The 45137-nt window shown below is 34.1% G+C and carries 37 protein-coding genes and 1 tRNA gene (1 of these 38 cut by a window edge); 21 read left to right on the forward strand and 17 right to left on the reverse strand.

What is annotated here, in order from left to right; translation table 11 throughout:
* The 9 genes from SD960_RS10960 to rpsF form a co-directional block, all read right to left on the reverse strand.
* Window positions 1-533, reverse strand: the beginning of a protein-coding gene (locus SD960_RS10960; RefSeq protein ID WP_318802971.1) for an OmpA family protein. 1405 nt of this gene lie to the left of the window's left edge; 533 of the gene's 1938 nt are visible here — the first part of the coding sequence; the start codon lies at window positions 531-533; the stop codon falls past the left edge of the window.
* A gap of 11 nt (window positions 534-544) precedes the next feature.
* A complete protein-coding gene (locus SD960_RS10965; RefSeq protein ID WP_318802973.1) occupies window positions 545-1477 on the reverse strand; it encodes a type IX secretion system membrane protein PorP/SprF in 933 nt (310 codons plus the stop codon).
* Between the two features lie 45 nt (window positions 1478-1522).
* Complete coding sequence (locus tag SD960_RS10970) at window positions 1523-12178, reverse strand: gliding motility-associated C-terminal domain-containing protein (protein ID WP_318802975.1); 10656 nt, start codon at window positions 12176-12178, stop codon at window positions 1523-1525.
* Between the two features lie 182 nt (window positions 12179-12360).
* Window positions 12361-12585: a hypothetical protein gene (locus tag SD960_RS10975; RefSeq protein WP_318802977.1), complete on the reverse strand. Its 225-nt coding sequence runs from the start codon at window positions 12583-12585 to the stop codon at window positions 12361-12363.
* Window positions 12586-13782: 1197 nt separating this feature from the next.
* Window positions 13783-14256, reverse strand: a complete 474-nt coding sequence (locus tag SD960_RS10980) for a DUF6495 family protein (RefSeq protein WP_042564341.1) — start codon at window positions 14254-14256, stop codon at window positions 13783-13785.
* A 116-nt stretch (window positions 14257-14372) separates the two neighbouring features.
* Window positions 14373-17543, reverse strand: coding sequence for a TonB-dependent receptor (locus tag SD960_RS10985; protein ID WP_318802981.1), 3171 nt, complete (start codon window positions 17541-17543; stop codon window positions 14373-14375).
* 100 nt (window positions 17544-17643) lie between these two features.
* Entirely contained in the window at window positions 17644-18084 is a 441-nt protein-coding gene (gene rplI, locus SD960_RS10990; RefSeq protein ID WP_318802983.1) for a 50S ribosomal protein L9, read from the reverse strand.
* Between the two features lie 65 nt (window positions 18085-18149).
* On the reverse strand, window positions 18150-18446 hold the full coding sequence (rpsR, locus tag SD960_RS10995) for a 30S ribosomal protein S18 (protein WP_002987043.1): 297 nt from the start codon (window positions 18444-18446) through the stop codon (window positions 18150-18152).
* 5 nt (window positions 18447-18451) lie between these two features.
* Window positions 18452-18793 (reverse strand): 30S ribosomal protein S6, encoded by a 342-nt coding sequence (rpsF, locus tag SD960_RS11000; RefSeq protein WP_007810575.1) that lies wholly within the window; start codon window positions 18791-18793, stop codon window positions 18452-18454.
* Between the two features lie 176 nt (window positions 18794-18969).
* Here rpsF and SD960_RS11005 point away from each other — a divergent pair, with 176 nt between their 5' ends.
* The gene (locus SD960_RS11005) at window positions 18970-19668 is read left to right on the forward strand and encodes a LytR/AlgR family response regulator transcription factor (protein WP_042564338.1); all 699 of its coding nucleotides are present in this window, start codon (window positions 18970-18972) and stop codon (window positions 19666-19668) included.
* Here the strand turns inward: SD960_RS11005 and priA are convergent, their stop codons facing one another.
* The 5 genes from priA to nadC all read right to left on the reverse strand — a co-directional run bounded on the left by priA (window position 19669) and on the right by nadC (window position 25201).
* Window positions 19669-22119 (reverse strand): primosomal protein N', encoded by a 2451-nt coding sequence (gene priA / locus SD960_RS11010; protein ID WP_318803014.1) that lies wholly within the window; start codon window positions 22117-22119, stop codon window positions 19669-19671.
* A gap of 24 nt (window positions 22120-22143) precedes the next feature.
* Window positions 22144-22890 (reverse strand): subclass B1 metallo-beta-lactamase, encoded by a 747-nt coding sequence (gene bla-B1-FLAV, locus SD960_RS11015; RefSeq protein ID WP_318803017.1) that lies wholly within the window; start codon window positions 22888-22890, stop codon window positions 22144-22146.
* Window positions 22891-22903: 13 nt separating this feature from the next.
* A complete protein-coding gene (locus SD960_RS11020; RefSeq protein ID WP_318803020.1) occupies window positions 22904-23335 on the reverse strand; it encodes a DUF2147 domain-containing protein in 432 nt (143 codons plus the stop codon).
* 1 nt (window position 23336) lies between these two features.
* On the reverse strand, window positions 23337-24260 hold the full coding sequence (locus tag SD960_RS11025; protein WP_042564333.1) for a YihY/virulence factor BrkB family protein: 924 nt from the start codon (window positions 24258-24260) through the stop codon (window positions 23337-23339).
* A gap of 83 nt (window positions 24261-24343) precedes the next feature.
* A complete protein-coding gene (nadC, locus tag SD960_RS11030) occupies window positions 24344-25201 on the reverse strand; it encodes a carboxylating nicotinate-nucleotide diphosphorylase (RefSeq protein WP_318803026.1) in 858 nt (285 codons plus the stop codon).
* Window positions 25202-25431: 230 nt separating this feature from the next.
* Here nadC and SD960_RS11035 point away from each other — a divergent pair, with 230 nt between their 5' ends.
* The 7 genes from SD960_RS11035 to rlmH all read left to right on the forward strand — a co-directional run bounded on the left by SD960_RS11035 (window position 25432) and on the right by rlmH (window position 31069).
* The gene (locus tag SD960_RS11035) at window positions 25432-26532 is read left to right on the forward strand and encodes a DNA alkylation repair protein (RefSeq protein WP_318803030.1); all 1101 of its coding nucleotides are present in this window, start codon (window positions 25432-25434) and stop codon (window positions 26530-26532) included.
* Window positions 26533-26898: 366 nt separating this feature from the next.
* On the forward strand, window positions 26899-27780 hold the full coding sequence (locus tag SD960_RS11040; RefSeq protein ID WP_318803033.1) for a pirin family protein: 882 nt from the start codon (window positions 26899-26901) through the stop codon (window positions 27778-27780).
* A 3-nt stretch (window positions 27781-27783) separates the two neighbouring features.
* Window positions 27784-28179 (forward strand): OsmC family protein, encoded by a 396-nt coding sequence (locus tag SD960_RS11045; RefSeq protein WP_318803035.1) that lies wholly within the window; start codon window positions 27784-27786, stop codon window positions 28177-28179.
* Between the two features lie 5 nt (window positions 28180-28184).
* A complete protein-coding gene (locus SD960_RS11050; RefSeq protein WP_318803037.1) occupies window positions 28185-28469 on the forward strand; it encodes a GNAT family N-acetyltransferase in 285 nt (94 codons plus the stop codon).
* Window positions 28470-28728: 259 nt separating this feature from the next.
* On the forward strand, window positions 28729-30144 hold the full coding sequence (locus SD960_RS11055; RefSeq protein WP_318803040.1) for an adenosine deaminase: 1416 nt from the start codon (window positions 28729-28731) through the stop codon (window positions 30142-30144).
* Between the two features lie 39 nt (window positions 30145-30183).
* On the forward strand, window positions 30184-30486 hold the full coding sequence (locus tag SD960_RS11060; RefSeq protein WP_318803043.1) for an antibiotic biosynthesis monooxygenase: 303 nt from the start codon (window positions 30184-30186) through the stop codon (window positions 30484-30486).
* Between the two features lie 109 nt (window positions 30487-30595).
* A complete protein-coding gene (gene rlmH / locus SD960_RS11065; protein ID WP_318803046.1) occupies window positions 30596-31069 on the forward strand; it encodes a 23S rRNA (pseudouridine(1915)-N(3))-methyltransferase RlmH in 474 nt (157 codons plus the stop codon).
* A gap of 30 nt (window positions 31070-31099) precedes the next feature.
* Here rlmH and SD960_RS11070 read toward each other — a convergent pair whose 3' ends face one another.
* Both SD960_RS11070 and SD960_RS11075 read right to left on the reverse strand, forming a co-directional pair.
* Window positions 31100-31732 (reverse strand): hypothetical protein, encoded by a 633-nt coding sequence (locus SD960_RS11070; RefSeq protein ID WP_318803049.1) that lies wholly within the window; start codon window positions 31730-31732, stop codon window positions 31100-31102.
* Window positions 31733-31837: 105 nt separating this feature from the next.
* A complete protein-coding gene (locus SD960_RS11075; protein ID WP_318803052.1) occupies window positions 31838-33352 on the reverse strand; it encodes a hypothetical protein in 1515 nt (504 codons plus the stop codon).
* Window positions 33353-33479: 127 nt separating this feature from the next.
* Here SD960_RS11075 and SD960_RS11080 point away from each other — a divergent pair, with 127 nt between their 5' ends.
* The 5 genes from SD960_RS11080 (at window position 33480) to SD960_RS11100 (ending at window position 38123) form a co-directional block, all read left to right on the forward strand.
* Window positions 33480-33908, forward strand: coding sequence for a PaaI family thioesterase (locus tag SD960_RS11080; protein WP_318803054.1), 429 nt, complete (start codon window positions 33480-33482; stop codon window positions 33906-33908).
* Window positions 33909-33937: 29 nt separating this feature from the next.
* Complete coding sequence (locus tag SD960_RS11085; RefSeq protein ID WP_318803056.1) at window positions 33938-35992, forward strand: M48 family metalloprotease; 2055 nt, start codon at window positions 33938-33940, stop codon at window positions 35990-35992.
* A gap of 43 nt (window positions 35993-36035) precedes the next feature.
* Window positions 36036-37115, forward strand: a complete 1080-nt coding sequence (locus tag SD960_RS11090) for a chorismate-binding protein (RefSeq protein ID WP_318803057.1) — start codon at window positions 36036-36038, stop codon at window positions 37113-37115.
* A 141-nt stretch (window positions 37116-37256) separates the two neighbouring features.
* Window positions 37257-37973 carry a bacillithiol biosynthesis deacetylase BshB1 gene (bshB1, locus tag SD960_RS11095; protein ID WP_318803058.1) on the forward strand — a complete coding sequence of 239 codons (717 nt, stop codon included), beginning with the start codon at window positions 37257-37259 and terminating at the stop codon, window positions 37971-37973.
* 76 nt (window positions 37974-38049) lie between these two features.
* A tRNA-His gene (locus tag SD960_RS11100) sits at window positions 38050-38123 on the forward strand.
* Between the two features lie 460 nt (window positions 38124-38583).
* Here the strand turns inward: SD960_RS11100 and folP are convergent.
* Window positions 38584-39411, reverse strand: a complete 828-nt coding sequence (gene folP / locus SD960_RS11105; protein ID WP_318803060.1) for a dihydropteroate synthase — start codon at window positions 39409-39411, stop codon at window positions 38584-38586.
* A gap of 188 nt (window positions 39412-39599) precedes the next feature.
* Here folP and SD960_RS11110 point away from each other — a divergent pair, with 188 nt between their 5' ends.
* The 8 genes from SD960_RS11110 (at window position 39600) to tpiA (ending at window position 45052) form a co-directional block, all read left to right on the forward strand.
* The gene (locus SD960_RS11110; protein WP_318803063.1) at window positions 39600-40139 is read left to right on the forward strand and encodes a DUF1599 domain-containing protein; all 540 of its coding nucleotides are present in this window, start codon (window positions 39600-39602) and stop codon (window positions 40137-40139) included.
* An 81-nt stretch (window positions 40140-40220) separates the two neighbouring features.
* Window positions 40221-41321 (forward strand): BT_3928 family protein, encoded by a 1101-nt coding sequence (locus tag SD960_RS11115; protein WP_318803064.1) that lies wholly within the window; start codon window positions 40221-40223, stop codon window positions 41319-41321.
* 106 nt (window positions 41322-41427) lie between these two features.
* Window positions 41428-41901 (forward strand): DUF6934 family protein, encoded by a 474-nt coding sequence (locus tag SD960_RS11120; RefSeq protein ID WP_318803066.1) that lies wholly within the window; start codon window positions 41428-41430, stop codon window positions 41899-41901.
* Window positions 41898-42050: a hypothetical protein gene (locus SD960_RS11125; RefSeq protein WP_318803069.1), complete on the forward strand. Its 153-nt coding sequence runs from the start codon at window positions 41898-41900 to the stop codon at window positions 42048-42050. The genes SD960_RS11120 and SD960_RS11125 overlap by 4 nt, the downstream gene beginning before the upstream one ends.
* Before the next feature lie 76 nt (window positions 42051-42126).
* Window positions 42127-42789: a dienelactone hydrolase family protein gene (locus tag SD960_RS11130; protein WP_318803071.1), complete on the forward strand. Its 663-nt coding sequence runs from the start codon at window positions 42127-42129 to the stop codon at window positions 42787-42789.
* A gap of 46 nt (window positions 42790-42835) precedes the next feature.
* The gene (locus SD960_RS11135; RefSeq protein ID WP_318803072.1) at window positions 42836-43300 is read left to right on the forward strand and encodes a hypothetical protein; all 465 of its coding nucleotides are present in this window, start codon (window positions 42836-42838) and stop codon (window positions 43298-43300) included.
* 404 nt (window positions 43301-43704) lie between these two features.
* On the forward strand, window positions 43705-44199 hold the full coding sequence (locus SD960_RS11140) for a TlpA disulfide reductase family protein (RefSeq protein WP_318803073.1): 495 nt from the start codon (window positions 43705-43707) through the stop codon (window positions 44197-44199).
* 100 nt (window positions 44200-44299) lie between these two features.
* Window positions 44300-45052 carry a triose-phosphate isomerase gene (gene tpiA / locus SD960_RS11145; protein ID WP_318803074.1) on the forward strand — a complete coding sequence of 251 codons (753 nt, stop codon included), beginning with the start codon at window positions 44300-44302 and terminating at the stop codon, window positions 45050-45052.
* Window positions 45053-45137 lie beyond the last annotated feature (85 nt).

Below are 45137 nucleotides of genomic sequence, written 5' to 3' on the forward strand. Positions count from 1 at the left end.
GTCGTATCTCTTGCAGAAGTAAAAACAATTTTATTCTGAAAAAATGCAGTTCCGAAATCAGATTTACTACTATTTATAGCAAGATTTTTGATTTCATAAAGCGATTTTGATTTTGCAAGACTGTCCAATTGGAATTTTTGAACCAGATATCGGTTGATCTCATTTTTATCGCCTTTTTTATCCAGATATTCTTTCGTAACTCTGTTCGCTTCATCATAATCCATAACGGCTTTCATCGATTGAATATAGCGCAGGTAGTAAATATCTGTTAAATTATTCCCCTGTGCTTCATATAACTTTTTGTACCATTTCAATGCATTTCTTGAATCGGAAATAAAGTAATACGAGTCTGCAGCATTTTTTAAAGTTTGTGCCGAAGGATTTTTGATGTTTGCCAAAATTTCCTCGTAGGCTTTTGAAGCATCAACGTACGAATAATTTTTAAACAACGCATCGGCCTTTTTTAAATTGGTGGTCTGAGCAAAACAAACCGTGAAGCTCAATACCAGACTTAGGATATATAGTTTTTTCATAGGGTTTATTTTTAGAAGAATCGAGGAGATTTAATTTTACTTTCGCCTTTGTTAAACTGATAACGCAATATGATTTCGTGCGAACCGTCGTTGTATTTGTTTAATTCGCTTACGGTGTAATCAAAAGCATATCCGATGTAAAAACTTCTGGAGATTTGAAAACCAGCCAGGATACTCACAGAATCATCTGTTCTATAAGCTCCGCCAATTACAAATTTCTCTGCAATCATAAAATTTGCCGAAACATCAGCAGTAAGCGGCGCACCGCTCACTGCTTTTACTAAAAATGCAGGCTTGAATTTTAAATTCGGACTCAAATCAAAAACATACCCTCCCATTAAATAATAATGTAAACGATCATAATCTACTGATTCCTGTACATCATCATAATAGTTGTTTTCTATAAAATTAGGAATCGAAAATCCTAAATACCACTTGTCTGTGTAATAATAAATCCCTGCTCCAACCGCTAACTTCATTTGGTTGTCGATGTTCTGATTGAGCAAAACATCATTATTGTCATAATATCTTCCTTTAGACCAGTCTACATTTAGCATTCTCATACCAGCTTTAAGTCCAAAGGCTAATCTTTTTTCATAACCAAGTGGTACTGAGTACGCAAAATTTCCGTCAAGATAAAGTTCATCAGAGGGGCCAATTTTATCATTAACAACACTTAATCCCAAACCAATATTTTCATTGGCAAGTGGTCCGTGAATCGAGAACGATTGTGTTTCTGGCGCACCATCAATACCAATCCATTGTGAACGATATAAAAGTGTTGCTTCTAAGGCTCCTGTAGACCCTGCATAAGCAGGGTTTACGGCCATTGTGTTATACATATATTGTGTATACTCCGGATCTTGTTGTGCACTTGCACTAAATGTTATAATAGAACATATTAAGATTGAATATATTTCTAATGATTTTATATATAGTTTCATAACGATACTTATTTAGTTTATTAATTAGAGGATTAATTATGCTGCTTATCTCATTATAGATAACCATCCTTTTTTAACCTTTCCGTCTCCCATGTCTATCACATAAAAATAAGTACCTGTTGGCAACATATCTCCTCTATTTATAACTCCGGATACATTTGCTGTTCCGTCCCAATCGTTTTCATAACCTTTTTTGCTGTATACTAAAGCACCATATCTGTTATATACTTTTAATTCATTGTTTGGATATGATTCGATACAATCAATTCTGAAAAGATCATTTGTTCCGTCACTATTTGGCGTGAACTCATTGTAAACCGTTAAACAAACTGGTTCTACAAAAGCTGAAGCCGTATTGTTTGTTGGATCAACATCTAAAGGAGTTGAAATTTCGATCGATGCTACGTTTGTATATTCACCGCCTGGCATCACAATTACTCTGATTTCAAGTGTTTCGCTTTCTCCTGCATTCAAAGTTGGAATTGTCCAAAGTCCGGTTAAAGGATCATAAACTCCGCTTGATGTAGAAGTTGAAACTAATTCATATCCGCTAGGAATTAAATCACTAACAATTGTGTTGATAATAGTTCCTTCGCCAACATTATTGACGGTTATTGTAAATACTATTTCTTCGCCAAAATTAGGAGTTGGATTACTAACTGTATTCGTTATCGTAAGATCTGAACATGTCGCTACTGTTACATTTAGTGTTTTTGTAGTAGTTTCATCGCATGTATTGGTGTACGTTACTGAAACTGTTCCTGCACCAACATCTCCCCATGAAATTGTTGCAGATCCGTCTGAAATTCCTCCACCGGCAGTTATTGTTCCGGTTCCGCTTGTAATTGACCAAACATAATCGGATTTTCCATTTGCCACTGAATAGGTTACGCCTTGAAAGACACATGGTGTATCGTCACTTGCAGTAATTTGATATGCGGCATCATTCTCAAAACCTACTACGATTGCTAAACGATTTGCATTTTCGCAGCCACTTGTTGTATTACTTAACAATGTAGCATAGTAAGTAGTAGCAGTTAGTGGTGTATTTGCTGCTAATTGCGTTCCGCCTGTTGCGCTAGTATACCAAACCACATTTGGCTCATTTACCAAAATACTCGCAATTGTTGGTAATGCTGATAAACAAAATGTTTGTGTAGTTCTTGGTGTTGTAACAACTCCAGGTGTATTTACATTTACCGTAACTGCTAATCTAACAGGGTTCTCACATCCTATAGTGCTTGAAATAGCTCCGTAATATATTCCTGTTGCCAAAGCTGTTGTGGCTGGTATTGCAGTTCCGCCAGTTGCAGTACTGTACCAAACTACATTTGCTTCGTTTACCTGAATATTGGCAACTGTTGGTGCATTTATTGAACAGAAATCCTGTATATCATCCGTCGTTGTTGGTGTTGCGGTAGGATTATTTATTGTTACTGTTACCAGTAATCTTGTAGTACTCTCACAACCTGAAACCGGATCTAAAATTCCTCCGTAATAAACTCCGTTTGCCAAAGCTGTTGTTGATGCAATAGCAACTCCACCTGTTGGTGCGCTGTACCAAACTACATTGGCTTCATTTACCTGAATATTAGCAACTGTTGGCGCACTAGAAATACAGAAATCCTGTGTATCATCTGTTGTGGTTGGTGTTGCCGGATCTGTAACTGAAATTGTTACGGCTAATCTTATAGCGCTTTCACAATTTGTTACTGGATCTAGAATTGCTCCGTAATAAACCCCACTTGCTAAAACTGTGGTTGGTACAAGAGCCGTTCCGCCTGTTGGCGTACTGTACCAAACTACATTGGCTTCGTTTACCTGAATATTGGCAACTGTTGCTGCATTTACTAAACAGAAGTTTTGTGTATCATCTGTTGTGGTTGGTGTACCCGGATCGGTAACTGTAATTGTTACTGCCAAACGAACTGAGCTTTCACAGCCTGTTACAGGATCTAAAATAGCTCCGTAGTAAACTCCGTTTGCCAAAGCTGTTGTGGCTGGTATTACTGTTCCACCTGCGGCAGTGCTGTACCAAACTACATTTGTTTCGTTCACCTGAATATTGGCAACTGTTGGCGCATTTACCAAACAGAAGTCTTGTGTATCATCTGCTGTTGTAGGTGTTAATGGATCAGTAACGGTAATTGTTATTGCTAATCTAACAGCGCTTTCACAATTGGTAACAGGATCTAAAATAGCCCCATAATAAACTCCGTTTGCCAAAGCTGTTGTTGATGCAAAAGCAACTCCACCTGTTGGTGTACCGTACCAAACTACATTTGCTTCATTTACCTGAATATTAGCAACTGTTGGCACATTTACTAAACAGAAATCTTGTGTATCATCTGTAGTGGTTGGTGTACCTGGATCTGTAACTGAAATTGTTACTGCTAATCTTATAGCACTTTCACAATTGGTTACTGGATCTAAAATAGCTCCGTAATAAACCCCATTTGCTAAAACTGTGGTTGGTACAAGAGCCGTTCCTCCTGTTGCAGTACTGTACCAAACTACATTTGCCTCGTTTACCTGAATATTGGCAACTGTTGCTGCATTTACCAAACAGAAATCTTGGGTATCGTCTGTAGTGGTTGGAGTGCCAGGGTCGCTTACTGTAATTGTTACTGCTAAACGAACTGAACTTTCACAGCCTGTTACTGGATCAAGAATAGCTCCATAGTAAACTCCGTTTGCCAAAGCTGTTGTGGCTGGTATTGCTGTTCCGCCTGTGACAGTGCTGTACCAAACTACATTCGTTTCATTTACCTGGATATTCGCCACTGTTGGTGCATTTCCCAAACAGAAATCTTGAGTATCATCTGCTGTTGTTGGTGTTAACGGATCTGTAACGGTAATTGTCACTGCTAATCTAACAGCACTTTCACAATTGGTAACAGGATCTAAAATAGCTCCGTAGTAAATTCCATTTGCCAAAGCTGTAGTTGATGCAATTGCTACGCCGCCTGTTGCTGTGCTATACCAAATAACATTGGCTTCATTTAACTGAATATTAGCTACCGTTGGTGCATTCACTAAACAGAAGTCCTGAGTATCATCCGTAGTAGTTGGAGTACCAGGATCATTTACGTTTATTGTAACGGCTAATCTTACTGCGCTTTCACAGTTGGTAACTGGATCTAAAATAGCTCCGTAATAAATTCCGTTTGTCAAAGCTGTTGTCGCAGGAATTGCTACACCGCCTGTTGCAGTACTGTACCAAACTACATTTGCCTCGTTTACCTGAATATTGGCAACTGTTGACGCATTTACCAAACAGAAATCTTGTGTATCGTCTGTAGTCGTTGGAGTGCCAGGGTCGCTTACTGTAATTGTTACTGCCAAGCGAACTGAACTTTCACAGCCTGTTACAGGATCTAAAATAGCTCCGTAATAAACTCCGTTTGCCAAAGCTGTTGTGGCTGGTATTGCTGTTCCGCCTGTGGCAGTGCTGTACCAAACTACACCCGTTTCATTTACCTGAATATTGGCAACTGTTGGCGCATTTACCAAACAGAAATCTTGTGTATCATCTGCTGTTGTAGGTGTTAATGGATCTGTAACGGTAATTGTTACTGCTAATCTTACTGCGCTTTCACAATTGGTAACAGGATCTAAAATAGCTCCGTAATAAACTCCGTTTGCCAAAGCTGTTGTTGATACAATAGCAACTCCACCTGTTGGTGCGCTGTACCAAATAACATTGGCTTCATTTACCTGAATATTAGCAACTGTTGGTGCATTTACCAAACAAAAATCTTGTGTATCATCGGTAGTGGTTGGTGTACCTGGATCTGTAACTGAAATTGTTACGGCTAATCTAACAGCACTTTCACAATTGGTTACTGGATCTAAAATGGCTCCGTAATAAACCCCACTTGCTAAAACTGTGGTTGGTGCAAGTGCCGTTCCGCCTGTTGGTGTACTGTACCAAACTACATTGGCTTCGTTTACCTGGATATTGGCAACTGTTGACGCATTTACCAAACAGAAGTCCTGAGTATCGTCTGTAGTCGTTGGAGTGCCAGGGTCGCTTACTGTAATTGTTACTGCCAAGCGAACTGCACTTTCACAGCCTGTTACAGGATCAAGAATAGCTCCGTAATAAACCCCGTTTGCTAAAATTGTGGTTGATGCAAGAGCTGTTCCGCCTGTAGCAGTACTATACCAAACTACATTGGCTTCGTTCACCTGAATATTGGCAACTGTTGGCGCATTTACCAAACAGAAGTCTTGTGTATCATCTGTTGTTGTTGGTGTTAATGGATCAGTAACGGTAATTGTTACGGCTAATCTTACTGCGCTTTCACAATTGGTAACAGGATCTAAAATAGCTCCGTAGTAAATTCCATTTGCCAAAGCTGTAGTTGATGCAATTGGTACGCCGCCTGTTGCTGTGCTATACCAAATAACATTTGCTTCATTTACCTGAATATTAGCTACCGTTGGTGCATTCACTAAACAGAAGTCCTGTGTATCATCCGTAGTAGTTGGAGTACCAGGATCACTTACGTTTATTGTAACTACTAAACGAACTGAACTTTCGCAATTGGTTACAAGATCTAAAGCAGCTCCGTAATATACCCCGCTTGTTAAAGCTGTTGTTGGTGGAATTGCTGTTCCGCCTGTTGCCGTACTATACCAAACTACATTTGGTTCGTTTACCTGAATATTGGCAACTGTTGGTGCATTCACTAAACAAAAATCCTGCGTATCATCTGTTGTAGTTGGCGTAAGCGGATCGTTTATTATTACAGTAGCAGCCTGAAGTGTTCCTGCAATGTTCTCGCAAGTTGTATCACTTGAAACGCCTACATAATAAGTAATCGGGCTTACTGCACGAGTTAAACCTGTGATTGTTAAAACTCCGGCAGCATCAATTGCATAAGTTGCGCCACTTATTACCGCTCCATTAGCAATTGGCTGTGTTTTAGCATTATCTAAATACCATGTAAATACAGGATTTGTTAATATTGTTGCTGTTGGTGTCAATACCGCAGGTACATCATGACAAACTGTTATATCATCAACCGAAATATCAGTTTCATTTGATGGAGGCAATATTGTAAATGTAATTTGTTTTCTATCTGCTTCAGCAGTTTGACAAAATTCATCTGAACTAACTCCTACATAATAAGTATATGTTCCGGGAACTAAACCTGTCACAACTAATTGGGGAGTTGTTTCTCCTGGAATTAACTGAGCGGTTGTTCCGTCAAAACTATACCAATAGTAAATTGGATTTGTTAAAGTTACCGTTCCGCTTACTGTTGTTGCTAAAGTCACTGTTCCTGTTGGAGAACAAATTGAAGTTGTTGCAGCTCCGTTTAACGTAATGTCTGTTAAAGCATTTTCAGGAGTTGAAGCACTAACCTCAACAGTAACTTCTCCTCTGGCAAAAGTTTCGCAACCATAACGAACAGGCTGTACGTAGTATTTATAAATTCCTGCCGCCAAAGTGGTTGGAACTGTATAAGTAACTCCCGTTGCCACTACAGAACCTCCCGTAGGCGAATCATACCATTTATAAGTCGAACAGGCATCGGCCGGAATTTGCAGTGTAACAGGTGATCCCGGACAAACTATTACTTTATTATTAAGATCGCCGCCTATTACTTTCGTATTTCCTACACGTTCAACAGTATGAACTCTAAGAAATTCTAAAACTCCCGCAACTCCTCCAAAACGAATTCTAACGCGATCGTAAGGTTCCGGCTGAGAAGATACAAGTACCATTGACATTGTATTTCCCGGTAATAATCTTAAGCTTAAAAGTGTACTTGTATTTTGAATAGGAGCTCCTACCGCAACATTACCTAAGTAACGTTGAATACTAAATCCTGTCAATAAATTAACATCTAATAAAACACCTGGTTTTGAAACCACTATTCTTAATGTATCACTTGCAATTGCCGGTGTTTTAAAGGCAACTGTTAAATCGGCTGCAGCCAAAGCTCCAACACCGCTATACATTGTTGCAAAAGTGGTAATATCATTGTCAGCAACATTAAATGAATCAGCAACTCCAACTGTAGCAGTTAATGCCCCTATTGGAAGTCCCAAATCTGTTGCTCCATAATAAACATCCTGAATATCTCCAGGTGTACAGGTAACTGTTGGAACTGATCTATTATAATAAGCATCAAATACTTTTGTGTTTTGAGCAACACTTAAAAGAGATGCTGACTGAATTCTTACTCCGTTATAATCTTGTGGCCCTGTTCCATTTGCCGGAACAAAAGTATATTCAAAACTATTATCACCAGACAATAAGTTTAATAATGATCCTGAAACAGATTGTAAAGGTCCTATATCAACTCCGTTCAAAGTTCCAACTACTGATAAGTTTTCTCCCACCGCAACTGCACTGTACTCAGATCCTAATTTAATAGTAACCGGAGTTCCTTTTGCAATATTTGCTGGCCAGGTTAAAGTTTGCCAGGTTGTACCAACTCCTAAAAGTCCTAATCCTGTTGTAATAGTAGAAAATGTTTGCGGATTTCCGTCAATGGCATTTATTCCGTTAGAAACTCCTCCCGTTACAATCGAACCAGAAGTCTGTGCTGTGGCATAAACTCTTTCTGTTAAAGACTGACATGCAGCAGGATTTATAACATTGATAGAAACTGTTCCTGTTACTGTACAGTTTAGAGCACTTGTAGCCACTACTGTATAAGTATAGATTCCAGGAGTATTTAAAACACCTGTTGTAAACGGTGGTCCGGCCACAGGATTTCCTTGTGGATCAAACCACGCCAAAGTTCCGTCAGACGTTGCATTTAATGCCACTGTAGATCCTACATTTACTGAAATTGAAGGTGTGACAACCAAACTTGGCAATGGGTTAATCGTTACTGTTACCGGTAGAATAGCAGATGGACACGTAACACCGTTACCTTGAGCCTGAATTGAGTAAACACCACTTGTATTCACATTTGCAGCAGCATTTGCCGGCAAAATATTATTTGATGGATCGTAGAAAGTATATGTTGTATTTCCTGATGTATCAAAACCTGAAATTGCATTTGCTAAATTTACAGTTCCACAACCTGTTAAAGATGCAGGACTTATAACTAAAGGTGTAACTGTTGGAAAATTAACCACTACTTGTTTTAAAGTATTGATATCATTATCACAAGTTGCACTGTTTGAGACAGAAACATAATAATTATAAGGAGCTCCCGCAGTATTTAGACCTGCGATTGCTAATGCTCCCGTAGTTGGATCTTTCGTAAAAGTTACTCCCGGCTGCGCTGCAACAGTAGTACCTGTTACGATTTCCTGTGTTTTATTTTGATCAGTATAATATTTGAATTGTGCTCCAACTAAAGGAGATGTAGGAGATAATATAGCTTCTCCTGCACATGAAGCTTCCTGTGGACTTACTATTGTTACATCTGCAGCAGTTGCAAATGGAGCCACAGTAACCGTTACCGGCTGACGAACGCTGTTAGTACAAGCTCCGCCACGTGTTGCTTCTAAATAATAAGTAGTTGTTGCTGTTAAATTTGGTGTAGTATATGATGCTGTAGCTGAAAGCTGATTTCCTAAGCTTGGAGCATCATACCAGGCAAAAGTTTCACCTGTTGCTGTTGAACTAGCTACTAAAGTTGTCGGTTGTCCGCTACAAATTGGTGTCGCAGCACCAGTAACGGTTGCAGGATTAAATCTGTAAGAAGCTCCATAAATGTCTAAACTTGTTAATAAAGTAGCCACTCCGCCCAGTCTAACTTCAACAGCTGTAAAAGGTCCCGCTGCTACAAAACTAGCTTTTAAACGAGTGGATGATAATAATTGAACATCAACTAATGATCCAATATTAACCTGATCACCATTTGGACTTCCTCCATTATAACTTCTTAAACTAATATAAGAAAGAAGACTTACATTTGCAATTCCCGCTGGAATTCCTAATTCAACATCTATAATATCCCCAGTTTGCCCCGCATTAGTAAATGTTAGCATTTGCTGTATATAATCATTTACTAAGCCAAGAGGAACTGAAAGATTTGCTGCTGTTGCAGAATTGGCATCAATAGAGTTTCCTTCATTTGCCGAACTACATAATAAACATCCTGTAGCACCTCCTTTTGAAGTTACCTGAGCATTTACCTGCAAACATGTGCTTACAGTATTACTTATCACAACATTGATCGCCGTTCTGGCACTACTAATACAAGTAGAAGTTGTATTTCTTGCAGTTACATAATAAGTTTGATTTGCCGTTAAAACAGGAGTCGTATAAGTAGCAGTTCCTGTTCCAGATGCTAATACTGTTCCTCCGGTTGGCACATTGTACCAATCAAATGTAACATTAGAATCCGGACTTGATACTTGCAAAGTTGCAGTTTGCCCTGATTGAATAATTACACTAGATGAAGCTGCTACTGGTGCTGCCGGTAATGGATTAACCGTTACTGTAACCGGAGTACGGCTGGTGCTTGAACAACTTCCAATTCCTGCTTCAACATAATAAGTTGTGTTGGCGGTTAAATTTGGAGTTGTAAAAGAATTTCCAGTAAATAACAAGTTTCCGGCTGAAGCTGCATCATACCAGGTATATACAGTTCCCGCAATTGGCGTATCTACATTTAGTACAGTGGTCTGACCGCTACAAATTGTTGTACCACCCGCAGCAATAGTCGGAGCAACCGGATTATCAATTGATATTACTACTGGAAAACGTTCACTATTAACACAACCATTTCTTGCGATCTCTACATAATAAGTCGTTGGAACTGTTAAAGCTAGTGTTGTATAAGCAGCGGTACTAGCAAGTGATGCACCGCCGGTTGCTGTACTATACCAATTAATAGTTTCACCAACTGCAATATTCGCAACTAAAGTAGTTGTGTTTCCACTACAAATAGTTGTGTTTCCTGTAATAGTTGGTGCTTTATATCTGTAAGTTGCCTGATAAATATCTAAACTTGTTAAAACAGTCGCCAAACCTCCTAATCGAATCTCAACACGATCAAAATTGGCACCTGCAACTACACTGGCTCTAAAACGATCACCAGTTAATAACTGTAAACTTACTAGTGGATTAGTAACTGATATTCTATCATTATTATAAGTTGCTCCGTTATAGGTTGCTAAAGTAACAGCTCCTAATAATTGAAGATCAGCGATTCCACCCGGTAATTCTAACTCTACATCAACAATGTCTCCCGCTTTACCAGGATTATTAAATCGTAAGGTTTGTTGAATCCATCCGTTTATTAAACCAACCGGAACCGAAATTCTTGCTGCTGTTGCAGTATTTCCGTCAACAGAGTTATTAGGATTCGTAGTGCTGCATAATAAACATAAACCATTTTGAAGTGTTTGCTGACTGCCAGCTTCTAAACATCCACCCAAAGCTGATGGTATAACTGTTACTGTCACAGGAACTCTTGTTGCGCTCACGCAGTTTCCTGAGGCACTTTGAGCCTCAACATAAAAAGTTTTTGTTGCTGTTAAAACAGGAGTTGTATAAGTTGGTGTATTTATAGAAAGTGCTGTTCCGCCTGTTGCAACATCATACCAATTTAATGTAACTCCTGCTTGAGGAGTTGCCGCGGTTAATGTAGCATTTTGCCCGGATTGAATGGTAACACTTTGCGTTAAAACTGTAGGAACAGCAGGAACAGCATTCGAAATTACATCGACCTGAGTTCTTGCAGGGCTCAAACAGCTACCTATTGCTGCCCCAACATAAAAACTTGTAGTTCCCAAAGGAACAGTTGGAGAATAAGTAGTTCCCGAAGCCAAAGCCACACCTCCCGAACTTACGTTATACCAATTATAAGTCGTTCCCGGAATTGGGTTAACAACTGATAATGTCGTTTGCTGTGTTGCACCAGTCGAACAAATTGCCGTACCGGTTGTACTAATAGCAGGAGCAACAGGATTAGACACATTAACCACAACAGGTACACGCTCATTTCCTTCACAGCCCGCTGCTCTGGTAACACCAATATAATAAGTAGTATTAGCAGTTAAAACAGGCGTAGTATAAGAATTTGTAGTTGACAAAGCCGTAGTTGAAGTTGGTGAACTATACCACGCTATTGTAGTTCCTGCGGCTGGAGCTGCAGTTAATGTAGTCGAATTTCCTGAACAAATTGTTTGACTTAAACCTCCTGTTACTGTTGGAGGAGCAAATTCTAAACGAACATCATAAATTCTTAAATCAGTCAGTACGCTTACTAAGCCTCCTAACTGAATTTGAACCTGATTGGTATCACCTGTTAGTGTATATCTTAATACTCCGATAGTATTTCCTGGTAATAATGCCAAATTCAGCAGCGGATTACTTATCGCTACTGCAGTTCCGGAATTTGTACCGTTTAATTTAGGCTGAATTATACCCGTAGATAATAAGGACAGATTAAGTAAACCTGCACCACTACCAACATACAAAACAATTTGATCGCCTGCCCTTGCTGTTTGGTTGAGAACCAAAGTTTCCTGAACAGAACACAATACTCCGACGACTGTACTCAGAGTAGTAAATGTGGTTAAGCCTGCGTCGTTATCGTAGGCTCCTGTAGGGTTAGTTACACTTGAACCCACGCAAAGACCAGAAACACTATTCGTGTTGGATATTGGTCTGCAAAAGGTTTGCCCAAATGCATTATTACATAGAAGTAATAAAAAAAATAGCCCTAACAATCTCTTCTGAAAGAGGAGATTACAAAAAGTAAAAAATTTTTTCATAATTTGGAAGATTAGAAAATGGACAATAAAACACCTGTTGCGATAGGCACGCATGCCTAAGCAATTATAAAAACGTTAATAATCAATGGATTAAATCGAAATTTAAAATCTTACCTAACTAAAATTTTAAATTAGATTTTGTAAAAAAATGTATTTTATATATCAAATACACTAAGAGCATTTTATCCCCAACGAATAAAAAATGTGGTCAAGCCTGCATCATTGTTGTTGTCAACGGTAGGATTAGTTACACCTGAACCAATGCCTTTAAAACAAATACTATTTGTATTTGATCCTGGTCTGCAAAAGTTTTGCTCAAATGCATTATTACATAGCAGTAATAAAAACAACAGTCCTAACGATCTCTTTTGAAAGAGGGAATTACAAAAAGCAAAGAGTTTTTTCATAATTTGGAAGATTAGAAAATGGACAATAAAACACCTGTTGCAATAGGTACATATACCTAAGCAATCATAAAAAACAATAATAATCAACTAGTTAAACCGAAATTTAAAACCTTACCTAACTAAATTTTAAATTAAATTTTACAAAAACCATATACTAAAGAGTACTTTTTATCCCAAACGAATAAAAGATATCTCAAAACTTTTTGGAAATGTTGATCTGAATCAATCTTCCAAACGGAGTGACTTGTACCTGCAATAATTTTCATATAGAAAATTATAGGGAATTTATACGGGGGGAATTTAACAATATAGAATGTGATTCAATAGTATAGAAAGTTGATTAGGCGATCTATAATTTGTTTATTTAGAATTTAGGTTCTAAAATTGAATCATGATTTTTATGCAATAACGAATTGAATTTAAAGATTAGACACAACAATACTCTTCATTAACAAATCCTCGACTGGGGTTTGGAAATAAAAAGTGAATTTTATGTTTAAAATTATAAAATAAATTTGCTGTTGAATTAAAGATGGATTTAGGGCTAAATTTAATTTTGCCCAAAAAAGAAATAAATAAAGATAAAATGATAAGGATACCTAACGCAAACTTTATAAAGAGAGTAAATTTCAATTCCATAAATAAATGAATTAAGTTTATATTAAATCTTTTGGCTTTTATTAAATCTCAAAAACAGTGATTTGTTTATTCAAATTCAATTCTGCTATTTGAGTCTTGTAAAAAAAAGCAAACACATTTTGTTTAACTTTTCCTTTACTAAAATTAAGAAAAACCTAAATATAAAACAAGTGCAAAATTCTTATATTTTTTAAATTACCAAAAAAATGAAAAATGAAAAAACGGTGCAATGCCAATAAAATAAAGGTCTAAAGCCAAAAAACAAACTGTTATAGAAATCATAAAAAAAACCATATTTTTTCATGAAAACGCAAAAATGTAGGTTTATGATTACTTTTTGCATTTTGTAACATACTCAATTTCAATGATTCGATAAAAAATTGAAAAGCAAAACTTACAATAACAAGTGTAGAGATGACATTTTTAAACAATTCTAAAAAAACAGGTAAAAATACGGGGTAAAAAAAACAAAAAAGTTTAAACAAAAGTTAAATAACCTAAAAAAGGTAAATAATTTAACATCAATTATTTACCTTTTAAATATTTCAACTATAACGATTAAGATTCAATAATAGTATTAATTTGCTTAAAAAGCTGTCCGTCGCTTAAAAAAGCCCCTTGTTGAATCAATTCAAAAATAGAAGCATTTCTATCTTCAGTAAAAACTTTCTTACCTACTTTCATTTCGATTGTTTCAGTAAACATATTATCACTCAGCCATTGCAACCCTTCTTTAGTTAAGAAATCAGTATCGGGAACTAATGATTTCAATACTATTGACTGAACATGAGTTTCAAAACACTGAAACAAAAAGATGTGATTTTTAGAAAAATGCTCTAAAAATTCAGCTCTTGACAAAACACCTTCCCAAATTAAATCCGAAAAAACATCCAGCTCCTGTTCTGCCACTTCCGGCTTATTCTCTTTAATAGAATCCCACTCAGCTTTATCAATTGCCTGAGTTGCTAAAAAACTAGCAAATTCTGCATGCAATTCATCAAATTGCTCTTTTGTTAATCTTGCGTATTTCATTTATTTTTTCTTTGATTTAAACGCTTTAAAAAAGCTTAAACAGATTATAACTACTTTTAATCCATAAAAAAAGCCCTCACAAATGCGAGGGCAAATTTATAACTTTTTTTCACTTACTAGAAGATATATCTAATACCAAATTGAGCCTGCCATCTGGATGTTAAGCTAGCATCATAACTAAACGTTTTAGTTTGTGTATTATTAAAGGTATAAGTTGGTGTATTTCCTGCAACTGTAACACCAATTGGCTGAACACTCGTAGGAACCTGAACAACTCCCCAATCAGAATTAAGTAAATTACCGAAATTCAAAATATCAATACTAAACTGGATCGTGTTCGTTTTTTCGGATGCAGAAGAAACTCTGAAATTATAATCCTGTAATAATTTAACATCACATCTTCCTCGCCATGGTGATATTGCTCCATAGCGCTCTGCATATTGCCCTCTTCTGTCTCTCATATATTTATCCTGAGAAATAAACTTATCAAAAGCTTCTCCTTGTCCTGGGGCGCTAAAGTTCATCGTTGCGATTTCTGCCGTTGTAGGTATATAAATCAAATCGTTAACACTTGAACCGTCTCCGTTAATATCTCCTCCATAGGTATAATTAAAACGTCCGCCCTGAGCATATTCCAGAAAAGTCGAGACTGTTGTTGCCCATTTGTCTTTTCCGTATTTCCATTTTTTAGAGGCAACTCCAATAAAACGATGATTATCGCCATATTTAGAATTCGAAAGCGCAGCTGTATTTACATTTCCTAATGCAGGATTAAAAGAAAAAGCATCTCCTGTAATCTCTGCTTCAATAGAGTTTACGTCTTTTGATTTTAAATAATTATAAGCTACACTAGCATACAGACCGTTTTCAAAAGTTTTTTGTAATTTAACAGAAGCATTAAAAGCACTTCCTTTATCAGAATTTGTCATTACATAAGCATTGTTTGCTCCTTTATCCGCAGCAACATAAATAGCTCTGTTGTCAACACCGGCTAAAGTTCCGGTTGGAGGTTTTAATCCCCAGTTTTGAACCTGAACCGCATTTATATCCTTATTATAAGACAAATCAACTGTTACAATATAATTACTTTCAAATCTGTGATCAAATCCTAAACTACTTCTCCAAACTTGTGGCCACTTATAATCCGGATCCATAATTTGAAAGAAACTGTCATCGGCACCACTAACCTGGTTTCCTAACCAAACAAACGGAATTCTTCCTGTAAAAATCCCAGAACCTCCACGAAGTTGAGAAGTTGCATCGCCTTTTACATCCCAGTTAAATCCAATTCTAGGAGACCAAAGAATTCTGTCACTTGGTAAATCTGTAGAAATCAATTTAACAGCCTGACCTGTTTGAGGATTATAATAATCAATATTATTGTCTCTTCCAGAGCCTCCATTATCAGTATCTATATATTTCTGAATCAAATCTGCTGTATTAAAATACAATGGTTTATCAATTCTTAAACCTAGAGACAATTTAAAATCATCGTTTACACTAATATCATCCTGTGCATAAAATGCCAATTGCCCTACATTTAATTCAGCCAGTTTCCATCCGCCATCAGTTCCTACTTCAGAGTTACTTTTGGCATTAAAAATATCCTGAGCATATTGAAGGTTTTGCGCTATGATACTGGTTGCGTACGGCTGAGCAGCATCATTTAAAAAATCCTGTGTTGTAAAATAGGGAGTGAAAAAAGTTCCTGCATAACCATTCGGATTTCCGAAGTTATCGTAACCACCCAGATTAAATGAATTTTTAAATCCGAATTTTTCAAAAGAAGCTCCAAAAGTAAAAGCATGTTTACCCACCGTATAAGTTAAATTATTAGTGATTTGAATTACTTTTTGATCTAAAGTATTATTGATCGAAAATGGTTCATGACCAGCAATAATATAATTAGAACCCGCACCATCCTGAATATTAATCACAGGAGCCGGAACAGAGAATGGAACTCTGTAATCATTAAAATGTGAATACCCTGCCTGAAACTTATTCGAAACCTTCTCACTTAACTTTGAATTTAATTCAACTAAAAAAGAACTTAAGTTATTATTAATTTGATATCCTGAATTCTGAAACTGTAAAATTGAAGCATTTGGCCCTCTAAAACCAAGAGCTGTGGGATGCGCAGGTTTATCTTTTGAAGCATCAAGGAAATTATAAATAACGGCCAATTTATGATTGTCACTGATATTCCAGTCGACTTTAATAATTCCTTTATTTGAATTTGACTCATGTTTAAACCCCTGATAAGCGCCTGTATTATATCCTAAACCTGCCAAAGCATTAGAAACTGCAATTAAATCAGATTCTAAAACTCTTGATTCATTAATTCCCGTCACACCATCGTTATTATTGGCAACAAAATTTGAACCTAAATCGCTTCTTTTATCAATTTCAAAATTTCCAAAAATGAATAATTTATCTTTAATAATAGGAGCTCCTAAACTAAAACCTGCCTGAGTTTGTTCTAGCGTTGGTACAAATATTTTTTCTCCTTTAATTTTATCGCCGGTCAAATCCTGATTTCTGTAAAAAGCATATGCAGTACCATGAAACTCATTTGTTCCCGATTTTGTAACTGCATTTACAGAAGCACCGGTAAATCCGGATAAAGTAACATCATAAGGAGCAGTCGCCACCTGAATTTGCTCAATAGCATCCAGCGAAATAGGCTGAGCACCAGTTTGTCCTCCGGGAGTTGCAGCATCCAGACCAAACGGATTATTAAATACCGCACCATTTAAAGAGTAATTATTGTATTGATCATTTCTTCCTCCAAAAGATCCACCACTCGCAGTTGGTTCCAAACGTGTAAAATCTTCAGCAGATCTAGAAATGGTTGGCAATGCTGTTAACTCTCTTCTGCCAATTGTAGTTTCTGCACCGGTTTTTCCGCTTTTAAAAACCTTATCTTTAGCAACAACTTTTACTTCTTCCAGCGCCTGGCTCGCATCAGCAAGCAAAACATCTATATTAAACGGTTTTCCTAAATCAAGATAGATATCATTATATTCCTGATCCTGAAAGCCTACAAAAGTTACAACAATTTTGTAAGGTCCTCCAATTCTCATATTCAAAATATTAAACCTTCCATCTTCATTTGAAACGGCAGAATATTTACCCCCAGTCGGAGTATGAATGGCTAATATACTAGCACCGGGTAATAGTTCGTTGGTAGAACTTTTTACAATACCCTTAATACTCGAAGTTGTTGTTTGCCCCGTGACCGCGGTTAAGGCCAGCAAACATAACAATAATGCAAAGATTTTTTTCATTTTCCTAGTTTTGAGTGAGTTATTTCCCTCAAAATTAGACAAAAAAAAGCCACTCGTTGGAGTGGCTTTTATATTTTATTAACAAGAAGTTAACAAAATGTTATTTTTCAGCGATAATCTCGTATGGTAAGTCAACGATAACATCTCTGTGTAAACGGATGCTAGCAGAATATTTTCCTGTACGTTTTACGATACCACTAGTGATGAATTTTCTATCAATAGCATTACCTGATTTCTCTAAAGCTTCAGCAATGTCGATGTTTGTGATAGAACCAAAAAGTTTTTCTCCACCAGCTTTTGCAGTAAGTTTAATTTCAAGAGCTTTAATTGTTTCAGCTAATGCTTTAGCATCAGCAACAACTTTAGCTTCTTTGTGTGCTCTTTGTTTTAGGTTTTCAGCTAAAACTTTCTTTGCAGAAGGTGTAGCTAAATGCGCGAATCCTTGAGGAATTAAAAAGTTACGACCGTAACCAGCTTTAACTGATACTACATCATCTTTAAATCCTAAGTTTTGTACGTCTTGTTTTAAAATAAGTTCCATGTTGTTGTCCTTATATTTTAGAAGTTAGGTTCTGCATAACAGAAACCAGCGACTAGAGTTTTTAATTATTTTAATAAATCGGCCACGTATGGCATTAAAGCTAAGTGACGCGCTCTTTTTACAGCTACAGAAACTTTTCTTTGGTATTTTAATGAAGTTCCGGTTAAACGACGAGGAAGAATTTTTCCTTGCTCATTAACGAATTTCAATAAGAAATCAGCATCTTTATAATCGATATATTTGATTCCTGATTTTTTGAAACGACAATACTTTTTAGTTTTGTTAGTTTCAATGTTTAAAGGCGTTAAATATCTGATATCTCCGTCTTTTTTTCCTTTTGCAGATTGCTCTATTGTAGACATAATAATTAAGCTTTAGTAGATTTTAATTTGGCTCTTCTTCTTTCAGCCCATGAAATAGCATGTTTGTCTAAACTTACAGTTAAGAAACGCATAACTCTTTCGTCACGTCTAAATTCAGTTTCAAAAGCAATTAGAACTTCTCCAGCTACTTTGAATTCGAATAAGTGATAAAAACCACTTTTTTTGTTTTGGATTTCGTAAGCCATTTTTTTCAGACCCCAATCCTCTTTCGATACCATTTCAGCTCCTCTACTAGTAAGAAATTCTTCAAATTTCGTTACTGTTTCCTTCACCTGAACTTCAGATAAAACGGGATTTAAAATGAAAACAGTTTCATAATGATTCATAAATACAATATTTATTTGTTAAAATTGGGTGCAAAAGTAATCATTATATTTAAATAAACAACTCTTTTTTACGTTTATTCGATGTAAAGTAAAAAATAAAGATCTACTTTAGTTTTTTTCCTAAAAAAATTAATATATTTACTACTGCTATCCTGATTTATATAAATTTAAATGTTATGAAACTAAATTGTGTTGTTGTAGATGATAGTTCTATACAGAGGACAATTATTGCTAAATTAGTCAATAATCACCCAGGTTTGCATTTAATTGGTGACTTTTCAAACGCAATCGAGGCGAAAAGCTGTATCTCCTTAAATAATATCGACTTAATATTTCTTGATATAGAAATGCCGGTTATAAATGGCTTTGATTTTTTGGACGGATTAAAAACTAAACCACAAATTATATTTATTACTTCTAAAGCAGAATATGCGTTAAAAGCTTTTGATTATGATGCTACCGATTATCTTCAGAAACCTATCGCAGTAGATCGATTCAATGCTTCTGTAAAAAGAGCAATTGATATGCATCTACTTAAAAAAGAAGTAAAAGAAGAAGAAGGCGAACATATTTTTATCAAAAGCAATCTGAAAAAACTTAAAATTTTTACAGCCAAAATCAAATGGATTGAAGCTTTTGGAGATTATGTAAGAGTTGTTACCGAAGATGATAGCAATTTGGTTCTTTCAACAATGAAATCTTTTGAAAACGACCTGTCTAAAGATAAATTTATCCGGGTACACAAGTCTTATATTATTAATATTGATAAAGTAGAACGTTTCAACAGTAAATTTGCCGAAATTGGAATTACCAAAATCCCATTAAGCCGAAACAAAAAAGAAGATTTGGTAAAAGCTCTATCTACATCTTCTTAATTAATAAAAATCGACGTTTACAGTAACTTTTATAGCTCTGTACTGAGCAACCGCTTCAAAACTATTCAACATCTTCTGAATAGTTTTTTTTGTGTTTGCTAAATGTAGTTCCTGAGGAATCTTAATTAATATCGTCCTGATATATTCATTTCTGATTCTGCTAATTGCCGGCTCTTCCGGTCCTAAAACTGGCATAGTCAGATTTTGACTCAAAACCTGATACAACCACATAGATCCTTCCTTTAGTTTATCAAAGTCCCGATGTTTTAAAGTTAACTTTATAATCCTGAAATAAGGAGGATATTTATAGATCATACGATCATACAATTGTTCTTTATACATACCCGCATAATTATGTGTAGTAACCTGCTGTATTGTATTATGATTTGGATTGTAGGTCTGAATCACAACTTTACCCTGTTTTTCTGATCTTCCTGCTCTCCCCGCAACTTGTGTCATCATTTGAAAACTACGCTCAAAAGCTCTAAAATCGGGATGATGCAGCATATTATCGGCATTCATGATACCTACCAAACTTACATTATCAAAGTCCAAGCCTTTAGCCAGCATTTGCGTTCCTACCAAAATATCTATTTCGCGGCCTTTAAACGAATCAATAATTTTTTCAAAACCATATTTCCCCCGCGTCGTATCCTGATCCATTCTTGCGGTTTTAGCATTTGGAAAAAGAGAAATTAATTCCTGTTCAATTTGTTCTGTTCCAAAACCTTTTGTTGTCAAATCTATACTCGAACAGCTATGGCAATGCGTTGGTTTTGCAATCGAATAACCACAATAATGGCAGCGTAATTGATTTTTATGTTTGTGAAAAGTCAAACTTACATCACACTGTTGACAATGCGGAACATGTCCACAAGTCATACATTCAAAAATAGGCGAATATCCTCTTCTGTTTTGAAATAAAATCACTTGTTCACCCAACGACAAAGCTTCAGCTATTTCTTCGATTAAAAGATCGCTAAAATGACCCGTCATTTTTTTCCTGAAGTGTTTGTCTTTTAAATCTACCAAAACAACTTCGGGCATTCGAACATTATTATAACGTTCTGTAAGCGTTACCAAACCATATTTTGCAGTTTGGGTATTAAAATAAGTTTCAATACTTGGCGTTGCAGATCCTAAAAGCACTTTTGCCTGATGAAAATTAGCCAGAACAATTGCTGCATCGCGCGCATGATAGCGAGGTGCGGGATCTGTTTGTTTAAAAGTCTGCTCATGTTCTTCATCGACAATCAATAAACCCAAATTAGCAAAAGGTAAAAACAAAGCCGACCTTGCTCCTATCACTATTTGCGCTTTTTCAGAGTTTTCAAGTGTTTGCTTCCAAACTTCTACCCTTTCGTTATTACTATATTTTGAATGAAAAACAGCCACTTTGTCTCCAAAATGAAGTCTTAAACGAGAAACCAACTGCGTTGTAAGTGCAATTTCAGGCAGCAAATAAAGAACTTGCCTACCGGTTGACAGATATTCTTCAATTAATTTGATGTAAATTTCTGTTTTACCACTTGATGTTACACCATGAAGCAGACAAACTTCTTTTTCCAGAAAATTATCTTTAATTGCTGTAAAAGCACCTTCCTGGGCATCGCTTAATTGCAACTCTTTTTCTGAAGCTTTTCCATCAAAAGAAATCCTGTCGTGTTGTAAAAGATACTCCTCAAAAATTTCTTTATCAATTAACGCTTTTACCACTGCAGAAGTAGATTTCGAAATCTCCACCAGTTTTTTTACTGTTATTGGTTTCTTCTCTGAAGCACGTAATTGAAAAAAAGCCAAAACAATTTCTTTTTGTTTATTGGCGCTTTTTAATATTTCAAGCAATTGTCCCAAACCTTCATCAGATTCGTATTTACTATGTAATTTTACATAGCGAATCAATTTTGGTTTGTAACTTTCTTTTATTTCTTCTTCTAAAACAATAATATCCCTGGCCATCATTTTTTGAAGAACCGGCAAAATATTTTTCTTATTTAAGATTGAAATAATCTCCTGAACTTTTAAAGAACTCTGTTGCTGCAAAGCTTCATAAACCAAAAATTCTTCGTCAGAAAGTTCGTTTTGATTTATAACAACATCTGTTTTATGCGAAATAATTGTTTCACTTTCAAGCAATAATCCGCTTGGAAAAGCGCCGCGATACACATCACCAATGCCGCACATATAATAATTTGCTACCCAAAGCCAGTGTTTAATCTGAACTTCAGTTGCAATAGGTTTTTCGTCTAAAATTTGATGAATTTCTTTGGCTTCATATAAAGTCGGAGCATTTTGATGCATATCAATTACCAATGCCGTATAGATTTTACTTTTACCAAAAGGTACCGCAACCCGCATTCCTTTTTTAATGAAATGGAATTCAGTCTCAGAAATACGATATGTAAAGGTTTTAGCTAAGGAAAGCGGTAGAACAACTTCGACAAAAAACATGTAAATATTTATGGAATTAGAAAATTATTTTTTAGCCGAAGATTTCTGAGCAAGATACTCATCAACCAACTTCAAAGTGTGATTTAGCGATTCTGTATTTGTCCAGTCTTCATGACCCGGAATAATATAGATTGGATTTTTAAACTTCGTTTTTACTTTTTCGATTGATTTTTTCCATTCTTTTACATCAGAATCAGCCAGATAACCCAGATCTTTTGCATCTGCACTTTTTATAAAACACGCTCCGTAAAGTACTTTTTCTTTATCAAACCAAACCACAATATTATCTGGTGCGTGACCTTTTCCTGGGTAATAAACTTCAAAAGTATGGTTTCCAACAGTAAATATTGTATCGTTTGGAACTATAAATTCAGCTCTTTTCTCGTTATTCTTTTTAAGAATATTATCTGTCAATTTACCGGAATAAGTCTTTACTCCTTTTTGCCTGTAAAAATCCAAACCTCCCGCTCTGTCATCATGAGAATGCGTTGCAAAACACATCACAACTTCTTTATTATGTTTCGCTTTAATAGTATCTAATAAAGGTTGAAATTGTGATTTATCCCACGGCGCATCAAACAGCACAACTCCTTTATCTGTAACAAGATACATGGCATTGGCAGAAATCATCGTACCGTTATAATCATGAAAGCTCTTATAAACATAAAAGTCACCTGTAAGATGACTTATTTGTAATGGCGAATTCTTAGATTGTCCAAAACTGTTTGACAGCGCAACCAAGAATAAAATTACTGATGCTAATTTTCGCATTTTAATTACAAAATTAATTTTTTACTCTTGTCCAGTATTGTGTTCTTCCCATAATAGAAATTCCAACATAACCACGAAGTTTTAGTTTATCAGCAGATTCAAGTTCGATATAACATTTGTATTTTTTTCCGTTTGTAGGATCCAGAATTGTCCCTCCGCTATATTCAGAACCATCTTTTTTAAGCCCGTTAATGATCACCATTCCTAAAATAGGTTTGTTTTTATCTGCTCCCTCACATTTGACACATATATCTTTTTTATGGTCGGCACGAAGTATATCCGATACTTTACCATAAATTTTTCCCGATTTTTCGTAAATCTCTACTATTGACTTAGCTTCTCCAGTCGCATCATCAATTGTTTTCCATTTTCCAATCACACTTTGGCCTTGAATTGTGCCTAAGGTTAGAAAACACAATCCAATTGTTAACATCCAATTTTTCATATTATTTATTTTTTTTTTGTTTTAATTTTCTGATAGTAGCATTCAATTCAAACCCTAAAAGCAGAATCATACAGTTTATCCAAATATAAAACATTAGAATTAATAATGTGCCAATAGAACCATAAAGTTCGTTGTATTTTGAGAATTTTATAACCCAAATCCCAAAAAAGAACGAAGATATAACAATTAAGACCGTTGTAAAAACTGACCCAATACTAATAAAAGGCACTTTATTGTATTGTCTTGTTCCGTAACGCAATAATATTGAAGACGTTACCAAAATCATTACCAAAACAAACGCATATCGCCCTAAAATAATCAGTGGAATGTTATCACTTAACACATCCTGAATAATTGTTTTTTGAATAAATACCTCAAAAACAACAATTGTGGCCACGGTTACAAATAATATAATAGTCATTACAAGTGAAATTGCCAATGCGACTAAATATTGACTAAAAAAACCACGTTTATCAAAGACATGTTTAGACGATTCAAAACCACTCAAAATTCCGTTTACACCATTTGCCATTAAAAAAATAGAAAGTAAAAATCCTGACGATAATAAACCGGAATGACTATTATTTAAAATATCACTGATAATTTTATTAATAGCATCATAGGTATTTGGCGGAACACTCTGCTGCACGAATAACAGAAAATCTGCCTGAAAATTATCAATTGGAATAAAGGGAATTAAGTTTAAAATAAACAATGCAAAAGGAAACAGAGCCATAAAAAAGCTAAACGAAACGGCACTCGCATGATACGAAAATGCACCTTCAAGAATACCTAAAGTGTACATTTCGAGCAAATCGTATAACGAAAAGCCTTCTAACCAGGGTAGTTTTATCTGCTTTAAAAGCCGTACTACAGAACGTAATACAGGAACTTTTTCAATCCGCGCTTCTATCTCTTGAGACATTTTTTTTGATTTTAGATTGCAGAGTTTAGATTTTAGATTTTTTCAATAACAAAACTCATAACTTATAACTCACAACTCCTAACTTAAAATGCCTTAAGGCTCAAATCCATATTATAAACAGAATGCGTTAATGCTCCCGAAGAGATATAATTTACGCCACATAATGCATATTCACGAATCGTTTTTTCATTGATATTTCCCGAAGATTCTGTTTGGCATTTAGTACCAATTAAAGTTACGGCTGTTTTAGTATCTTCATAATTAAAATTGTCAATCAGAATTCTGTGAACACCGTCGCTTAATAAAATCTCACGAATTTCATCCAAATTTCTTGCCTCAACAATAATTTTAAGGTCTAAATTATGAGCCTTCAAATACTCTTTTGTTTTTTTAATTGCAAGCGTAATTCCGCCCGCAAAATCAATATGATTATCTTTTAGCATAACCATATCATAAAGCGCAAAACGATGGTTTTCTCCACCTCCAATTTTTACTGCCCATTTTTCTGCAACCCTAAAATTTGGCGTCGTTTTACGTGTATCTAATATTTTTGCGCCGGTACCTTCTAAAAGTTTTGCGTACTGACTTGTTTTTGTGGCAATTGCAGACATACGCTGCATGGTATTCAAAACCACTCTTTCAGATTTTAAAATCGACTGAGAACTTCCTGAAACTTCAAAAACCACATCTCCATATTCTACATGCGTTCCATCTTCAATAAAAGTCTTCACTTTTAATTTTGGATCTACAAATTCAAAAATCATTTTAGCAATTGCAACGCCGGCAATAATTCCCTGATCTTTTACTAATAATTTAGCCTGACCATGGGCAGTTTCAGGAATACAGGCCAATGAGCTATAATCTCCCGTGCCTACATCTTCGCGAATTGCGTTGCTAATTAATAATTGTAATTCCGTTTGAAATTGTATATCGCTAATCATTTTTATTAATTTTTATAAGATGCTAAAGTAGAACATATTTTGTGGATTTGAAAATTCCATTATTGCGAATTAATTTTTTAACAGAAAAATACTGCTTTTTTTTCACCATTAAGATATAAAGAAAATTAAGGCTATGGTTGTTAATCAACTTAATATCTTAATGGTTCAAAAAACTAATTGTTTCAAAACAAAAAACATTAAATATCTTTGAAATTCATTCAAACAAAATCATGGCATTAATTAAAGATATTTACTCCGTTACTTTTTACGAAAAATTTGGTCAGACCGTCGCCGAAGTACATTCAACATTCGATAAACAAAAATTCATCGAAACCATTTATAAGGGCGATTTTGCCCAAAAGGAATGGAAAGAACGCATGAAACACACCACAGTTGTTTTACATCAGTTTATGCCACAAAATTTCCCGGAAGCGGTTTCTCTAATTGATAAAATCATTGAAAATTTAAAGAAAAATAATTTTACCGACGGAAATCTGGCGTTCATCTTTTTTGCTGATTATATAGAAACTTACGGTTTAGACGACTTTAAAACTTCGGCGAAAGCCTTTGTATCTATCACACAATTTATAAGCTGCGAATTTGCCGTTCGCCCTTTTATTTTAAAATACCAGGAAAAGATGATAGACGAAATGGTCAAATGGTCCCTTCATAAAAATCATCATGTGCGACGTTTGGCGAGCGAAGGAAGCCGGCCAAGATTGCCGTGGGCAATGGCGATTCCGTTTTTGAAAAAAGATCCAACTTCTATTTTACCAATTTTAGAAAACCTGAAAAATGATCCGTCAGAATATGTCCGCCGAAGTGTTGCCAATAACTTAAATGATATTGTAAAAGATAATCCTGAAATTGTATTAGAAATTGCTTCAAAGTGGCGCGGCATTAGCAAAGAAACCGACGCGATTATCAAACATGGCTGCAGGACTTTATTAAAACAAGGTCATCCGAAAATCCTGAGTCATTACGGTTTAGAAAGCACCAATATTGAACTTTCTAATTTTGAAATTAAAACGCCCGTCGTAAAAGTTGGAGATTTTTTACAGTTTCAATTTCACTTAAATAATAAAAATAATGAAGACAAAATTATTCGTTTGGAATATGCCGTTCATTATAAAAAATCAAAAGGACATTTGGCTAAGAAAGTCTTTAAAATCAGTGAGAAAATCTACCAGCCAAATCAATTAACCAAAATTGAAAGAAAACAATCCTTTAAATTGATTACAACTCGTGTTTTTCATACAGGAATGCATCAATTGTCTATTATTATTAATGGAACCGAAAGTGAGGCTTTGGAATTTGAATTGATAGATTAATTTCAATTAGTTAATCTTATTCCAGCGGAGTATAATATTCATAGAAATCCATAACATTTAGCAAAAGCTCCAGCGGAGTATAATATTTATAGAAATCCATAACATTTTACCAAAAAGCTCCAGCGGAGCGATATCAAACTACGGTTATTTCACCCCGATGGGGTTTAATATAACTTGTCATTATTTTTTCTATAAATATTTCGTCCCTCCGAGACTTTTCAAGGATAAATCAAAATTTAATAAACTCCTAAAAACTTAATAAATGATTTTCCTTACTTTTATAATTCAAAAACAAGTTTCTTAATCTAAATTAAGTTGCAGATTGTGACTACAACTGTAATTTTGCTTTCAACTAAAACAAATACCATGTCAAATATCAGTTTAATTATCGAAGAACGTTCTGCCAGTATTGGCAATTTTATGGTAGGCAGATTATTGCCCTTCCGCGAAAAAAGAGCCGTTGGGCCATTTGTATTTATTGATCATATGGGTCCGGCACATTTAAGTGATCATGAAAATATGGATGTTCCTCCACATCCGCACATTGGACTTTCTACATTGACATTTTTATTTGAAGGAAGCATTATGCACCGCGACAGTTTAGGGACAGAATTAGAAATAAAACCGGGCGCGGTAAACTGGATGACAGCCGGAAAAGGAATCGTACATTCTGAAAGAACGCCGGAATATTTAAGACATTCGGATAAAATGCTCCACGGTTTACAAATTTGGGTTGCATTACCAAAAGAATTAGAACAAATGGAACCGAATTTTGCCCATATAGAAGCCGATGATATTCCGAGTTGGGATGAAGATGGCGTTTCATATAAATTAATTGCCGGAGAAGCCTTTGGGAAAAAATCGCCAGTTCCGGTTTATAGTCCGTTATATTTTATTGAAATTAAAAGTACTCAGGCTAAAAAGATAAATATTGGCAAAGATTTATTTGGCGAAAGCGGCTTGTATATTTTGGAAGGAAGCATTAAAAGCGGAGATCATGTCTATGAGCCAAAACAAATTTTAATTACAAACGAAAGCACTTTATGTGAGTTTGAATTAGCAGAAAATAGTACTGTTTATATTTTTGGCGGAACACCATTTCCCGAAGAGCATTTTATCTTTTGGAATTTTGTTTCTTCGGATAAAAACCTGATCGAAAAAGCCAAACAAGACTGGAGAGAACAAACTTTTCCAAAAGTTCCGGGCGAAACCGAATTTGTGCCTTTACCAGAACCTAAAATCAAATAATATATGGATACTATATCAGCACAAATTGATACGCGTTTGTACCGAACGGAAGTCACATCTGCCAGTGGAAATATTTTAATTTCTGATGAACCTCAAATATTAGGCGGTAAAAATTTAGGTTTAAATCCAACAGAACTTTTGGCAGCCTCATTGGCTTCGTGCACCGTGATTACTTTGCGAATGTACATTAATCGTAAAGAATGGAATGTTTCTGAAATAAATGTAAAAATTGATTTTGAAAGAGATTCTGAGCGAAATGTATCCTTATTTACCCGAAAAATCGAAGTGATTGGCGAAGTCGACCAAACACAAAGACAAAGGTTGGAAACAATAGCAAATAGTTGCCCAATTCATAAAACACTCACACATTCAATCGAAATTAAAACCACATTAATATAATTACCATGGAAATTCAACAAATTAACGATACAAGAAGAGGTTATTTTGAAGCTGTAGAAGACGGAAAAGAAGCCGGAAAAATGACATATACCTGGGCTGGAGATTCAAAATTCATCATCGATCATACAGAAGTAAGTGAAGATTTTAGTGGAAAAGGTGTTGGTAAAAAACTACTTATGGCTACTGTGGATTATGCCAGAGCCAATAATTTAAAAATTATTCCGCTTTGTCCTTTTGCGAAAAGTGTTTTTGATAAAGTTGAGGAAATTCGTGATGTGCTTTTTTCTTGAGGTACTAAGTTACAAAGGTACAAAGGTTCAGAGGTTTTTCTAACGAATATTATCGTAGAGACGCACAGCAGTGCGTCTTTTTTTGTTTATAGACAATTGTTGATTTTTTCGTCCAAAAATGGTGTAAAACTTTGCGCCCTTTGCGAAAAACCTTTGCGATCTCTGCGGTTAAATTCGCAACGTTAAATCACATCCCAAAATCATTTTTTTTTAATCTCCTCAAAAACTCGTATATTTGCATGTAATTTAAACTTAGAGTATGTCAAGGATAATTACACTTTTCTTTTTTTTCATAGCAGAAATCGGCTTTTCTCAATCGGCTGAAAATTATTTAGAAAAAATCAGAAATAACGAAGCTCTCTTAACAGCTTTTTTTCAACAAATGCCTAAAGGCGGCGATTTACACCATCATTTTTCGGGATCAGTTTATGCAGAACCTCTTTTGGAAAGAGCTATTGCAGAAGATTTTTATCTGAATTTAGAAACAATGGCAGCTTCCAAAACAAAACCTTCACAAGGAAACTGGCAAACTTTTTCTTCGCTTAAGAACCAGGGAAAACTTGAATTTTACGAACAACAAGTCATGCAAACCTGGTCGGTTAAAGATTATAACGGTTCTGTCCCTTCTGACGATCAGTTTTTTGATTCTTTTATGAAATTCGAACCTACCATACAAGGTCATTTTGCAGAAGGAATGCTCGAATTAAAAAAGCGTGCACTTTCTGAAAATGTAAGTTACATTGAAACACAATTGTCAACAATTCCGTGCGATATGAACGTTTCTGATTTATCTGATTTCAATACAAAACTGCCTCAGGCTTCGGCACAAAAAGACGAAAAAGCAGTTCTCAAAATTTTAGACGAATTGTATAAATCGATTCAGCAAAAAGATGCCAAAAAATACGCAACAGATTTCAACAATAATTTCATAGCAAAACTTCATAAAGACTTAAAAATTGATGACGATCGTTTTACAATGCGCTATCAAAATTTTGTGCTGCGTTTTATGGACCCTGTTGATTTGTTTAAAAATCTAACTATTGCATTTATCTCTGCAAACGAAAGCAAACTGGTTGCGGGCGTGAACATCGTTTCTCCGGAACATGGTGAAAATTCCATGAAAGATTATTGGCTTCATATGGTCATGTTCAAATATTGTCACGCTAAATTTCCCAATGTAAAATACACGCTTCATGCGGGCGAATTAACTTTAGGTTTGGTTTTACCAGAAGATTTAACCTGGCATATTAACGATGCAATTCATGTTGCGGGCGCAAACAGAATTGGGCACGGAGTTGATATTGCGTACGAAGCAAATTCTTATGATTTATTACGATATATGGCAAAAAACAACATTCCGATCGAGATTAATTTAGTGAGTAACGAATTCATTTTGAAAGTAAAAGAAAACAGACATCCGTTTACACTTTACAAAGAGTTTAATGTGCCAATTGTTATTAGTACCGACGATGCCGGAATTTTAAGAACCAATATGACGGAACAATATGTTTTATTGGCAAAAAGATATCAAGATGTTTCATACGCAACTATAAAACAATATGTTTACAACAGTATTAACTATAGTTTTATTCAGGATACATCGGTAAAAAAACAATTATTGAAGGATTTAGACTCAAGATTTAAAACTTTTGAAGATAAATTTTCTAAAAACTAAATAAAAAATCTGCTAAATCGGCATGAAAAAAATAAAATTATGATTCTAGAAGCCGCATTTCTTTTCGTAAAACCTGATTTAGCAAATCAATTTGAAATTGATTTTGCAAAAGCAAGTCAGTATATTTCATCAATTGATGGTTATTTAGGACATACTTTACAGAAATGTCTTGAAGTAGAAAATAAATATCTTTTATTGGTTGACTGGAATACACTCGAAGATCATACTGTAGGTTTTAGAACGTCTGAAGCGTATTTAGAATGGAAGAAGATTTTGCACAATTATTATGAACCGTTTCCAATTGTAGAGCATTTTGAAACTGTTTTTGAGAATAAAAAATAGGCGATAAATTGCCCACAGATTTTATGGATTGAACAGATCCACACAGATTTTTTCAATTTTTAATTTTTGGAAATTCGTGCAATTCGTGGCAAAAAAATAAAAATAAAAGATGAATATTAAACTTATCGCCATTGGCAAAACCGACAATAAATCGTTGCAGACTTTAATCGACGATTATACCAAACGTTTGTCTTTTTACATCAAATTTGATTTGGAGATTATTGCCGATATCAAAAACGTGAAAAATTTATCTGAAAGTCAGCAAAAAGAAAAAGAAGGCGAATTGATTCTATCAAAATTAACGCCAACTGATCAGTTGATTTTATTGGATGAAAACGGGAAAAACTTCTCTAGCGTTGGTTTTTCCGAAGAATTACAAAAGAAAATGAACTCAGGAATCAAAACTTTAGTTTTTGTAATTGGCGGTCCATATGGTTTTTCAGATACGGTTTACAGCAAAGCACAGGGAAAAATTTCGCTTTCGCTAATGACATTTTCGCATCAAATGGTTCGTTTGTTTTTTATCGAACAATTGTATCGCGGCTTTACCATTTTAAGGAATGAACCTTATCATCATCAATAGTTTTTTGTTTCAGGTTTTCCTTGTTTCAAGTTAGAAAATGAATTCTACCGGCAGTTTATCAAGATTGTATGACACATATTTTTGCAGTAAAATTTTATGTTGAATATATTCTTCATAACTCATGTTCTTATCAAATAAAAATACGACATCTGGCACTCTTTCAAACTTTATACTATAAAAACGTTGTAATATTTCTGATATTTTTATTTCCTTATTTCCCATCAAAACTTTCTTTTTTCCTTTTCTAAAACGAAATACAAAATTTTCTTTATTTAGTTTTTCCATTTTATAATACACTTTCGTGAAAGGCAAAAAGGCTAAATTTTTTCCAACAGAATCTGCATAGGAATAATAATTTTCGGCTTTTTCATTTTTGTGTGCTTTTTCTCCACGTTTCTTTTCCTGTAATTTTATTACTTCCGGAATTACCAATCTTAATGGTAAACGTTTATCAACATTAAAAATCCAGTTGGTTGAAATAATACTGTTTTTTCTGTTTAGGTCTGCAATTGTATCCTTCCCTTCTATTTTGAAAAAAATGTAAATTGGTGAAAGATCCTGAACGTCTTTTACAATTGTAATGTTAGATTTTGGAAGTAGTACATCTTCTTTTTTTCCGCAGGAGAAAAGGAAGAGAGCGATAATTACAATAAAGTATTTCATATTTTATTTATTTATTTTTTAAACACAAGCATGTGATTTCTCCTTCGCCGAAATGAAATAAAATGAGAATTAATTTTGTGCCTTAGCGCCTTTTGTGACAAATCTTTACTTCGGAAAAACAGCACTTTGATAAGCGCCCAAATCAGGAGGGGAAGTTCTCGTAACTCCAATAATATCCAACGGAATTATATACGCCTGATTCCCCTTCGCGAAAGCGGGAGAAGTATTGTCAATATTGAATTTGTTGAGATTAACATTATAAAACTTCGGATTTTCGTTTAAGATAATGTTGTTATAATGTTCCGTATCTGTCTTAAATTGATAATCTGGATTTGATGATGTACTGCTAAATTTTAACAGACAATTGTTTAATTGATATACAAAAGGTGCAGCAGTATTTTTGTTCAAATTAAATTCGCTGGTATTCGATCCATAAATAATACAATCATTGAAAGTCGCCTGAGTCAACGGATTCGTTTCTGGAGTTGCGCCCGCCAAACTGTTGCTTAAATTCACAGCAAAGTGCGAACTGCTTTGCCAATTATTGTAAAAAGTACAATGTGTAAAACTGTAATTTCCGCCATAAGCACAAGACAAACTCTCCAAACCGGAGTAATTGATAACAATATTTTCACCATTAAGATGAGCATTTTGAGCTAAAATTCCATATTCGGCACAATTGTAAATTTGAGTGTTTTTGATTTGAAAAGCGGTTTCATCCTGATTTTGAATTGATAAACCAATCGTTGCATTTTTCAATGTTAAGTGATTGATAGAATGATTGGTACTTTCTTTAGAAAAAATAACAGAACTCCATTGTCCGGGAACATCAGAATATTCAGGTTCCAGACGATCGCCTTCAAAAACAACTTCGTTTTCGAGTTTTTCGGTTGTAGAGACATCTCCGTTAATTTTAAGAGAAGCATTATTGTCTACAAAAAGTCCTGAATTGGCATGAAAATGAACTCGCGCTCCGGCTTCAAAAGTGACAGTTTTACTTTCCGGAACTCCTGCAAAGCCATAAATTACATAAGGTTTCTGATTGTTGAAAATCAACTCATTTCCGTTTACAGCATCATTTTCATCCAAATAAAAACCATCGACTGATTTTCCGTCAATCTCAATTTTTTCCTTAGTTCCGTCAGGATTTTGTTTCGGATAAAGAAAAACGGCATCCTGAATTAAAGTAACCAAAGCTACTTCCTGAAGATTTGAACCTCCATCAAATTGAATTTCATCTGTATATAAAAAATCTGTTGGATTGGCATCTGTAATATCTGCCGTTGTTTCTATAAAAATATACAAACTGTCTTTGGCTAAGAGAGTTATGTCATTGAAGATTTTGCCATTGTTTCCGTTCATTCCGTCAACAGTCATTCGGTATTTAGAATTCAATCCTTTTTTAAGCTGAATGGTCGGAATCGAAATATCATCTTTACTTTTGTTGTAAACTTTTAGCTGATAGGTACTCGAACCGATATTTTTAAAAACAGTATCTAAATAAATGGTATCTTTTGAAAACTTTAAATCTCCTGAACTGGCAACAGTATCAAAATCAGTTCGGCAGGAACTAAAAGCTAGGAGGAAACCGAAAATTAAGAGTGCAAAATAGTGACGCATTTAAATTCTTTTTCTGTAAAAATAACAAAAAACTTACATGTTTGAAGCTGATTTTAAATAATAGAATTGGATTTTCGAATTTGTAACTCATCTTTTCTTTAATTTTACGATTTTAAAGTCCATTTTAATGAATTATACCAGAGAACAAATATTAGAGCGCTGCAATCAGTTTACCAAAAACACCTTGATGGAGACGCTAAAAATCGAATATATTGATGCAGGCGAAGATTTTTTAGTAGCCAAAATGCCTGTAAATCCAAGTGTTCACCAACCAATGGGACTTTTACATGGCGGCGCTTCTGTTGCTTTGGCAGAGAGTGTTGGCAGCGCGGCCTCTTTTTTCTTTATTGATACAAAATTACAGGAAGTCCGCGGCATCGAAATTTCAGCCAATCACTTAAAAAGCATTCGCGAAGGCTGGGTTTTTGGTACTGCACGAATCATTCATAAAGGACGAAGTATTCATTTATGGGAAATTAAAATTACCGATGAAGAAGGGAATTTGATTTCACTTTGTAAATTGACTAATATGGTTTTAGATAAAAAGAATGTTTAATTAATATATAACCAAAAAAAGAATAATTAATGACGCAAAATTACTCAGCTCCAGTTTCTGCCAAGTTTAAAAAGAGGACCACAAATGCGATCCTTTCTGTTATCTTTTTTTTTATTGTTTATGTTGCTTTAATTCTTTCGGCAATTGGTATAACTATTTTTGCAGGTTATGGAGGTTTGATGATTATAGCTGCAAAACCTATGTTTTTAACTATAATGATTGGTGCAGGTTTATTATGCATGGGAGGACTTGTTTTGGTCTTTCTATTTAAATTTATGTTTGTAAAGCATACTGTTGATCGTTCTCATTTAATAGAAATAACTCGCGAAGAAGAACCTAAATTGTTTGCTTTTATTGCTGATATTGTGAGTGTTGTTAAAACCGATTTTCCTAAAAAAATTTATTTATCACCAGAAGTAAATGCTTCGGTTTTTTACGATTCCACTTTTTGGAGTATGTTTTTACCGATCAAAAAAAATCTTCAAATAGGCGTTGGATTAATTAACTCTGTTTCTGAAATCGAACTTAAAGCTATTTTGGCTCATGAATTCGGACATTTTTCGCAACGTAGTATGAAAGTGGGCAGTTATGTTTATAATGTAAATCAAATTATTCACAATATGCTTTATGACAATGATTCGTATAACTCTATTGCGCAAAGCTGGGGAAGTGTAAACGGTTACTTCGCTTTTTTTACAATAATTGCAGTGAAAATCGTAGAAGGAATTCAGTGGATATTAAGACAGGTTTACAGTGTAGTAAATATTAGTTATCACGCTTTATCCAGACAAATGGAATTTCATGCTGATGCCGTTGCGGCAGGAGTTACAGGATCAAAACCCTTAATTACATCGTTATTAAGATTAGATTTGGCTGATCATTCTTTTAATACAGTATTAAATTACTACGAGAAAAATATTCCGGATTCAATTAGTACAGAGAATATCTATTCGCAACAATCTTTTGTAATGAATTTTATAGCGGCGAAAAGTAAACTTGAAGTCGAAAATAATTTGCCGCAATTAACTTCCGATTTTTTTAATAGATATAATAAATCAAAACTGGTTATTGAGAATAAATGGGGAACACATCCAAGTATAGAAGACAGGGTAAAAGAATTAGAGAAGCTTAATTTAAAAACAACTGAAGAAAATACTTCATTGGCAATTGGATTGTTTAAAGATAGCAAACAATTACAAAATAAATTTACCAATAAATTGTTTTCTACAGTTACTTATTCTAATGATGTTATTTTTCATGAAAATGATAAATTTTTTGAAGAGTACGAAAAAGACTTTTTATCAAATTCATTTAATGATCTTTTTAATAGCTATTATGATGATAAAAATCCGGGTAATGTTGATTTTGATTCAATATTGCCTGATGTTTCAATTAAAAATGCAGAAGAATTATTCAGTAACTCAGCCGTAGATTTAGTGTATAATTCAATTTCTTTAGAAAAAGATATTAATACATTGAAACAAATTGTTGATGGAAACTATAAAATAAAATCATTTTCATATGACGGACACAAAGTTCCGGCTAAAAATGCAAAAGAATTAGTAAAAGAATTAGAAACGGAATTAAAAGAAATCAAAGATCAAATAGCTAAAAATGATATTGAGATTTATCTTTATTTCGTGAATTTGGCAAATCATCAAAATAAAAGAGAAGAATTTAAAAGTCTTTATGATGAGCTACAAAAAATGGACAAGGAATTTGATATTAATATTGATTTCTTTGTAAAAATGTTAAATGCATCTGAGTTTATGCATCATGTAAATACTTTTGAAGTCATTGAAAGAAAAATGAAATTGCTAAAAATAGAAGAAGACCAATTTAAGATTCAGATCGAGAAAATGTTGGAAAACAAAAGTTACAATAGTGCAATTACAATAGAAACAAAACAATTATTTGCAAAATATTTATCCGAAGATTGGGTTTACTTTAATAAAAACGAGTACCTAAATGAATGTTTAGAAATTTTGTCTAAAGCAATGAATAATTATCAAATGATTTTATCTAAATCTTTTTTTCAGAAGAAAAAAGATTTACTGGATTTTAAAATTCAGTTGATAAACTAATAACAGGATACTTTATGTATTTTGACAGAACAATTATATAAACATGAACGACTTTTTTTCTACAATCCGAAAACACCAGGAACAAAAATTACCCTTCGTAATTTATTCTAAACCCAATTCGTCGCTTCTTTTTGCCTTTTTACAGCAAGATGGTACTTTATATAAAGTAACAGATTACAGTGAAAAAGGATTTGTTTTTGCTTCTTTTGATGAAAAACAATTGATTTTAATTCCCGAAAAGCAATCCAAAATTATAAGTACGGAACAAAAGGAAATTAAATTTGATTTTAATGAAATTGATGATTTAAGCTTTGATCCTGAAGCTAAAACTCAGTACGAAGATTTAGTTGCAAAAGGAATCGGCGCCATTAAAAACGAAGAATTTAAAAAAGTAGTTTTATCCAGAAATGAGAAACTGGAATTGACCGATCTTGATTTTGTGATCACTTTTCAGCGTTTGATTCATTTGTATCCAACGACTTTTTCTTATTGCTTTTTTCATCCCCAAATTGGATTTTGGATGGGAGCAACACCAGAACAATTGTTAAAAGCAAATGGAAATGTTTTTGAAACCACAGCTCTTGCCGGAACTCAAAAAGCAAATCTGGAAGAAGAAATTCTTTGGCAGCAAAAAGAAAAAGACGAACAGCAATATGTTACCGATTTTATCGTAAAAAGATTACGTGAAGTAGCTTCATCAGTTGTTGTTACAGAACCTTACAGCATAAAAGCCGGATCGATCTGGCATATTAAAACCGATATTTCGGGAGTTTTAAATGATAATTCGACACTTGAAGAAGTTATCGATACATTGCATCCAACGCCAGCGGTTTGTGGCTTGCCAAAGAAAAAAGCAAAAGCATTTATTATTGAAAATGAAAACTATGACAGAACTTTTTACACCGGTTTTTTGGGAGAATTAAACAGCAGTTTTGCACATAAAACTGTAAGTTCTGATTTATTCGTAAATTTACGCAGTATGCAAATTCAGGAAAAAAGTGCCATTTTGTACATGGGATGCGGAATTACCAAAGAAAGTATTCCGGAGAAAGAATGGGAAGAAAGCGTCAATAAATCGATGACAATGAAAAGAGTTTTGAATATTAAAGGAAAGGGTTGTTAAAAAGTTTCAGGTTTCACGTTTCAAGTTGTTGAACGTGAAACTTGAAACGTGAAATAAAAAAAAAACAAAAAGATTATTTAGTTTTAAGCCGCAGTTTAGACTTGAAACTTGGAACCTGAAACAAAGAAAACAAAAAACAGAATGAAATTAGACATATTAGCCTTTGGCGCACATCCGGATGATGTAGAATTAGGCTGTGCAGGAACAATATTAAAAGAAGTTTCCCTTGGTAAAAAAGTTGGGATTATTGATTTAACACGCGGCGAACTAGGAACGCGCGGAACAGCCCAAACAAGAGACGAAGAAGCAAAAGCTGCGGCAAAAATTTTAGGTGTTTTAGTGCGTGAAAATTTAGAAATGCGCGACGGTTTTTTTGTAAATGATGAAAAGCACCAGCTTGAAGTTATTAAAATGATTCGTAAGTACAAACCAGAAATCGTTTTGTGCAATGCCGTTGACGATCGCCATATTGATCATGGAAAAGGAAGCAAACTAGTTTCTGACGCTTGCTTTTTATCCGGGTTAATGAAAATCGAAACCTCGATCGACGGAGAGAAACAAGAACACTGGAGACCCAAAGTGGTTTACCATTATATTCAGTGGAAAAACCTAGAACCCGATTTTGTTGTAGACATTACAGGTTTTGAAGAAAAAAAGGTAGAAGCAGTTATGGCTTATAAAACTCAGTTTTATGATCCAAATTCAAAAGAACCTGCAACGCCAATTACGAGTAAAAACTTTCTGGAAAGCCTAAATTATCGTGCGCAAGACTTAGGAAGGCTCGTTAACAAAGATTTTGCCGAAGGTTTTACTGTCGAAAGATGTTTGGCAGTCAACAGCTTAGAAGATTTGATGTAAAAAGTTGAATATTTTTTCAATTTTTTATTTGCGGAAGTAAACATTAGTTGTATATTTGCAACCGCTAAGCAAAATGGTGGTTGTAGCTCAGCTGGTTAGAGTAGCGGTTTGTGGTGCCGCGGGTCGCCGGTTCGAACCCGGTCAGCCACCCAGAAATTTAAAGCCTTGAAGAAATTCAAGGCTTTTTTTGTGGGATAAATTTAAATTTCAAAAATTCCAATTTTTTTAAATTCTAAAATTTCCAAAATTTCCAAAAAAACAAAATTTCAAATTCCAATATGAATATAGCCCGTGGTTTCAACCACGGGGACACACGGATTATGAATTATTGATTATGAATTATTGATTATGAAAATGGATGTGAGAATGTGTTGTGAAAATGTATTATGGAAATACATTGCGTTCCAATGGTTGAAACCATTGGCTATGTTTACAATGATGACGGAGAAGAAACAACAAATTTTAAATAACAATTTTGTTAATCCCATTCGAATACCACAATCTTATCATTTCGACGCAGAAATCTCAGTATTAGCTTCGTAACGAAAGTTCAATCTGATAGAGTTTCTCGCGGAGATTCCTCCTTCTTCGGAATGAACAAATCTATCGTTTAAATAGTATTCAATTTATTATACAAAGCCACACATTCCAACGCCTCTTTTACATCGTGAACACGCAAAATCTTAGCTCCTTTTGTCAATGCAATTGTATTCAGAACTGTCGTTCCATTGAGGGCATCTTCCGCTGTATTATTTAGCGTTTTATATATCATCGATTTTCTTGAAACTCCGGCTAAAACAGGCAATTCTAATACATTAAAAAGTCCCATTCTTTGCAGAACTTCATAATTCTGATCGGTTGTTTTGGCGAATCCGAAACCTGGATCTAAGATTAAATCATTAATTCCGAGATTTCTTGCTCGTTGCACTTTTTCAGAAAAATAGAAAAGCATTTCTTTTACAATATCATCATATTGTGTCAAAGTCTGCATCGTTTGCGGATTTCCACGCATATGCATCATAATATACGGAACATTATATTTTGCAATTACATCAAACATTTTGTCATCTAATCCGCCTGCGGCAATATCGTTTATAATCGCTGCGCCACTTTCTATACTCGCTTTTGCTACTTCGGCTCTAAAAGTATCAATTGACAATAATGTTTGTGGAAAATGCTTTAAAATCAACTCAATTGCAGGAACAATTCGGTCAATTTCTTCCTGTTCGGTAACAAATTCGGCGCTTGGTTTGCTCGAATAAGCACCAATATCAATAAACGTCGCTCCTTCAGAAAGCATTTTATCTACCTGCAATATTATTTCGTCTTCATCTTTATATTTTCCGCCATCAAAGAATGAATTTGGCGTCACATTCAAAATCCCCATTACTTTAGGAGTCGATAAATCTATAAGTTCGCCTTTGCAGTTAATAGCCATTTTTGTTGTTTTTTGTTTCAGGTTTCAAGTTTCAGGAATTTTGTTTCAGGTTTTTCTTGTTTCAGGTTTCAAGTTGCTCAGCTTGCGCAATCTACTTCAACCTGAAACCTGAAACTTGAAACTTTTTTCATAAACTCTTTAATTTTATCCTTATTTTTGAAGAAATTTTAGCAAATATACAGCAATAAATGAAGAATACTTCCCTTGAATTTGATAATGTAATTACGGTTTGCCGCACTTTATTTATCAATAAAATGAAAGATTATGGTAGTGCATGGCGCATTTTAAGATTGCCATCATTAACCGATCAGATATTCATAAAAGCACAAAGAATCAGAAGTTTACAGGAAAACGAAGTCCGTAAAGTTGATGAGGATGAAAAAGGAGAATTCATCGGAATCATTAATTATTCGATTATGGCCCTAATTCAGCTAGAATTGGGCGTCGTGGACCAGCCTGATCTTGATGTAGAAAAAGCAACCGCATTATACGATGCTAAAGTGAAGTTAACCAAAGAGTTAATGGAAGCCAAAAATCACGATTACGGCGAAGCATGGCGCGATATGAGAGTAAGTTCATTGACCGATTTGATTCTGCAAAAACTACTTCGCGTAAAGCAAATTGAAGATAACAAAGGAAAAACTTTAGTTTCTGAAGGCATCGACGCCAATTATCAGGATATGATTAATTATTCTGTTTTTGCCCTCATTCTTGATCCGTTAAAATAATATTTTCAGCCACGAATTTCACAAATTCACACAAATTAATTCGTTCTCATTTGTGAAATTCGTGGCAAAAAAACACAAAACATGAAAAACATCATTACTCAATTCTCCCGATTATTTGTCGGTGTATTATTTATCATTTCCGGATTAATTAAACTCAATGATCCGGTTGGTTTCTCTTATAAATTGGCCGAATATTTTAGTGAACCGGTTTTTAACATGCCATTTTTGGAGCCTTTAGCTTTAGGTTTGGCGATATTTTTAGTGATTTTAGAAGTAGTTTTGGGCGTAATGCTATTGGTAGGTTACAAATCAAAACTTACGATCTGGGCTTTATTGCTTTTAATTGTTTTCTTCACATTCCTTACCTTCTACTCCGCATATTTTGATGTAGTTAAAGATTGTGGATGTTTTGGAGATGCTTTACACTTAACTCCTTGGCAATCGTTTACAAAAGATATTGTTTTACTTTTCTTTATTCTGATTTTATTCATCAATAAAAAGCTGGTAAAACGTTTGTTCTCAAAGACAGTTACAAATATTATTACGCTAATTGCTATCGTATTATGTGTTGTTATGGCTGTTTGGGTTTTAAACCATAATCCAATAAAAGATTTCCGTCCGTTTAAAGTAGGCAGCAACATCGAGAAAGGAATGGAAATTCCGGAAGGAGCTCCTAAATCTGTAGTTGAAATGATTTTTATCTACAAAGTAAACGGCGTTGACAAAGAATTTACAGAGAAAGATTTAATGAATATTCCTGAAGGTGCCACTTTTGTTGACAGAAAAGACAAAGTAATTACAGAAGGTTATGTTCCGCCAATTCATGATTTTTCGATGACAAAAGACGATTCTGATTATAAAGAAGAATTGCTAAAAGAACCAAAATTATTGATTTTTGTAACCTACGATTTAGCTTTATCAAATCCTGAAGGAATGAAAAAGTTAGAAGACGTAAATAAAGCAGCAAAAGCAAAAGGATATAAAGTTATCGCGATGACTGCTTCCGGAACTGATGAAATTGCAAAAGCCAAAAAACAATATGGCTTAAATGTTGACTTTTATTTCTGTGATGCTACAACTTTAAAAACAATCGAAAGAGCAAATCCTAGTATTGTGGTTTTACAAAAAGGAACTGTGATTCAGAAAGTTCATTATAATGATGTTGATGATTTGAAACTTTAAGACGCTAATAGGTCTTTAATAAAATATATAATTCAAAAAGCTACAATTTATTTTGTAGCTTTTTTTTTACTTATTTTTTATATTTTTGTAGATTCAAATTAAAATAATGAAACATTCAAATTATGAACTCTATAGAAATACTGAAACAACTATTTTTGAATTTAAGAGCCTTGGTCCCAATGGAGAAATAACAAAAATTATAATTTTTAACGCAACTCAATCTAAAGAAATTTATAATTTAGCATTCGGAGATTTGGTTTATAATGAAGTTCAGAAAAGATATACTTTAGATGATTCAATAATTACAGATAATGGAGACCGTGATATAATTTTAGCAACCGTTGCGAGGTCAGTCTATATTTTTACAGAAAAACATCCTGAGAAAATGGTCTTTTTTAAAGGTAGTACACTTGGGAGAACTCGTTTATACAGGAGAGCAATTTCAATTAATTTAGAAGAATTATCCGAAACTTTTACTATCTTTGGATCAATAAAAAATGAGTTTGGAAACGTTATTAGTGTACCTTTCAAATCAAGTGGTGATTTCTTTGGTTTTATTATAAAAAGAAAAGAATTATGAAAACTATAATAAAGAAAGTTTTAACTGAAAACAAGAATGTTTCTGTAAACTCTAAGGTAAAAATTGATAAAAAATTAGACAATTTAAAAATTATACAATCCAATAAACAAGAAGAAGTAAATAAGCTTACTTTTAATTTGAATTTATAATTTAATAACAGTATTTATACGAAAAAGTCCTTTTGTAAATTGGGCTTTTTTTTTATAATATAAACAATTATGTTTTATGAAATTACGAAAATTACTATTTCTTTTTTTAACAATTTTATCTGGTTTTACTGCTTTTAGCCAATCTCAAATTATAAATAAAGAGCAACGCTACATCTTCTTCTTTCATAATAAATTTGTCGAAGAAAACGATTTAAGTGTTGCCCATCCTGAATATGGAAAAGCAGAATATAACGAAATCTTAGCGTCATTTAGAAAAGATAATTTTATTGTTTTTAGCGAAATCAGAAAGAAAAACACTAATGCGTATGACTACGCTGAAAAAATAGTAAAACAAATTAAAAAGCTTCTTAAAAAAGGTATTTCTCCAAATAAAATTACAGTAATAGGGACTTCAAAAGGCGGTTATATTGCACAATATGTTTCGACTTTGTTAGCTAATCCCGATGTAAACTTTGTTTTTATAGGCTGTTTTATGGACACCGATATTGAACAAATTCCGGATATTAATTTCTGCGGAAATATCCTAACCATTTATGAAGAATCAGATATTTATGGCGTAGACGCTACTAAACGAAAAGAAAGTTCAAAACTAAAAATAAATCATTTCAAACAAATCGAATTACACACCAATCTAAAACATGGTTTTTTATATAAGGCTTTAGATGAATGGATTACTCCAAGTAAAAAATGGGCAAATGGTGATTATGAATTGAATTAAAAACAAAATATAATAAACCCTATAACTAATTAACCAAATCACTTTTATGAAACAATTAATTAAACTATCTATTTTATTTCTATTAATTGCTACTTTTGGATGTGACGCAGACGGTAATCACGTTGATTGCACAACTCCTCCAGAACGCTTTATCTTTGAATTTATCGATAAAGATACAGGTAAAAATTTATTTGCTATCGGAGATTTTGATGCGACAAAACCTGTAACTATAGTTGATTTGACTACAGGTAAAGTGATACAAACTTTATACATGAAAAGCGATAATTTATATCGTATTGTTATTGATTCTATTGGCTGGCAAACCGGAGTATTTAATTACTCTATAAATTATGATGGGAAAAGTATCTTAGAATTACATGTGTCGGCTGAGAGAGTAAGTGAAGACCATTGTAATTTTACCAGAATCAAATCTGTAGAATTTAATAAAACCGGGATTGAACTTGATAAAACTACAGGAGTTTATAAAATTTATTTTACACAAGCAAAATAAAAAATCATTTTAAGAATTATAAAGAGCATAAATCATATGCTCTTTTTTTATGCTTTCGAATTACCAAAAAAAAACAAAATCGGAACGTTTTTTGAAGTTTTTCATCGTAGTAAAAACTCAAAAAAGTATTTTACCATTTTTATTTTCTTTGTTCAACGTTCAAAAAAAATTAAAAACTGACTTTTTCAAACGAACTATTACGATTTCATTCCTGATTTTTTAACCGAAATTTCCCGTTTTGTGATAAAATAAACGACTCTTCAAATTTTGTTAATCTCCATTTGGCATTCGATTTGTTTGTTTAACTTTGTTCGGAACCATAATTTATGAAATTGCTCTGATTTGAATTTGCAGATTCATTTCCTGAAAAGCAATTTAAAGTACATTACAAATATTATTTTAATATGAAACAAATAGCTTTTGTTGTTATTGCATTTATTACTTTTTCATGCTCACAAGCTCAGAAAACAAGTTTTTCAAAAGAGGCTTTGTCTGAAAAATTATTAACCCTTGATGGAGGTCAGACTTCTTTCAAGAACATTCTTAAAAAATACAAAGGAAAAACTTTGGTTATCGAAGTTTGGGCTTCCTGGTGTGGTGATTGCGTAAAAGCAATGCCTAAATTAAAAGAACTTCAGGCGAATAATCCTGATGTTTCTTATTTATTCCTTTCTGCAGATAAAACAGCTGACAAATGGAAAGCCGGAATTGAAAAACACGAATTAAAAGGCGATCATTTTATGATGAACGATGGCATGAAAGGTGTTTTTGGAAAAGCAATTGATTTAGACTGGATTCCAAGATACATTATTGTTGACAAAACAGGCAAAATTGTATTGTACCGCGCCATAGAAACTGATTTTGATAAAATCAATGAAACTTTAAAAGGTTTAAAATAAAATATGAATGGCAATGGCAATGACAAAATTCAATGTCACGGCTGAATTCAATTTAATACAGAAATAAAAAACAAAAAAAAGAATAATAAAAACTACCAAAATGAGAAAAAAGATTGTTGCAGGAAACTGGAAAATGCATAAAAACGCAGGACAAACTGAAGAATTATTAAGTGAATTAATTACAAAAATACCAGCACAAACAACTGCGCAAGTAATTGTTGCTCCAACATTTGTAAATTTACAAGCTGCTGCTGCTAAAGTAAAAAACACTACTATTGGTGTTGCTGCACAAAACGTTCACCAGGCTGAAGGCGGAGCTTTTACAGGAGAAATTTCTGCAGACATGCTAACTAGTATCGGTGTAAACACTGTAATCCTTGGTCACTCTGAGCGTCGTGCTATTTTTCACGAAACAGATGCTTTGATCGCAAGCAAAGTTGATACAGCTTTGAAACATGATATGACTGTAATTTTCTGTTTTGGTGAAGAACTAAAAGATCGTCAATCTGGAAATCACTTCAACATTGTTGAAAACCAATTGCGTGACGGAATTTTCCATATTGCAAAAGAATCATGGTCTAAAGTTGTTTTAGCTTATGAGCCAGTTTGGGCAATTGGAACCGGAGAAACTGCTTCTCCTGAACAAGCTCAGGAAATGCACGAATTTATCAGAGAAACAATCCGTAAAGCTTTTGGAGCTGATATCGCTGATGGAGTTTCTATTTTATATGGTGGTTCTGTAAAACCGGATAATGCTAAAGAAATCTTTGGTAAACCAGACGTAGATGGTGGTTTAATTGGAGGTGCTGCCTTAAAAGCTGATGATTTCCTAGCTATCGTAACTGCTATCTAATTTTAGATTTTAGATTTTAGATTTTAGATTTTAGATTTTAGATTTTAGATTTTAGATTTTAGATTTTAGATTTTAGATTTTAGAT

The organism is Flavobacterium sp. MMLR14_040, assembly GCF_033657265.1.
Classification (GTDB): domain Bacteria; phylum Bacteroidota; class Bacteroidia; order Flavobacteriales; family Flavobacteriaceae; genus Flavobacterium.

What these genes read in the sequence shown, in the direction of transcription:
- SD960_RS10965 (WP_318802973.1), bottom strand. Translation starts at nt 1,477, where the DNA reads ATGAAACTATATATAAAATCATTAGAAATATATTCAATCTTAATATGT.
- SD960_RS10970 (WP_318802975.1), bottom strand. Translation starts at nt 12,178, where the DNA reads ATGAAAAAATTTTTTACTTTTTGTAATCTCCTCTTTCAGAAGAGATTG.
- SD960_RS10975 (WP_318802977.1), bottom strand. Translation starts at nt 12,585, where the DNA reads ATGAAAAAACTCTTTGCTTTTTGTAATTCCCTCTTTCAAAAGAGATCG.
- SD960_RS10980 (WP_042564341.1), bottom strand. Translation starts at nt 14,256, where the DNA reads ATGAAATACGCAAGATTAACAAAAGAGCAATTTGATGAATTGCATGCA.
- SD960_RS10985 (WP_318802981.1), bottom strand. Translation starts at nt 17,543, where the DNA reads ATGAAAAAAATCTTTGCATTATTGTTATGTTTGCTGGCCTTAACCGCG.
- rplI (WP_318802983.1), bottom strand. Translation starts at nt 18,084, where the DNA reads ATGGAACTTATTTTAAAACAAGACGTACAAAACTTAGGATTTAAAGAT.
- rpsR (WP_002987043.1), bottom strand. Translation starts at nt 18,446, where the DNA reads ATGTCTACAATAGAGCAATCTGCAAAAGGAAAAAAAGACGGAGATATC.
- rpsF (WP_007810575.1), bottom strand. Translation starts at nt 18,793, where the DNA reads ATGAATCATTATGAAACTGTTTTCATTTTAAATCCCGTTTTATCTGAA.
- SD960_RS11005 (WP_042564338.1), top strand. Translation starts at nt 18,970, where the DNA reads ATGAAACTAAATTGTGTTGTTGTAGATGATAGTTCTATACAGAGGACA.
- priA (WP_318803014.1), bottom strand. Translation starts at nt 22,119, where the DNA reads ATGTTTTTTGTCGAAGTTGTTCTACCGCTTTCCTTAGCTAAAACCTTT.
- bla-B1-FLAV (WP_318803017.1), bottom strand. Translation starts at nt 22,890, where the DNA reads ATGCGAAAATTAGCATCAGTAATTTTATTCTTGGTTGCGCTGTCAAAC.
- SD960_RS11020 (WP_318803020.1), bottom strand. Translation starts at nt 23,335, where the DNA reads ATGAAAAATTGGATGTTAACAATTGGATTGTGTTTTCTAACCTTAGGC.
- SD960_RS11025 (WP_042564333.1), bottom strand. Translation starts at nt 24,260, where the DNA reads ATGTCTCAAGAGATAGAAGCGCGGATTGAAAAAGTTCCTGTATTACGT.
- nadC (WP_318803026.1), bottom strand. Translation starts at nt 25,201, where the DNA reads ATGATTAGCGATATACAATTTCAAACGGAATTACAATTATTAATTAGC.
- SD960_RS11035 (WP_318803030.1), top strand. Translation starts at nt 25,432, where the DNA reads ATGGCATTAATTAAAGATATTTACTCCGTTACTTTTTACGAAAAATTT.
- SD960_RS11040 (WP_318803033.1), top strand. Translation starts at nt 26,899, where the DNA reads ATGTCAAATATCAGTTTAATTATCGAAGAACGTTCTGCCAGTATTGGC.
- SD960_RS11045 (WP_318803035.1), top strand. Translation starts at nt 27,784, where the DNA reads ATGGATACTATATCAGCACAAATTGATACGCGTTTGTACCGAACGGAA.
- SD960_RS11050 (WP_318803037.1), top strand. Translation starts at nt 28,185, where the DNA reads ATGGAAATTCAACAAATTAACGATACAAGAAGAGGTTATTTTGAAGCT.
- SD960_RS11055 (WP_318803040.1), top strand. Translation starts at nt 28,729, where the DNA reads ATGTCAAGGATAATTACACTTTTCTTTTTTTTCATAGCAGAAATCGGC.
- SD960_RS11060 (WP_318803043.1), top strand. Translation starts at nt 30,184, where the DNA reads ATGATTCTAGAAGCCGCATTTCTTTTCGTAAAACCTGATTTAGCAAAT.
- rlmH (WP_318803046.1), top strand. Translation starts at nt 30,596, where the DNA reads ATGAATATTAAACTTATCGCCATTGGCAAAACCGACAATAAATCGTTG.
- SD960_RS11070 (WP_318803049.1), bottom strand. Translation starts at nt 31,732, where the DNA reads ATGAAATACTTTATTGTAATTATCGCTCTCTTCCTTTTCTCCTGCGGA.
- SD960_RS11075 (WP_318803052.1), bottom strand. Translation starts at nt 33,352, where the DNA reads ATGCGTCACTATTTTGCACTCTTAATTTTCGGTTTCCTCCTAGCTTTT.
- SD960_RS11080 (WP_318803054.1), top strand. Translation starts at nt 33,480, where the DNA reads ATGAATTATACCAGAGAACAAATATTAGAGCGCTGCAATCAGTTTACC.
- SD960_RS11085 (WP_318803056.1), top strand. Translation starts at nt 33,938, where the DNA reads ATGACGCAAAATTACTCAGCTCCAGTTTCTGCCAAGTTTAAAAAGAGG.
- SD960_RS11090 (WP_318803057.1), top strand. Translation starts at nt 36,036, where the DNA reads ATGAACGACTTTTTTTCTACAATCCGAAAACACCAGGAACAAAAATTA.
- bshB1 (WP_318803058.1), top strand. Translation starts at nt 37,257, where the DNA reads ATGAAATTAGACATATTAGCCTTTGGCGCACATCCGGATGATGTAGAA.
- folP (WP_318803060.1), bottom strand. Translation starts at nt 39,411, where the DNA reads ATGGCTATTAACTGCAAAGGCGAACTTATAGATTTATCGACTCCTAAA.
- SD960_RS11110 (WP_318803063.1), top strand. Translation starts at nt 39,600, where the DNA reads ATGAAGAATACTTCCCTTGAATTTGATAATGTAATTACGGTTTGCCGC.
- SD960_RS11115 (WP_318803064.1), top strand. Translation starts at nt 40,221, where the DNA reads ATGAAAAACATCATTACTCAATTCTCCCGATTATTTGTCGGTGTATTA.
- SD960_RS11120 (WP_318803066.1), top strand. Translation starts at nt 41,428, where the DNA reads ATGAAACATTCAAATTATGAACTCTATAGAAATACTGAAACAACTATT.
- SD960_RS11125 (WP_318803069.1), top strand. Translation starts at nt 41,898, where the DNA reads ATGAAAACTATAATAAAGAAAGTTTTAACTGAAAACAAGAATGTTTCT.
- SD960_RS11130 (WP_318803071.1), top strand. Translation starts at nt 42,127, where the DNA reads ATGAAATTACGAAAATTACTATTTCTTTTTTTAACAATTTTATCTGGT.
- SD960_RS11135 (WP_318803072.1), top strand. Translation starts at nt 42,836, where the DNA reads ATGAAACAATTAATTAAACTATCTATTTTATTTCTATTAATTGCTACT.
- SD960_RS11140 (WP_318803073.1), top strand. Translation starts at nt 43,705, where the DNA reads ATGAAACAAATAGCTTTTGTTGTTATTGCATTTATTACTTTTTCATGC.
- tpiA (WP_318803074.1), top strand. Translation starts at nt 44,300, where the DNA reads ATGAGAAAAAAGATTGTTGCAGGAAACTGGAAAATGCATAAAAACGCA.